Below are 54,855 nucleotides of genomic sequence, written 5' to 3' on the forward strand. Positions count from 1 at the left end.
TGCGGCTCGTCGCTCATCTCGTGCACGGACTCCTGTTTCGGCTTCTGCTTCGCTTCGTACGGTTTTCGGAACGTCTGAGTTTCTTCTGGTGAAGACTCTCGCACCGCGGGTTCCGTTCCCACTCGACGGCACACCCGTGAAATTCCGTGGCAGGGGCCCCCGGGGGCGCATTAGGCTCCTGCGCTTTGGTGCCGGTCGGAAGGGGAGGGCTGTGAGTGCGGGCTCGGGGCGGTTGTACCTGGCCGTCGCGGCGGGAGGATTCCGACGGTACGCGACGTATCGGGCGGCCACCGCCGCCGGGGTGTTCACCAACACGGTCTTCGGTTTGATCCTGGTTTACACCTATCTGGCCCTGTGGGACGAGAAACCGCAGCTCGGAGGATACGACCAGGCGCAGGCCGTGACGTTCGTGTGGCTGGGGCAGGCGCTGCTGGCGGCGCTGGCGATCGGGGGCGGCGGGTTCGAGGACGAGTTGATGGAGCGCATCCGTACGGGTGATGTCGCCGTCGATCTGTACCGTCCGGCGGATCTTCAGCTGTGGTGGCTGGCGGCGGACGTGGGGCGGGCGGTGTTCCAGTTGCTGGGCCGCGGGGTGGTGCCGTTCGTGTTCGGGTCGCTGTTCTTCCCGGTGGCGCTGCCGCGGGAGGTGTCCGTGTGGGCGGCGTTCCTGGTGACGGTGGTGCTGGCGATGGTGGTGGGTTTCGCGCTGCGCTATCTGGTGGCGCTGTCGGCGTTCTGGCTGCTCGACGGCACCGGCGTGACGCAGATGGCGTGGCTGGCGGGGCTGTTCTGCTCGGGGATGCTGCTGCCGCTGAACGTGTTCCCGGGCGCGCTCGGCGACGTGGTGCGGGCGCTGCCGTGGTCGTCGCTGCTCCAGGGCCCGGCGGACGTGCTGCTGGGGGAGGCGGATCCGCTGGGGACGTATCTGTTCCAGGCGTCCTGGGCGGTGGCGCTGCTGGCGCTGGGGCGGCTGGTGCAGTCGGCGGCGACGCGACGGGTGGTGGTCCAGGGTGGCTGAGACGGCCGAGGCGGCCGAGGCGGCCGAGGCGGCCGAGGCGACCGAGGTGGCCGAGGTGGCGGGGACGGGGGTACGGCGCGGGCGCGTCGTCGAGGGGGTGCGCGTGTACGGGCTGATCGCCGGGATGTGGATCAGGTCGACGATGGCGTACCGGACGTCCTTCGTGCTGACGGCGTTCGGGAACTTCGCGATGACCGCGCTGGACTTCGTGGCGATCCTGCTGATGTTCTCCCGGGTGGACGCGCTGGGCGGCTACTCGCTGCCCGAGGTGGCGTTCCTGTACGGGCTGTCGGGGGTGTCGTTCGGGCTGGCCGACCTGGCGATCGGCTCCATGGAGCGGCTGGGCCGCCGGGTGCGCGACGGCACGCTGGACACGCTGCTGGTGCGTCCGGCGCCGGTGCTGGCGCAGGTGGCGGCGGACCGGTTCGCGCTGCGCCGTCTGGGCCGGGTGGTGCAGGGACTGCTGGTGCTCGGGTACGCGCTGGTGGTCGTCGACATCGACTGGACGGCGGCGAAGGTGCTGCTGCTGCCGGTGGCGCTGATCAGCGGGGCGGGGATCTTCTGCGCGGTGTTCGTGGCGGCGGGGGCGTTCCAGTTCGCGGCGCAGGACGCCTCGGAGGTGGCCAACGCCTTCACCTACGGCGGTACGACGATGCTGCAGTACCCGCCGACCGTGTTCGCGCTCGACCTGGTGCGCGGGGCGACGTTCGTGCTGCCGCTGGCGTTCGTGAACTGGCTGCCGGCGAGCTATGTGCTGGGGCGGCCGTATCCGCTGGACCTGCCCGGGTGGGTGGCGTTCACGCCGCCGCTCGCGGCCGCGGCCTGCTGTGCGCTGGCGGGGCTGGCCTGGCGGGCGGGCCTGCGTTCTTACCGGAGTACGGGGAGCTGAGGGAGCTGAGGGACCCGATGGAGACGGCGGAGACGACGGAGACGGAGACGGAGACCGTGACGGAGCCGGAGGCAGGCGTCGCGGCCTTCATCGAGCTGGACGGCGTCGAGAAGGTCTTCGACGTGCGCAAGAAGACCGGTTTCATGAAGCGGGAGCGGCGGCAGGTGCGGGCGGTGGACGGGCTGTCGTTCACGGTGTCGCGCGGCGAGATGGTCGGCTACATCGGCCCGAACGGGGCGGGGAAGTCGACGACGATCAAGATGCTCACCGGCATCCTGACGCCGAGCGGCGGCCGGCTGCGGGTGGCGGGCATCGACCCGTCCCGGGAGCGGATCCGGCTGGCGCACCGCATCGGGGTGGTGTTCGGGCAGCGGACGACGCTGTGGTGGGACCTGCCGCTGATCGACTCCTACCGGCTGATGCACCGCATGTACCGCATCCCGGACGCCCGTTACCGCGAGAACCTGGACCGCTGTGTCGAACTCCTCCAGCTCCAGGAGCTGCTCGACGTGCCGGTGCGGCAACTCTCCCTGGGCCAGCGGATGCGCGGCGACATCGCGGCGGCGCTGCTGCACGACCCGGAGGTGCTGTACCTGGACGAGCCGACGATCGGCCTGGACGTGGTGTCCAAGGCCAAGGTGCGGGGTTTCCTGCGGGACTTGAACGCCGAGCGCGGCACGACGGTGCTGCTGACCACGCACGATCTCCAGGACATCGAGCAGCTCTGCTCGCGCGTGATGGTCATCGACCACGGGCGGCTGATGTACGACGGCCCGCTGGAGGGGCTGCACGAGGCGGGGGAGAGCGAACGCACCCTGGTGGTGGACCTGGAGCGGGAGTTGCCGCCGATCGAGGCGCCGGAGCCGGCCCGGGTGGTGCGGGTGGAGGGGCCGCGGCAGTGGCTGGCGTTCCCGGCGTCGGCGTCGGCGGCCGGGCTGGTGGCGGGGATCGCGGCCCGGTATCCGCTGGTGGACCTGTCGGTGCGGGAGCCGGACATCGAGTCGGTGATCGCGAAGATGTACGCGGAACGCGCGGGCGCGTAGTGTCCCGCGCGGTGACCTCGTAGGCTGCTGTACATGACCGACGACGCCCCGGAACTCCGCGCCTCCGACGCCGACCGTGAACGAGTCGCCGAGGTCCTGCGCGACGCCCTCGCCGAGGGGCGCCTGGACATGGCCGAGTTCGAGGAGCGGCTGGACGCCACCTACAGCGCGCGGACGTACGGGGACCTGGCGCCGATCACCCGGGACCTGCCGGTCGGCGAGGTGGCCGCGGCGCCGCGGGTGTCGATGACCAAGGAGCCCGAGCGGGACGGGGGCTGGGCGGGGCGGATCACCGGCGGCGAGGGCTCGTCGACCTGGGCGGTCGCCGTGATGTCCGGCTTCCAGCGCAAGGGGCGCTGGACGGTGCCGAGGCGGTTCAATTCGTTCGCGTTCTGGGGCGGCGGGGAGATCGACCTGCGCGAGGCGGACTTCGCGGCGGGCGAGATCGTGCTCAACTGCGTCGCGATCATGGGCGGGGTGAACGTGGTGGTGCCGCCGGGCGTCGAGGTGGTCGTGCGCGGCATCGGCATCATGGGCGGCTTCGACCACAGCGAGGAGGGTGTCCCCGGGGACCGGGGCGCCCCGCGCGTGATCGTGACGGGCTTCGCCTTCTGGGGCGGAGTCGGCGTCGAGCGCAAGGTGACGCGGGCCGAGCGGCAGCGGCTGAAGGAGGAGCGCCGCCAGGAGAAGCTGGAGCGCCGCCAGGAGAAGGAGCGGCAGCGGCTGGAGCGCGGCTCGGGCCGGCCGGAGCTGGACGCCTCCCGCCACGACGGCCACGACAGCCACGGCCTGGACGGTCTGCACGACCTGCACGGCGGCAGCCGCGAGCGGGAGCTGGAACGCGAGCGCGAGCGGCGCCGGGACACCTGAGCGCCGCCCCCCGCGCCCCGGCCGGTCCGCTACGCCTTGACCGGTGCCGCGCCCTTCAGCGTGGCCAGGTCGATGACCTGGCCCATGCGCGCGTACCCCTTGTCGCCGGGGTGCAGGTGGTCGCCGCTGTCGTAGTCGGAGCGCATCCGGCGCGGGTCGTAGGGGTCGCGCAGGGCCTTGTCGAAGTCGACGACGGCGTCGAAGATTCGGCCGGAGCGGATCTCCTCGTTGATCTCCTGCCGCATCGCCTCGCGGGCCTCGGTGTAGCCGCCGTAGCCGCCGAACGGCGTGATCGTGGCACCGACGACCCGCAGCCCCCGGGCGTGCGCCTGGTCGACGAGGGTGCGCAGGCCGGTGAGGACGGCGTCGCGGTCGGCGAGTTCCGGGCTGTGCAGGATGTCGTTGACGCCGAGGACGACGACGACGGCCTTGACGTTGGTGCGTTCCAGCACGTCCCGCTGGAACCGGCTCAGTCCGCTCGGGTTGTCGGCCGGCCGCCCCGGCCTGCTGGTCAGGAGCCGGTTGCCGCTGATGCCCTCGTTGACGACGCTGTAGCGGGGCGTGTTCCGGCCGTCGGCCGCCGCCTCGTGCAGGCGTGCGGCGAGGACGTCGGTCCAGCGGTGGTTGGCGTCGCTCTCGGAGCGGGCGCCGTCGGTGATGGAGTCGCCGAACGCCACGACCGTGCCGTCGGCCTCGTGGCTCAGCACGTCGAGGGCGGTCAGGTAGCGCCAGTACGGCGTGGGGGTGGTGTACGCGACGGCGGTGACGTCCGCCGTGCGGTCGCCGTCGGCCAGGTAGCTGGTCTGCTGGGCCTGCGGGTGGTAGGTCACCGGCCCGGACGGGATGGGCGAGTACGTGGTGACCAGGACGTTCGCCCCGTAGGGGATGGCGATGCGGGCGGTGTCGCTCATCACCTGGCCGCCCGCCGGGATGATCACCCGGGCGCTGCCGCCGAAGGTGAGCCGGCGCATGGTGTCGGCGATCGCGGCCGCCGTGTCGGGCCCCGCCGCCAGCGCGATCGAGGCGTGGGTGACGGTCAGCGGCGACTGCCCGTACAGGTTCGACAGGGTGATCCGCGCGCTGGTGCCGCCGACCGAGGTGTGCACGACGTTGCGCACGGAGCGGCCCGCCATGCCGGTCGTCTCGGTGCCCGGCTCGGCCGCGGCCGGTGCGGTGGCCCAGGCGCCCACCCAGGCACCCGTGGACGCGGGGGCGGCGTCACCTCGCGGGAGACGGCCTCCGGCCTGCAGCGCGTGGTCCCTGGTGCCGTCGTCCGCGGACGCTCCGGCGTATATGGCCGCGGAGATCGCCACTATCAGGGTGACGATCGCCGCGAGCAGGGCACGGTGCTTGGTGGGGGGCGCCCCCGCACCCCCGTCACGACCCCGGGTCATGCTGTGCTGTTCTCCTCGGGCGAGGGGAGCCCCGAGGCTCCGGTCCGATGAACCCATGATGCGTCATGGGCGGAGGAAAGGCCGCAGAAGCCGCGGGCGTTCCCCCTCCCGGACAGACGCCGGGAACTTGTGTTCCGTTCCGGGAGTCGGTCAGGAAGGGACAATGTGTGAGGGACGTATCAGCGAACGGTGGAGCGGATGGAACGCACGAAGGCGGAACTTCCCGAAGGCGCGGGGGCTACGGGTGGTTCCGGGGGCGGGGGCGGGGGTGCGGTGCGCGACCGCGCGATGACGTCCTTCAGCCCCGCCGACGAGGTCAAGCGCCGCGGCGTGCGGCGGATGAAGCTCACCGCCACCGGCCTGCTGCTCTTCGTCGCCCTGGTCTACGTCCTGGCCGAGTGGGCCTCGCACCGGGGCGCGGGCGCCTGGGCGGGCTATGTGTCGGCCGCCGCCGAGGCCGGCATGGTCGGCGCGCTCGCCGACTGGTTCGCGGTCACCGCCCTCTTCCGCCACCCGCTCGGCATCCCCATCCCGCACACCGCGATCATCCCGAAGAAGAAGGACCAGCTGGGCGTCTCGCTGGGCGAGTTCGTCGGGGAGAACTTCCTCTCCGAGGCCGTCGTGCGCCAGCGGCTGCGCGCCGCCGGCATCGGCAGCCGCCTCGGCGCCTGGCTCGCCGTGCCCGAACACGCCGACCGGGTGACGGCCGAGCTGTCCGCGGCCCTGCGCGGGGCCCTGACCGTGCTGCGCGACTCCGACGTCCAGGCCGTGGTCGGCGAGGCGATCACGCGCCGGGCCGACGCCCAGGAGATCGCCCCCGGCATCGGCAAGATGCTGGACCGGGTCGTCTCCGACGGCGGTCACAAGCGCGCCGTCGACCTGATCGTCTCCCGCGCCCACGACTGGCTGATCCTGCACGGCGACTCCGTGATGGACGCCGTACAGGGCGGGGCGCCCGGCTGGACCCCCCGGTTCGTCGACCGGAAGATCGGCGACCGGGTCTACAAGGAGCTGCTGCGCTTCGTCACCGAGATGCGCGACATGCCCGCCCACCCGGCGCGCGGCGCCCTCGACCGCTTCCTCACCGACTTCGCCGCCGACCTCCAGTCCGACACGGAGACCCGCGCGCGGGTGGAGCGGCTGAAGACCGAGGTGCTGGGCCGCGGCGAGGTCCAGGACCTGATCGCGTCCGCCTGGACGGCCGTCCGGTCCATGATCGTCTCGGCGGCGGAGGACGAGCGCAGCGAGCTGCGGCTCAGGGTGCGCGCCTCGCTGCTCTCCCTGGGTGCCCGGATGGCCTCCGACGCCAAGGTGCAGGCCAAGGTCGACGGCTGGGTGGAGGGCGCCGCGGTGTACGTGGTGACCACCTACCGCAAGGAGATCACCTCGCTGATCACCGACACCGTGGCGGGCTGGGACGCCGAGCACACCACGAAGAAGATCGAGGCGAACATCGGCCGCGACCTCCAGTTCATCCGCATCAACGGCACGGTGGTCGGCTCACTGGCCGGGCTGCTGATCTACACGGTCTCCCGCATTCTGGGGGCGTAGCCCCGGCCCCCGCGGGCACCCCTCACGCCATGACAGGAGACTCGCCGGACTCGCCGGACCCGCCGGACTCGCCGGACCCGCCGGACCCGCCGGACCCGCCGGAGCGGCCGGACCCGTCGGGCCCGGTGCCCGCCTCCACGGGGACCGTCACCACGGCCGTCCCGGCCCGCCTGGACCGGCTGCCCTGGTCGCGCTGGCACTGGATGATCGTGATCGGCCTGGGCACCGTCTGGATCCTCGACGGCCTGGAAGTCACGATCGTCGGCAACGTCGCCGGACGCATCGCCGAGGACGGCAGCGGCCTGGACATCGGCTCCGCCCAGATCACCGGCCTGGCCGCCGCCCTGTACGTGGCCGGGGCCTGCTCCGGCGCCCTGTTCTTCGGCTGGCTGACCGACCGGCACGGCCGCAAGAAGCTGTTCATGATCACGCTGGTGGTCTATCTGGCGGCCACCGCGCTGACCGCGGTCTCCTTCGAGTCCTGGTGGTTCTTCCTCTTCCGCTTCCTCACCGGCTTCGGCATCGGCGGCGAGTACGCGGCGATCAACTCCGCGATCGACGAGCTGATCCCCTCCCACTACCGGGGCCGGGTCGACCTCATCATCAACGGCAGCTACTGGCTCGGCGCGATCGGCGGCGCCCTGCTGTCCATCGTCATGCTGGACACCGACATCTTCGCCAAGGACGTCGGCTGGCGGCTCAGCTTCGCCCTCGGTGTGGTCCTGGGCCTGGTGGTGCTGCTGGTGCGGCGGCACGTCCCGGAGAGCCCGCGCTGGCAGTTCATCCACGGCCAGGGCGAGAAGGCGGACGCCCTCGTCTCCTCGGTCGAACGGGAGATCGAGCGGGAGAAGGGCGAGAAGCTGCCGCCGCCGGCCGGTGAGATCACCATCCACCAGCGCAAGTCCATCGGCTTCGGCCTGATCGCCAAGACCGTCTTCGGCCGCTACCCGCGCCGCGCGGTCCTCGGCCTGTCCCTCTTCATCGGCCAGGCCTTCCTGTACAACGCGATCACCTTCGGCTTCGGCACCATCCTCATCACCTTCTTCGACGTGCCGACCGGCAGCACCGGCTACTACTTCGCCGTCATCGCCGCGGGCAACTTCTGCGGCCCCCTGGTGCTCGGCCACCTCTTCGACACCGTCGGCCGCCGGATCATGATCTCCAGCACCTATCTGCTCTCCGGCGTCCTGCTCTTCGGCACCGCCTGGCTCTTCGACCGGGGCTCGCTCACGGCGACGACCATGACGGCCTGCTGGTGCGTGGTGCTGTTCTTCGCCTCGGCCGGAGCCTCCAGCGCCTACCTGACGGTCTCCGAGATCTTCCCGATGGAGACCCGCGCCATGGCCATCGCCTTCTTCTACGCCCTCGGCACCGCCGCCGGCGGCATCAGCGGCCCGCTGCTCTTCGCCGACCTGACCGAGTCCGGCGTGGTCGGCGACACGGTCCTGGCCTTCCAGATCGGCGCCGGGCTGATGTGCGCGGCCGGTCTGGTCGCGGCGTTCCTGGCGGTGAAGGCGGAGCGCCGCTCGCTGGAGGACATCGCGGAGCCGCTGTCGACGGCGGCACCGGACGCGCCGGGAACGCCGGACCCCGGCGCGAAGACCGCGTAGCGTCACGCACGCCGGCCCGATGGGGCACCGACGTCGAGGAGACCCGATGAGCATCCGCAGAATCGTCCCCAACATCCATGTCGAGGCCGAGGGCCAGTGGAACACGAGCCGCGAGTTCTACGGCCTGCTCGGATTCGAGGAGGTCATGGACATGGGCTGGGTGACGACCCTGGCCTCCCCGTCCAACCCCACCGCCCAGATCAGCCTCTTCACCGAGGAGCGCACGGCGCCCGTCGTCCCCGACCTGAGCGTGGAGGTCGAGGACGTCGACGCGGTCTACGCCCAGGTGGTCGCGTCGGGCGCGGAGATCGTCCGGGAGCCGCAGGACGAGGAGTGGGGCGTACGGCGCTTCTTCGTACGGGACCCGAACGGCCGGGTGATCAACGTACTCACCCACCACGCCTGACCGGTGCCACCGGGCTCAGGAGCGCCGGTCGGCGACCGCCCACGAGGCCAGCGCCACGGCGCCCGCGACCCCGAACACGGCGGGCCAGGCGCCCACCTTCTTGGCCAGCGGGTGCGACCCCGCGAAACCGGCGACGTAGGCCGCCGTCAGCGCACCCGCGGCCTTCCCGCCGGCCCGGGTCCGCCACTGCTGCGCGGCGGCGGCCCCGGCGACGGCGAGCACGGCCCCGCCGAGCTGCCGCTTCTTCGTCCAGCGGGCCACGCCGTACCCGCCCACCAGGCCACCCGCGGCGACCACCGCGCTGGGAACCCTCGCCATCTCTGCCTCCTGCCCCGCCGGACCCGTTCCGGCGCACCGACTTGTCGAAACCGAGGCTAATCCCCGCCCCTTTCGGCCGAACACCGAGCCCTGACCGCGACACTTTCCGGGTATCCGCTCCGTTGGGGGGACGAGCACCCGGAGGAGAACGATGACCGCGCAGCGCCCCCGCACCTACGACCCGCCCCGCCCCCGGACGGTCACCGTGGACGGCGCCCGCGTCGCCTGCTGGGAGTCGGGGCCACCCGACGCCGAACCGGTGGTCCTCCTGCACGGCTACCCCGCCGACCACCGGTGCTGGCGCCACCAGGTCCCGCCCCTGTCGGCCCGGCACCGGGTCATCACCCCGGACCTCCTCGGCTGGGGCGCCTCCGACCGCCCCCTGCACCTGTCCTTCGACTACGACACGGAGGTCGCCCGGGTCGGCCGGCTCCTCGACGCACTGGACCTGGACTCGGTGAACCTGGTCGGCCACGACTACGGCGGCTTCCTCTCGCTCGGCTTCACCCAGCACTATCCGGGCCGGGTGCGCAGGCTGGCGCTCCTCAACACGCGCGCGCACGGCACCTTCACCCGCCGCTGGTACGCCGTGTTCAGCCTGACCGGCCTCGTCGGACGCAGCCCCCTGCTCAGCCGCCCGGCACGGCACCTGCCGTACGCCGCCCTGCACCGCCGTTTCCTCGCGCCGCTCGTGCGCGCCGGCCATCTCGACGCCCACGTCCTGGACGGCTACCTCGACTGGATGGCCGCGCCCGAGGGCCGCCGCTGGCTGCTCCACTACTTCGGCCAGTACCGCACCCCGGCCCGCCCCGGGCTGCGCCGGGGGCTGTCCGGCATCACCTGCCCGACGGCCGTCGTCTGGGGCCGCGCGGACCCGTACCTGAGCCCGGCGATCGCGACCGAGCTGGCCGGGTCGGTGCCCCGCGCCGAGCTGACGATGCTGGACGACGCGGGCCACTGGGTGATGGACGAACGCCCGGCCGCCGTGACCCGGGCACTGGGCCGACTGCTGGAACGCACGACTGCGAACGGGTGAGACGCAGGTCACAAGTGGACCGTGACCCGGCCTGTCACATCGCCCCGCCGGCGTCCGTCGTAGCTGTGTACGACCGACGGAACAACGATGAGGGAGTCCACCATGGAAGCGCGTCTCAACCTGTTCACCAACCCGCTCGCCGGCAAGCTGCTGCGGCACATCAACTCCGCCGGCAAGGCCGTCACCGACTCGGCGCTGCCGGCCGCGACCCAGGAACTGGTCAAGATCCGCGCCAGCCAGATCAACGGCTGCGGCGCCTGTCTCGACATGCACACCAAGGACGCCGCGAAGGCGGGGGAGACCTCGCTGCGCCTCAACCTGATCGCCGCCTGGCGGGAAGCCAAGGTGTTCACCGACGCGGAGCGCGCCGCCCTCGAACTGACCGAGCAGGGCACCCGCCTCGCCGACGCCTCCGGCGGCGTCACCGACGAGGCCTGGGCGAACGCGGCGAAGCACTACGACGAGGAGCAGCTCACCGCCCTGGTCGGGCTGATCGCCGTCATCAACACCTACAACCGCCTGAACGTCATCATCCAGCAGCCGGCCGGCGACTACGAGCCGGGGATGTTCGGCTGAAGCCGGCACCCCTCGGCCGTCGTCCCGGCGCCTGCGCGGCCGTCGTCCCGCCTGCCCGCCCGGTCCCGTCGCCCGCCGCTCAGCCGGCGTGCAGCAGGACCGGGAGCCGCTGGTGGCCGTTGCTGATCAGGGAGGGCACGGGCGGCAGCTCCTCGGCCGGAGCGGCGAGGCGGACGTCCGGGAAGCGGCCGAAGAGACTCTCCAGCGCGAGGGTCACCTCCATGCGGGCCAGCGGTGCGCCCAGGCAGAAGTGGACGCCGTGGCCGAAGGCCAGGTGCTCCTTGACGGTGCGGGTCGCGTCGAAGGTGTCGGCGTCCTCGTGCCAGTCCGGATGGCGGTTGGCGGCGGCGTACGAGGCGAGGATCGGCTCCCCGCGGGCGATGGTCCGCCCGTCCGGCAGGGCGATGTCGGTGACCGCGTACCGCAGCGGCAGATGCTTGACCGCCGGTTCGTGGCGCAGCGTCTCCTCCACCACGTCCGCCCAGGTGACCTCGCCCTTGCGGACCAGCGCGAGCTGGTCGGGGCGGGTCAGCAGGGTGTGCACCGCCTGGTCGATGACGTTGACGGTGGTCTCGTACCCGGCACTGATCATCAGCAGCAGGGTGTCGCGCAGCTCGTCGGGGGAGAGGCGGGCGCCGTCCTCGTCGTCGCGTGCGGCGATGAGCAGGGACGTCGTGTCGTCGCCCGGGTCGGCGGACTTGGTCGCGATGAGCTGGTCCAGGACCTCGTACAGGCGCGCGGTGTTGGCGTGTGCCTCGGCCTGGTCCAGGGTGGTGTCGAAGACGCCGTCCACGACGGCCCGGAAGTCCGGCCGCTGCTCCTCGGGCACGCCCATGAGGTGCCCGATCACCGCTATGGGCAGCGGGTAGGCCAGCTCCTGCCGCAGGTCCACCGGCTCACCGGCGGGCAGTTGCGCGAGCCGGTCGACGAGACCGGTCACCATCGCCTCGACGGCCGGCCGCATCGCGTCGACGCGACGGGCGCTGAAGGCGGGCGCCACCAGCCGGCGCAGCTTGCGGTGATCGGGCCCGTACGCGGTGAACATGTTCTCCACCGCCACCCACAGGGCCAGCGGCCAGGTGCCGACGACCTCGCCGAAGGCGGGCCAGTGCGCCCGGGCGTCCTTGGAGACGTCGGGGCTGGTGAGCAGTCGCTTGAGGAGGGCGGGGTCGCTGACCGACCAGGCCTGCACCCCGAGGACGTCCACCCAGGTGGCCGGGCCGCCCTCCCGCAGGGTGCGGTGCTCGGCGTGGTGGTCGGCGCCGGTGGGGTCGAGGACGAGGGCGGGCTGCTGGGTCGCCATGGCCTGGCTCCTTACTGTGGGGCTCACTGCGCGGCGGGCTGCGCGGCGGGGAAGGTGACGGGCAGGGATTCGAGGGCGCGGTGGAACGGGCCGGGCCGCCAGGTCAGTTCGGTCGCGGGGCGGGCGAGGTCCGTCTCGGGGAGCGCGTCCAGGAGGTGGGTGACCGCGGTCTCGGCGATGAGGTAGGCGTGCGAGCGGGCGGGGCAGGTGTGCGGACCGGTGCTCCAGGCCAGGTGGGCGCGGTTGCCGCCGTGCTGTCCCGGGGGCACGCCCTCCGTGAGGGCCGGGTCGTTGTTCGCGGCCGACATCGAGATCACCACCGGCTGGTCGGCCGGCAGCAGCACGCCCTCCACGTCGACGGGATACGGGGGATAGGAGATGCAGTAGTTCGCCATCGGCGGGTCGGTGTAGAGGACGGCGTCGAGCGCGTCGCGCACCGTGGAGAGCCCGGCGTGCAGGTCCGCGGAGAACTCCTCGTCGGTGAGGATCTTCAGGATCGTGTTGCTGATCAGGTTGGTCATGGGTTCGATCCCGGCGCCGTAGAGCGTGACGAGCTGATGGCTCATCTCCTCGTCGGTCAGCCCGACCGGGTGGAGGGTCAGCCGGGAGGTGATGTCGTCACCGGGGTGGGTCCGGCGCAGGGTCACGAGGTCGGACACGGCCTGCGCGAGGATCAGGTTGCCCTGCTCGGCGTTGGTGGTGTCGAAGATCTTCGCCATGCCGTCGGCGATGCGCTGCCCGATCTCGTCCGGGCAGCCGAGCAGTGCGCTGAGCACGCGGAAGGCGATGGGGAAGGAGTACTGGGTGAGCAGGTCCGCCGAGCCGGCGGCGCGGAACCCGTCGACGGCGTCGGAGGCGACCTGCTCGACGAGGGCGCGCAGCCCGTGCTGGTCCACCTGGTCGATGGCGTGGGTGTTCGCGGACCGGTAGCGGGCGTGCTCGGCGCCGCCCGAGCGCAGCGCGTTGGGCCGCCACTCCATCATCGGCCGCACCGGGCAGGTCGCCGGGATCAGCTTCTCCCAGGCGCGGGGGTCGGCCGGGAAGTGCAGCGGGTCGTTCAGGATGCGGCGGGCCTGGTAGTAGCCGATCACCAGGGTCGCGGGGACGCCGGGCGCCAGGTCGACGGGGACGAGCGGACCGTGGGTGCGGCGCATGCTCCGGTAGGCGGCGTGCGGGTCGGCGGCGAACTCCGGTGCGTACAGGGCGATCCGGCCCGGCCCGTTCGCCGGCGCGGTCTCGGTGGAGGGCAACGTCATCGGCGGGACTCCAGGAGGGCGGCTGAACGGTGCTCGGAGAGGTACTCCGTGAGCGTGATCAGGGCGTGCAGGGAGGAGGTGCGGTCGCGGGCGTCGCAGTACGTCAGCGGCGTGGCCGGTTCCAGGGCCAGCGCCTCGCGCAGCTCCGCCTCGGGGTAACCCGGGGACCCGGGAAAGGTGTTGATGGCGACGGCGTACGGGATGCCCGCGCCGTCCAGCAGACCGAGGGCGTCGTGGGAGGCGTCGAGGTCGCGGGTGTCGGCCAGGACGAGGCAGCCCAGGGCGCCCTCGGCCAGGTCCTCCCACAGCGGCTGGAAGCGGGACTGCCCCGGCAGCCCGAACAGGTACAGCGCGAGCCGTCCGCCGGCCAGGTGGATGCGGCCGAAGTCCATCGCGACGGTGGTCGTCGTCTTGTGCGGGGTGCCGCGCAGATCGTCCACTCCGGCGCTGGCCTGCGTGATCGGCTCCTCCATGCGCAGCGGCCGTACCTCCGAGACGCTGCCGATCAGCGTCGTCTTGCCGACGCCGAAGCCGCCCGCGACCACGATCTTGGCGGACCGGGTCACCGTGGCCGGGACGTAGGTGACGGACCGGTCGGTCCCGTCGGGCCGGTCGGTCCCGTCGGTCCGGTCGGGCCGGTGGGCCCGGTCAGACGAGGGAGCGAAGTCCACGGAGTACCTCCTGCAGCAGGTCGAAGTCGGGCTGGTCGTCGATCGCGGCGACCGGGCTGGAGAGGTGGCCGGAGTCCATCAGCGAGGAGACGAGGATGCGCACCGTGGAGGGCGGCAGCTCCAGCGCGGCGGCGATGTCGGCGACGGCCAGGCCGCCGTCCGCGCCGGCGAACAGCCGCATCACCCGGCGGGCGTCCGGGCCGAGGGTGTCCGTGGGGCCGGTCGCGGCGATGACCACGCTCTCCAGGCGCACATCCTCGCGCGCGCGGATCCGGCCCTGGGTGCGGACGTAGGGCCGGACCATGTCGGGATCGCGCCGCGGCCCGCTCATACCGGTTGGCCGCCGTCCGCGACCGGCACGCGCTCCTCCGTGGCCAGCTCGTGTCCCACCCGGGTGGCGAGCCGCACCATGTGGTGCGAGATCAGCCCGACGTCGGCGTCGGGGCCGGTCGTGCACACCGACAGCATGGTGTTCTTCGCGGCGGTCGTCGTCAGACCGATGCAGCCGACCGACTCGATCAGCAGCTGCCGCATCCCCGCGCCGCCGGTGAACTCGTCCCAGGCCTTGCCCGCCGCGCGCAGCGCCGCCGTCAGCGCGGCGAACTTCTCCCCGTCGTCCTGGCCGATCGTCTGCGTGCGGGCCTTCAGCAGTCCGTCGCTGCTCATCAGCACGGCGTACCGGACGCCTTCGACGCTGCCGAGTTCCTGGTCCAGCAGCCAGCCCAGGCTGTTGGTGTGTGTGTCTTGCACGATCAGTGTCCTTCGTCGTCAGCGGCGTCGTGGGGGGTGGTGGTGCGGGCGGCGGTGTGGGTGGCGCCGGCCTCCGTCGAGGAGGGCTGCTCGCCCTCCCGTCCGCGACGGCTGCCCGCCGCCCACGCGGCGGCGACGGTGGGACGGCCGGGCTCGGTGTCCTCGGGGGCCGCCGGGCGCCGGGCGGGGGCGGGCGCGGTGGAGCGCCTGCGGACGGTCAGACCGCTGGCGGTGGTGGTCGAGGGGGTGCCCGCGGCGGCGGCCGGCTCGGGCGCGATCCCGGCGGCGGGCGCGGTCATCGGCGGAGCGACGGGCTCGCCGGGCTCGCCGGGCGCGACGGGCGCGACGGCGGCGCCGGGAGCGGCAGCCGCAACGGGAGACGCCGCGGGCACGGCCGGGGCCGCCGGGGTCACCGGGGCGGCCTGGTCCGATGAGGCCATCGGAGCCGCCGGGGCCGCCTGAGCCGCCGGGGCCGCCGGTGGCGTCTGAGCCGCCTGGGCGGCAGGCCTCGGTACCGGCTGGGCCAGCGCGGGGTCGACGATCAGGTTCTTCGGCAGGACCACCATGGCCCGGGTCCCCTGGTAGATGTTGGGCGCGGTCAGCTCGACGCGGAAGCCGTAGTTCTCCGCCAGCAGGGAGGCGACGCGCAGCCCGGTCTGGGGGTGGGCGCCCAGGCGCGTGATGTCGTCGCGCTGTTCGCCGGACATCACGTCGCTGGCCCACAGCAGCCGCTCGTCGTCCATGCGCAGTCCCGCGTCGTCCACGATCAGGAAGCACGCGTGGTGCCCCTGTTCCAGCGAGACGTGGACACTGGCGGCGGGCGGCGAGTAGCGCAGCGCGTTGTCCAGCAGTACGGCGAGCGCGTGCACGACCGCCTCCACGGCGCGGCCCTCGACCACCACCGAACCCATCTCGGGGTGCTTGATCCGCTCGTACCCCTCGATCCGGCCCATGGCCGCCCGCACGATGTCGGTCAGCGTGGTGGCGGGCCAGCGCCGGGACAGCTTGTCCCCGGCGAGCACGGAGTACCCCGACGCGGTGAGCAGCATCTGCTGCGTGAGGTGGTCGATCTCCACGAGCGTCGCGTACGCCTCGTCCGAGATGTGCCGCCGTACGCCCTGGCTGACGGCACGGCCGAGCCGCGCGGAGCGGGCCACGACGTTGTTGGCGAAGCCGCGCACGGCGGCCCGGGCCACGCCGACGGACTCGCGGCGGGCCTGGGCGATCTGCCGCTCGGTGTCCTGCCGCACCCGCTCGGCGGCGTGCACCGCGGCCCGTTCGGCGGCCGCCCGCTCCTCGGCCCGTACGTCGCCCACCGCCGAGGCCACCGCGCCGGGCACGGCACGCAGCCGCTCGGCGAGCGGGGTCCCGTCCAACTGCGCCGGCACGAGCAGACCGCCCTCGGCGCCCGCGCCGCCGGGACCGCCCTTCGCCGCCGCCGGGATCACGGTGGCCGCGAGGTGGCCCACGCACTGCTCCGCCGCGACGAGTTGCAGGGTCAGCCGGTCGGCGTGCTCGCGCAGCTGCTCGCCACGGCGCCGGGCCTGCCCGGCCTGGCGCCGGAAGTACCACGCGGCCCCGGCTCCGGCCACCGCCAGCACGGCGGTGGCGGTCACTATCAGTTCAGTCATCAGGTCCTCACGGATCGGAAGCCGTCGGTGTGGGCGAGGTGGCCGAGGCGGGCCGGCGCGCAGGGCGGGGCGCCGGCCGGCCCGATGACGACCGGGCTCTCAACAGGCCGGAGCGGACCGGTGTCTGTCACGGTCGTCCCGTGCCGCGGAGTCGGCAGCGACGCGGTCGACGGCGAAGGCGCACGACATGGATCTCCCGGGAACACGCGAGGGCCGGTACGAGGGCCGGTACGAGCAGGGGGCACCGATGACGCGGACTCGAGACGGAGCGGGACCGCGCGTCCCGAGGCGCCTCGAACTCCCGTATCCGCGACCGGCGTTCGGCATATGGAAGGGGACCATACCGCTTGTGCTCACGTTGTGCTCATGCACGGTGCCGGACTCGTGATCACGGCCTGGAAGCGTCGGGGCTTTGGCGCGAAAAATGCGTCGATGAGGGCCGAACCGCTGTGGCTGAAAAGGGAGTTGGCCCGACGGGCGAGGTCCTGGTAGTGGCTCAGTCGGTGTCGGAGAGGCGCTTCAGCCACTCGCCGAGCAGCCGCTGCTCCGCCTCGCTCAGCACCGTCTGCTCGGGGAGCGTGGCGCGCAGCGCGCGGGCGGCACCCTCCGGACCGGCCTCCCGCACGGCCGGGCGCTCGTGGGTGACGGCGGCGACCATGGACTCGCGCAGGGTGGTGAACAGGGCCGGATCGCGCCGGTCCTCGGGCAGGGACAGCCAGGTGAGCACCGCGCCGCGCGCCGTGGCGTGGATGATCTGGGCCGCCAGCTCCTGGTCCACGCGGAGCCATCCGCCGGCGGCCAGCCGCCGCATGCGGGCCATCAGGATCTCCATACCGGCCTTGAAGGCGGCCGAACCCGTCCGCGCCGGTTCGGTGTACATCAGCGTGTACAGCGCGGGATTGGCCAGACCGAACTCCACCGCCAGATCCCAGCCGTCCCGGAGGTCCTCGATGGGGTCCGGTGGATCGGGGTCGACGTGCTTGGTGGCGAGAAAGCTCGCGAAGCCGTGCTCGGCGACCGCGTCGAGCAGCCCGTCCTTGTCGCCGAACAGCCGGTAGATGGCCGGTGGCTGCAGCCCCGCCGCCTCGGCGACCGCCCGCGTGGTGACGGCGTCGCGGCCGCCGCGGGTCAGCAGGCCGATGGCGGCCTCGATGACCCGCTGCCGGGTCCGGTCGGAGCGAGAGGGCATGCGGCCAACGATACCGCTTCGGTGTTGCCATCGTGATTATCGCTGTTACTGTTGAAATGATTCCACTGGAAACAGCCACTGGACACAGTCGCTGGAGACAGTCGCTGGAAACGGCTGCTGGAAACAGCGCAACAGCCTGAACACGGGAGCGCGTCATGATCATCGTTACCGGAGCCACCGGCCAGCTGGGCCGTCGGATCGTCGAGCACCTGCTCGCCCGCGTGCCGGCGGAACAGGTCGGCGTCAGCGTCCGCGACCCCGGCCATCCGCAGGCGCGGACCTTCGCCGACCAGGGGGTGCGGGTCCGCAGGGGCGACTTCACGGACGCCGAGAGCCTCGCCCACGCCTTCGAGGGTGCCGCCCAGGTCCTCGTCGTCTCCGTGGACAAACTGGGCGAGGAGTGCGTCAAGCAGCACCGCACCGCGATCGAGGCGGCTGTCACGGCGGGCGCCCGCCGCATCCTCTACACCAGCCAGATGGGCGCCGGTGCGGCGTCCCACTTCCAGGCCTGCCGCGACCACGCCGCCACCGAGGAGATCCTGCGCGGCTGCGGAGTCCCCTTCACCTCACTGCGCAACGGCTTCTACGCGGCCAGCGCGACACGCTTCCTCGGTCACGCCCTGGAGACCGGCGAGATCCTGCTCCCCGCGGACGGCCCGGTCGCCTGGACCACGCACGCCGACCTCGCCGAGGGGACCGCCGCCGTCCTGGCCGACGAGGGCCGCATCGACGGCCCCACGCCACCCCTCACCGCCTCGCGGGCGCTGACCTTCGACGACATCGCGGCCCTCGCCACCGAGGTGACGGGGCGGGAGTTCACGCGGAGCACCGCACCCGAGGCCGCCTTCCACGACCAGCTGGTGGCCCAGGGCGTCCCCGTGCACTACGCCGACCAGCTCCTCGGCATCTTCGCCGCCGCCCGCGCCGGCGAGTTCGCCACGACCGACCCGACGCTGGCCGCGCTGCTGGGCCGGGAGCCCGTCGGGATGCGGGAGGTGCTGGAGGAGGCACTGCGGGAGGCACCGGGCGAGCAGCCGGCCGACGGCTGAGCGGGCCGCCCCGGCTGTCCGGGCCGGCCGCGCGGGGCGGGAGCGGGGGCCTGTGTCACCTGCTTCCCCCTGCTCCCGGCCCGCCGCGTCATCAACTGGAGGCGAGCTGGTCCGTGATCTCCTTGATCACGTCGGCCTTCTCGGCCGGGTTCGTGAGCCGCGCCTCCCACTCGGGCCGTTCCAGGTTGTGGTCCGTGGGACCGGCCTTGATCAGGATCAGCAACTGCAGGGCGGAGGCGCGCAGGGTGGGATCGGTGCCCTCGCGCGAGACCATGTTGTAGATCTTGTGCGCCGCCAGCTGGCGCTTGTACCGCGTGATCTTCTTCCAGAACTTCATGGCGTGCAGCAGCGAATCGCCGGTGTCCTTGGCCGCGGGTATCGGCTCGCCCTCCGGCGTGTAGAGCTCGGGGTGGTGGGCCTCCTGGAATCGTCCGTAGGCCGCACTGCCTCCCTTGTAGGTGGCGGTGGTGAGGACGAGGCCCGCCCCCACCGCGGCGGTGATCCAGCCCGCGGGGTTGGACGCCAGGCCCACGGTGGCGGCGATGGCCACGGTCGCGAAGCCGCCCGCTCCCTTGAGGCCCTCGCCCATGACGCCGCCCCCCATTTCCTTGACCGCCTTGCTGACCTGCCTGCTCTTCGCGAGATTCGTGGCGAAGGTCAGGTCCTCCAGGTCCCGCGCGTTGCTGAGGAAGTCGGCCTTGGCCCGGGCCTCGATCAGCGCCGTCGCCTCGTACGCGGCCCCGGCGGTCCTGAGGTCCGCCGCCCACTCCTCCTCCGTACGGCCTTCGCGGTCGTTCCTCGCCCGCTCTACGGCCTCGCGGGCGAAACTGGCGTTGAGCTCGGCGGTGTTGGCCTCGGCCTCCAGCCGGAGCAGCCGTTGGGACTGGGCGGCGTTGTGCTTCTGGAGCTGCCTCAGACCGTGGATCTTCCCGATCGCGCCCTTGGACTTGAAAGCGGCCCGGACGGCCTTGGCCACACCGGCGACGCCGCTGAGCACACCGCTCGCCTCGGCGGAGGCCACGGTGCTTCCCACACCCTGCAGCTTGACCCCTTCCTTGGCCATGGTGCCGGCGTTGGCGCCCGTACTGAAGACACTCATGCCCGCGTCGGTCGCCTTGGTTTTGCCCTTTTTGTGAGCGTTGTGGTACCCGGCTCCGCTCCCCTTGCTCAGGGCCGTCCTCAGGTTCCTGAACGCGTCCGCGACGCTGGCCGCGCCGGAGAAGAGCTCGGTGAGGCCGCTCAGGGATGCGCCGGAGACGCCCGCGGCGGAGGCGTCGTGGGTCTGGGCGGCAGCCTGCGCGGCGGCGGTGGTGTCGGTCTTCGGGGCGGAGGCCGCCGCTGCGGTGGCGTCCTGGCCGAGGCCCGCGGCGGTGGGGGCCTGAACACCCTTGCCCAGGGCGTCCGTGGGGTCGAGGAGCCTCTTGCCGTGGTCCGCGTTCTCGGCGACTGCCTTCAGGCGTTCGGCCCTGGCCTCCGAGCGGGCGTCGGCGGCGGCGCGTTCGTCGTCGCCGGTCGTGTCGGTGCGTTCCCGGGAACCGGTGTCGACCTCCACGTGCCGGATGCCGGGTTCGGAGCCGCGCCGGGTGAGGTCGGCGAGGCCGGGGTCGGGGCGGGTGCCGGCGTCGGAGGCGCGCCGGGTGCGGCCCGAGGGGGTGAAGCGGGCCTCGAGTTCGGCGATGCGCCTGTCTCTGGCCGCGCGTTCCTCGGGCGTGAGCGTGACCTCCTCCACGGCGACGCGTGCTTCTTCTTCCTCCTCCTCGACGGCGGTGTGTGCCGCCGCTTCTTCGACGACGTTGTGTGCTTCCACCACGACGGGCGGTCGCGCTTCTTCCGCGCGGCGTGCTTCTCCTGCGAGGAGGCGGCGTCGAAACGCTTCGGCGGCCGCTTCCGCTCCGCGGCGGCGCCGGTCTTCTTCCGCTGCCGCTGCCTTGGCTGCTGCGATGCGCTCCCGGGCCTCGGCCTCCGCCGCTTCCGCCTCCGCCTCCGTACGACGTCGCTCCTCCCTTTCCGCTTCGGCTGCGGCTGCGGCTGCCGCTGCTTCTTCGAGGAGGCGTGCTGCTCTGGCGGCTGCTTCTTCGGCCTCTCGTCTGGCGTTGGTGGCCTGTTCCCGGAGGGCGGGGTCGATGTCCATGCCCTGGGTGCCGGACTGGGAGCCGCGTCGGGTGAGGCCTGCGGGGGCGGGCCGGGTGTCGGCGTCGGAGGCGCGTCGGGTGCGGCCGGAGGGGGTGAAGCCGGCGGCGAGGGCTTCTCGTCTGGCGTTGGTGGCCTGTTCCTGGAGGGCGGGGTCGGCCTCCATGCCGTGGGTGCCGGATTCGGAGCCGCGTCGGGTGAGGCCTGCGGGGGCGGGCCGGGTGTCGGCGTCGGAGGCGCGTCGGGTGCGGCCGGAGGGGGTGAAGCCGGCGGCGAGGGCTTCTCGTCTGGCGTTGGTGGCCTGTTCCCGGAGGGCGGGGTCGGCCTCCATGCCGTGGGTGCCGGATTCGGAGCCGCGTCGGGTGAGGCCTGCGGGGGCGGGCCGGGTGTCGGCGTCGGAGGCGCGTCGGGTGCGGCCGGAGGGGGTGAAGCCGGCGGCGAGGGCTTCTCGTCTGGCGTTGGTGGCCTGTTCCCGGAGGGCGGGGTCGGCCTCCATGCCGTGGGTGCCGGATTCGGAGCCGCGTCGGGTGAGGCCTGCGGGGGCGGGCCGGGTGTCGGCGTCGGAGGCGCGTCGGGTGCGGCCCGAGGGGGTGAAGCCGGCGGCGAGGGTTTCTCGTCTGGCGTTGGTGGCCTGTTCCCGGAGGGCGGGGTCGGCCTCCATGCCCTGGGTGCCGGACTCGGACCCGCGCCGGGTGGGACCGACGGGGGCGCGCCGGGCGCCGGGCGCGGACCCGGGACGGGCGGCGCCGGTCCCCGGGGTCCGCTCCAGGGTCCTGCCCCTGGCGCGTTGCACCGTGGCGGCCGCCGCCTGGTTGCCGGCGCTGGCCTGGAGCCCGAGTAAGGCCTGCTCCGCCGAGGTCCCGGACCCGGAGGAACTCCCGGCCCGCCCTTCCTCCCGACGCTGCCGGGCCGCTGCCAGGGCGGCTGCGGAAGGCCGTTCGGAGGTGCGGTGGACAGGGGCGCTCATGGACATACCTCTCCTGCTGCCGGACCGGGCCACGCGAAGGTAGCCAGGGGCGGCGAACGGCAGGGGAGCGGCAGGCGAACACCGCAGGGACGCGTGCGGAACGTGCCAAGATCGCGCAGCGCCCCTCCGCGCACCCGCGCACTGGCGTACCCGCGCGCCCGCGCCTCGGGAGCCGGCCGATGACACGTCCCGAGGTGACCTGACCGGGCCGGCGGCCGCGCTCAGGTCCTGCTGTCGTACGCCCGCCGGCAGTCCTGGATCTCCGCGCCGTGCTCGACGGTCCAGCTGTAGAGGTGCCCGAAGGGCTCGCGCAGGGACTCACCGAGCGCCGTGAGCGAGTACTCGACGCCGACCGGCGAGGTCGGCAGTACCTTTCGCTCGATCATTCCGTTCCGCTCCAGGCGGCGCAGGGTCTGGGTGAGGACGCGCTGCGTCACGCCCTCCAGGCGGCGTTTCAGCTCGTTGAACCGCATGGGCCGCTCCAGGAGCGCCATGACCATCATCGACCACTTGTCCGCGATCTGGTCGAGGATCGGCCGGCTGGGGCAGTCCGCCCGGAAGACGACGGGTGCGCCCGCGGCAACGCCGTAGGGGTCGGTATCACTCATGATCCCTGGTTCTCCCAAAGTGCGTTCTTGACCGTCCCGAACACGTCCGCGACGGTAGGTATGCATCGCAAACCTACATGTCTCTCGGTTACCAGTGGAGATTCCCATGAACACCCATGACTATGCGACCCTGCGCGTGGACGTCGAAGGCGGCATCGCCCGGATCGTGCTCGACAACCCGCCGGTCAACGTCCTCGACGCGACGATGATGCGCGAACTGCGCACGGTGCTGGACGCCTTCAGGGACGACCCGTCGATTCGGGTCGTCGTCTTCTCCAGCGCCGACCCGGAGTTCTTCCTCGCTCACGTGGACATGCGCATCGGGGAGCGGATGGACGTACTGGAGGAACTCGCCGCGTCCAGTCCGGTGGACGACGTCAACGTCTTCCAGGCGGTGGGCGAGCTCCTGCGCCGCCAGCCCCAGGTGACCATCGTGAAGCTCGCCGGGAAGGCCCGGGGAGGCGGGGCGGAGTTCGTGGCCGCGGCGGACATGGCGTTCGCCGCCGCCGAGACCGCCGGCATCGGCCAGATCGAGGCGCTGATGGGCATCGTCCCCGGCGGCGGGGGAACGCAGTACCTGCGTGAGCGCGTGGGCCGCAACCGTGCGCTGGAGGCGGTGCTCACCGGGGACCTCTTCGACGCCGAGACCGCGGCGGCCTACGGCTGGATCAACCGGGCACTGCCGGCCGACCGGCTCGACGCGTACGTCGACCGCGTCGCCCGCGACATCGCCGCCCTGCCCGAAGGCGTCGTCGCGGCGGCCAAGCACGCGCTGCCCGCCGAAGACCTCACGGACGGACTCTCCCGCGAGAACGAGGCCTGGGCCGCGCAGATCGCCCTGCCCTCCGTCCAGCAACTGATGGGACGCGGCCTGCGCGACGGCGCGCAGACCCCCGCCGGTGAACGCGACCTCGAGGCCCTGATGCGCGGAGCACAGCGCCAGTGAGGCGCCCGCTGTCCGCTGTCCGCTGCCCGCTGCCCGCGGCCCGTCGGCGTCGCCCGTCGCCGTCGCCGTCGCCCGCAGAGCGGCCCGAGGCAGGCTCAACGCACGGCGGCGCCCGGGACGGCCGACGGCTGCCACTCCCGCCTGATCAGCCCGTACACCCAGGAGTCGGACACCTCGCCGTCGACGACGCAGTCCTCCCGCAACGTCCCCTCGCGCACGAACCCGACCTTCTCCAGCACCCGGGCGGACGCCGCGTTGCGCGTGTCGGCGTCGGCCTGGACCCGGTTCAGGTCCAGCGTGTCGAAGGCCCACCGCAGCAGGGCGTGCGCGGCCTCCGTCGCGTAGCCGTGGCCCCACATCGCCTCGTCGAGGCAGTAGCCCAGTGACGCGCTGCGGTAGACCGGGTTCCACTCGACCAGGCAGCACCAGCCGACGAAGGCCCCGTCGGAGGCGCGGTCGACGGCCACCCGCACGCCGGTGCCTTCGTCCGCCATCTTCCGGCACATCTCGACGAACCGCCCGGCGCGGGCCCGCTCGGTCCACGGCGGTGAGTCCCAGTAGCGCATCACGTGCTTGCTGCTGTGCATGGCGTAGAGGAAGCCCGCGTCGCCCTCGGTGAAGGGCCGCAGCCGCAGGCGTTCGGTGTCCAGGGTGGGGGTGGCCAGAGTCATGCCCGTCATCCTGCGCCCTCGTGGGGCGGGCGCGACAGCGAATTTCCGGCGAGGGCCCGGTCACCGGGGACACCTGGGGACACCTGGGGAAAACCCCCATGCCCCTTGGAGGTTGACCGGATGGCCGACCCTGCGGGCGGATACCTACGGTCACGGCATGAAGCGAACGAGCAGCATGCTGATGATCTCGGCGATGGCGGTCGCGCTGACGGCGAGCGGTACGACGGCCATGGCCGCGAAGTCGACGGGCACTCCCCAACCCGCCGCCGTCGCGCCGGTCGCGCCGGGCACGTCGGACTCACCGCGGGGCACGCTCGTCTCCGCCGAGCGCCTGCGCACCCTCACCGCCCGCGAGGCCGCGGCCGAACTGGCGGGAGACAAGGCCGGTGCTTGGGACACCGGCGCCGTACGCTACGGCCTGACCACCTACCGGATCGTGTACCGCACCGTCGACCCGCACGGCCGCCCCATCAGGGCCAGCGGCCTGCTGGCCCTGCCGCACAACGGTGAACGGCGCCTGCGAACCGTCTCCTTCACCCACGGCACCGAGCTGTCCAAGACCGACGTCGCCTCCGTGTCGACCAGCGTCTGGGACCAGGCCCCCGCCCTGACCCACGCCTCCGCCGGATTCGCCACGGTGCTCCCCGACTACCTCGGACTGGGCTCGGGCCCCGGCCCGCACCCCTGGATGGACGTTCTCTCGGAGACGACGGCCGCCCTCGACATGCTGCGCGCCTCCCGCGCCGTCGCGAGGGCGCAGGGCCGCGAGCTGCGGCGCGACGTCCTGGTCACCGGCTTCTCGCAGGGCGCCTCGGCGGCACTGGGCCTGGCCAGGTCGCTTCAGGAGGGCGCCGACGGATGGTTCCGGCTGCGAGCCGTGGCGCCCATCAGCGGCGCGTACGCCTTCCGCGACGCGGAACTGCCCGCCCTCCTGTCCGGCCGGACCGAGCCGAAGGCAAGCGTGATCTACGCGGCCCTGACCCTGGTCGCCTTCAACCGCCTGCACCACCTGTACGACACCCCGGCCCAGGTCTTCCGCGCGCCGTACGACCGGACGATCGAAGGCCTGCTGGACGGCACCCACACCGGCCGGGAGGTCGAGGCGGGCACCCCGGACACCGTCGACGCACTCCTCACCCCCCGGGGCCGGGCGATGCTGGCCCACCCGACCGGACGCCTGGCGGCAGCCCTGCGCACCGCGGACAGCGTGTGCACCGACTGGACACCGCGCGCCCCGATCCGGCTCTACTACGCCGACGCCGACGAACAGGCCGTCACCGCGAACACCGCCCACTGCCAGGCCGCCCTGCGCGCCCGCGGCGTCCACGTCCCGGCGGTCAACCTCGGCACCCCCGACTACGGCGGCTCCCGCCACCTGGGCTCCCAGCAGGCGGGAACGGCGGCCGTGGTGCGGTGGTTCCTGGCGCTGCGACAGGGGGCCGTGTTCCCGTCCCGGCCAGAAAGCGCCGGGAGAATTCCGTTGTCGCACCATCTCCCAGGTCGCATGCTTCGCGGCATGACCTCTGAAGACCACGCCCCCTACGCCACCGTCACCACCCGTGTCACCGTGCGCGATCTGCTGCACCAGGACTTGCCGGCGTGCACCTGGTCCGGCTCGCCCACCCATCTGCGCCACGTGGAGCGCGAGCTGACCCGCGCTGCGGCAGGCGAGGTGGACTACCTGGCCGTCTGCACTCCCGTGGACCTGCCGGTGGCGATCGGCGGCATCGACTACCAGGTCTCTGAGGAAGCCGGAACCATATGGCAGCTCGCCGTACTACCGGCGCTGCAGTCCTGCGGCCTGGGAACGCTGCTCCTCCGCACTGCCGAACAACGAATCCGGGACCGCGGCCTGCGTAGGGCCGAACTCGCCGTGGAGGAGGACAACCCCCGCGCCCGCGCCCTGTACGAGCGCCTGGGCTACGTCGCCTACGGCCGCGAACCGGACGCCTGGGACGAGGAGGGCCCCGACGGCACGGTCCGCCGCCACGAGACGATAGGCATTCTCATGCGCAAGAACCTCTGAGCGCCGTCCAGCGGCACTTGCGACGGCCCGCCGGACTCGACGCAAGCAACCTCCATGTTGCGGGCTGAACGCGACCCGCCAGGGTCACCTCACAGACCGCTTCGGCCGGGCGGTCGACCAACTCGGCAGGGAGAGGCCCCCGAGCGGTGTGATCGGGACGTCGGACATCTCGATACACGGCTCGGGGGCCTCGCTCACGTCCACGTCGCTTCGCGGACCGTCACCTGTTCGGTGACCGGCTTGAAGCAGCGGACTTCCGCGTGCTCTGTCGTACGGGAGAGCGGCGCGTGCCTACTCGCAGAACTGCTCCACGGTCGCCTGACCGAACTTGGCGAACGCCGCACGCGTTCCCGAGCCGGCGATCCCGTCGATCTTGCCGGTGTATCCCCAGCCGCCGTGCTTGAGGAAGTACTGGAGTCCCTTGATCGTCGCCGGACCGACGATGCCGTCGACCTTGAGATTCTGGTCCCAGCTCCTGTTGAGGAAGCCCTGCATGGCCTTCCAGCTTGCCGGGCCGAGGTATCCGTCCACGTCGATGTCGACGTAGACCGAGGTGTTGAGGAAGCACTGGACGCCGTAGGCCTGGATCTTGGTGAGGCCGAGGTTGTTGTACGCGGCCACCGCGGCGGACGAGGCCGCGACCGCGGACCTCGGGGCGGGTGAGGTGTCCGCCACGGCCGTGCCCGCGGAGGCGAGGCCGCCGGCGGCGATACCGACCGCCGCGGTGACACTGACAAGTGTCTTCGTGAGAGCTCGCATGCTGTGCCCCTCGATATGACGTGCGCTTGGAGAAGCCGACCACAGCGGCCGACTCCGCACCGAGACTGCGGGTTCGCCGGGACGCTCGGCCACCGGTGACGCGGAAGTGACCCCGTCCCGGGACGTCCCGCACGATGACCTGCGCGGATGCCGACCGCCGGGTCCCTGCGGCGGGACCGCGACGACAGGGGGCACGGCTGGTTTCGCCCCCGGGGCCGGGTCGGTGGCAGGACGGTGCCTCTGACGGCTGGTGCAGAATGAGGCCGGGACACAGGGGCCGGGGCCGCGGTCCGAACGCGAGTGGGGGAAGCGTGTCGCGCTGGAAGGAACTGCCCGCAGAACTGCATCCGCAGGTTCACCAGCTGATCGTGCGCCTGCGCAGGCTGAAGGACCACAGCGAACTGAGCACGCGGCGACTGGCCGTGAAGACCGGATACAGCGCGAAGTCGTGGCAGCGCTATCTGAACGGCAGGTCCCTGCCGCCCCTGGAAGCCGTCGAGGCGATGGCCCGCATCGGCGGTGACGATCCGGCCCGGCTGCTGGTGATGCACGAGATCGCCGCCCAACGCTGGGCGGAGGGACGGACGGCCGGCGCGGGCGCCCCCGAGGACTCCTCCGCGACACCCGAACACACTCCCGCCCAGCGGCAGCCGTACGGGCGCCTCCTGCGTGCCGCGGTCGCGGCGGGAGCCGTGGTCACGGTGCTGTCCGTCTCCGTGGCCCTCCTGCTGGCCGTTCGGCTCACCGAGGCCCGCGCCCAACTCGCGCACGACCGCCGTGACGCCGACGTGACGACCCCGGCCACCTGGACGGCGACCCTGGTGCCGGTCATCTACACCTGCCGGCTGGAGCAGCGTGACGCTCGCTGGTACGCGGGCCTGAGTCGCACCACGGACCTCCTCCTGTCCAACTCCCAGGTGGGGCTCGAAGTGGCCGAGGCCCAGTGCCTGCTGCGCCGGGCGGGTACCGCGCCGGGCGACATCGACGGCGTATTCGGCCCGAAGACCCGGCGAGCAGTCGAGAGGTTTCAGAAGCGGAACGGACTGATCGTGAACGGAGTCATCGATCCGCCCACCTGGCAGGCCCTGCGGGAGGCGGCGCCCAAGTGACCACGGAACACACGCGGTTGGTAGTGGCGCTGCGGGATCTGCGGACCCGCGCGGGCCTGAGCCTGGTGGCGCTGGCGGAGCGTACGCCGTACAGCAAGTCCTCCTGGGAGCGTTACCTCAACGGCAAGAGCCTGCCTCCCCGCCAGGCCGTACGGGAGCTGTGCAGGCTCGCGGACGAACCGGACGGGCGACTGCTCGTGCTGTGGGAGATCGCCGAGTCGGACTGGAGTGGGCGCGCGGCGGCCCCCGCATCCGCCCCTCCCACGAACGAGCCGCCCCGGCCGCACCCCCAGGAGCCGCCACCGCCCGACGGGACCCGGCGGCGACTCGGACGAAGCAGGCTCCTGGTGGTGCTGGCGACGGCGTACACCGTGGTCGTCGGCGGTGTCGCGGCCGTGCTGTTCCTCCTGTTGCCGGACTCGGAGGAGCGGGAGGCCGAGCCGCAGCCGGCCTCCGTGCCGTTCTCCTTCGCTCCCCTGTGCCACGGAGCCGCCTGCGAGGGCCGGGACCCGATGCGCCTCATCTGCGGCGTCGGCCCCGACACACTCGCCTCGCACCGCACGGCCACCGGCGCCCACGTCGAACTGCGCCACAGCGAGAAGTGCGGTGCGAGCTGGGCCCGGACCTGGGGGACCGAGATCGGCGACCGGGTGGACGTCACGGCGGGGGGCCCGACCCACGGCGTGCGCATCAGGAACAAGGACGACGCGGCAACCTTCGTCTACACCGAGATGACCGAGGTCCACCCCGGTAGCACCGTACGGGCCTGCTTCCGGCCCGCGTCGGCCGACGGCGAACCGGAGTGCTTCGAGGCCCGCGTGGGCGAGGCCCCCACCCCGGCCGGCTCGTCCTCGCCTCCGTAGCCGCCGGGCGGCGACCCACCAACTACTAAGGTGGTCCCTCATGGAGCGCCCCACCGATGTCCTGCCGTTGCTGGAGTTGCTGTGTGTCGCCGACGAAGTGCGGGCCCCCGGCGCACTCGACTCGTCGGACCCTCATGAGAAGGCTTCCGACGCGGTCGTGCACACATACCTGATCGACGGCGGCCGACTGCTGCTCACCCACTGGCGCGGCCGGCTGCACGAGGTGATCTACCAGACCCCGGCGGAGTCCGAAGAAGACGCGTCGCGGCGCAATGAACGGCTGTTCGCACACTACGGACAAGGCGACGGCTGGACCGAGATCGTCGACAACGGTTTCGGCAAGACCTATCGCCGTACCGACCAGCGGCGGTACGCCTTGTGGAGCTACGCGATGGACATCACGACCTTCGGCACCATGGAGTTCCACCAGGTCATGTGGTAGCCACCCCACTCCAATTCGGCAAACAGGAGGCGGCACGGGCACCCGGTCGGTCACCGAGCCCGGATTCACCGGCTGATGTTTCCGAGGTTCGGTTTCTGGCTGGGGGTGATGGTGGTGTGGGGCGCGGGTTCGAGGGCGTGCAGTGCCCGATGCGTTCGCGTCGTGGCCTGTCCGAGGGGTCTTTCGAGTCGGGGCTGGGGCGGTGGCGGTGTCACCCGTGGCCGGTGCGGCCGTCAGGGTGCGGTGTGGGTGGAGGCCGTCAGGGTGTCGAGGGTGAGTGGTGGACGGCGTTGAACAAGTCCTGGTAGGCGTCCTGCCACGGCCAGTTGGCGGGCGGGTGGGCGGTCAGTTTGATCCTCGCGGTGCGAGCGAGTCGGGCGGGACATGGAACAGGTGGCCCACAGGGTCAGCCAGGCGGCGTTCGCCTGGAAGTTTCCCGAGGGCGGATGGGCGAGCGCGGAGGGCTTCCCGCCCGCGATTTCCTGTTCTACGACGGCGTGTTGGCGGTGGTGCAGTTCGGCCTGAAGCAGGGCGAAGGGGCTGTTGGTGAAGACGGGGTGGCAGCGCGAGGTGTCGAACAGTTCGCCCTGTCCGGCGGCTGCTTGCGGGTTCAGGCGTCGCACCCGGCGCACGATCAGGCGGGCGGTGACCTGCTCGGTCTTCTTGCGTCCGGTGAACGCGGGCCTCCCGCTTCAGTCGCATCGTGAGGTCGACGCCCTCCTGGACGGAGGTCCCGAAGTCGGGGTCCTGGCACAGTCGGATCCGTCCCCGGTAGTCGACGACGACTGCGGCCACGGGCGCGAGATCGGCCCCCGATGAACCTTCCAGAGGGCGCTGCAAATCACCCTCGAAGTTCTTCTTGTCACCGGGGAACCCGAGACCTGCCGTCAGAGCCGCCCTTACGTCCCCGACGCCCCGCAAGGGCAATAGTGAGTACGCGTCGATCTCCACGGCTGCCCTTCGAGTGAGGTGAACAGGCCGTAGCCGCCTCGGTCGGTCAGGAGGACGGCTGCGAGGTGTGGCGTACTGAGTCGATGAACAGGCGCCAGCTGCTCAGCCGCACGTCCAGTGTGGGGCCATCGGCGCACTTGGAGTCGCGTATCAACGCGCCGTATGGGCCGTACGCGCACTCAACGCATTCAGTGCCGCTGCCCCCGCTGTACGAGGACTTGAACCAGCGGGGCTCAGGGCTGGCTGCTATCAAGACTCACTCCTTGCTGACCCGGTCGATGAGTTCGACCGAGGACTCGAGGTCGAGCGCCTGGGCGCTGAGGTAGTCGAAGGCCAACCTATATCGCTCCAGTTCCTCCGGCTTCTCCATGAACACTCCGCCACCGAGGAGGTCCACATAGACGACGTCAAGCTCACGGGCTTGGCCGCGAAGTGTGACGAAGCTTCCCACTGCGGCGGCATGTGCTCCCAGGGAGAACGGTAGGACTTGAATGGTGATGTGCGGTCGCTCCGCACAGGCCAACAGGTGGGTGAGTTGCTCGCGCATGACGTCAGGGCCTCCGACCCGGCGTCGGATAGCGGCTTCGTCGATCACACACCAGATACGCGGAGGCTCTTCGCGCTCCAGCAACTCCTGGCGCTTCATGCGGATGTCGACCATGTGCTGCACTTCGCGTTCGTCGCACTGCACCTCTGAAGCGCGATGGACCGCTTCCGCGTAGGTGCGCGTCTGGAGGAGTCCCGGAATGTACATGCACGCGTAGTGGTCCTCGCGTACGACCTCGTCCTCCAAGGTCAGCATCAGGTTCATGGAGTCGGGGATGGGGTCGGCGAGTGATCGCCACCATCCTTGGATCTTGGCGCCCTTCGCCAACTCGACGAGGGCGAGCCGCTCTTCGTCCGATGCAGAGTACTCACGGCACAGGGCGTCCACGGCCGGCCACTTGACCGTGCCCTCCTTCGTCTCGTAGCGGCTCAACGTCGCCTTCGAGATGCCGACGCGGGAGCCTGCCTCTTCGAGCGTCAATCCCTTGCGTTCCCGGAGCCGTCGCAGATCGGCGCCGAGTTGGCGCCTACGAGTGGTGGGTCCGACTGCCATGTCTCAGTCCTTCGCGTTGGTCCAGTAGATCGTGGTGCTCCGCTGGTGGCGGCGGCAAGACGGTGTGCGCCGGGGGCGTGTGACTACGTTGCGTGCCCCTGCCAGTGGCTAGTGAGAGTTCCATTTCGAGAGTTTCAATGCAACTCTGAGTCGCGACAGCATCACGGTGAGGCATCGACGCTGGGGAGTGGACAGGACATGGATGACGCCTTCTGGAGGCCGACGCAGCCGTGGAGGCTGTCGTTTCTGGCGGAGGCCGATCAGGTGTGGGCTCTTCGACGCGCTCTGCGGATCCACCTGGAGTATTGGGGACTGCGTGAGCTGGCGGATGCCGCCGAGCTCTGTGTAAGTGAACTCGTCGCCAACGTGATCAAGCACGTCGGGCCGGGGACGCCGACCACACTGGTCGCTTCACTCGGGGGTTCCCACCTGCGCATCGAGGTTCACGATCCCGATGCGCGCGCCCTCCCGACGCTCGCCTGCGCGACTCTCGATGCGGAGGCGGGTCGGGGGATGGCGCTGGTCGACGCCATGAGTGATCGTTGGGGCGTGGAGCTCACCGGTGATCGCAAAATCACCTGGTGCGAGTTCCGCATGGACGCGACCCGGGTCGAACGGCAGTACATGCCAATGCCGCGGCTGGCGCGAGTCGCGGACGTGCTGAGCCTTTACCGCGATTCGAGGGCGCCCCGGGATCCGATCGTCCCTGGCCGGTTGGCGACGGCTACGGCGGAAGATGCCGCGATCAACGCCATCGCCGACCTGCTGCACTGGTTCCGCACGCAAGGATGGGACGTGGACGATGCGCTCGACCGGGCCCAGTCGCACTTCGAGGCGGAGTGCGAAGCGCGACTGCCCTGAGCCGTTCTGGCCACGGTCGATGTACCTGGATCAACTCGCCTGGATTGCCGCCGAGTAGGACCACACATCGGCCGGGAGCGGGTGATCGAGGTGCCAGGTGATCGCCATTGGCTTGCTGCCGGTGTGCTCCACGTACGTTGCCGGGCCCAGAAGCATCCACGGCTGGGACTTGCCCGTGTCCGTGGTCGAGTAGCGGCGCATGAACAGTAGGACGTGGGAGCCGCGACCTGCGTGCTGCTGGTAGCGCTTGCCCGTGGCGGAATCGGGGGAAATCGCGTTCTGGGACTCCCAGTGGAAGAGATCCGGGCTGATCGCGTAGTCCTTGTACCGGACGGTGGGCGAGAAGTCCTTCTCGTCCTTCTCAAGCGTGATCAGCAGCGCGTCCGTCCGGAACTCTTCCGCCCACTGCACGCCCTGGGCGAAGGATCTCGGCATCTGCCCACCGAACCGGGCGACGCCGAGCGCGGCCAGTATCTCCGACCGGTTGTACGAGCTGTGGACCTTCAGCGGCACGGAGCCGAGGCCATCGGACAGCGGGATCGGGACATGGTCGGCTCGGTCGATGACGTACGACAGCACCTGCCGGAGTTCATCCCTCAGGGCTCGCTGCGGACGGAGCGTGGCAAGCCCCTCCGGGTAGCTGGTGAACCCGCCCGCGTTGTCCCACAGGTTGAAGAACAGCATGCGGGCGTAGGCCTGGCCGGTCTGGTCGAGTTCCTCGTATGGAGGGGCGTCGTCCCCCAGAAGGCGCAGATACGCCTGCGCCCGCTCGGGATCGTCCACGTGCAGGAACGCGTGGACTCGCTTGAGCAGGGATTCCTCACCCGGCGTAGCCGGTTCGGTGACCAGGCCGGCACGACGCAGCACGAGAGTCCAGGAGTTGCCGTTCTTGTACAGCTCCTTGATCTCTCTGCGGCTCTCCCGGAGGTAGTCGGCGAGGAGAGGAGTGCTGTACTCCTTGACCTCCTTCACCAGCGTCTTCACCGTGGCGGCCAATTGCGTCCTGATGTTGTCGAGGACCAGATTCTTGGCCTTGCCCTCCAGGATGATCTGGCAGCCCGACGGCAACTGCGGAAACCCGCGCTCGATGTGCTCGACCAGCCGATTGCGCGACAGATTGGTCATGGCCCGGAACTGCTCCTCGAAGCGGAACTCCGCTCGGTGCTGCCCGATGAAGTCCAGGACCGTGAGGACCGGCTTCGTGTCGGTACGCCGTAGCCCCCGGCCCAGCTGCTGGAGGAAGACGGTGGCGCTGTTGGTGGGCCGCAGCAAGAGGAGGGTGTCCACGTCCGGGATGTCGAGACCCTCGTTGAACAGGTCCACCGAGAAGATGACCTGGAGCTTGCCGTCCTGGAGGGCACGCAGAGCTTGAGCGCGCACCTCGGAGGACGAGTCGCTGTCGAGGGCGGCAGCCTGGAAACCGACTTTGCGGAAGTAGTCGGCCATGAAGTGGGCGTGCGCCTTGGTGACGCAGAAGCCGAGCGCACGCATGGCACCGGGGTCGGAGATCTTGTCCCGGACCTGCTTGACGATGATGCGGGCTCGCGCGTCGTTGGCCGTCAGGAGATTGCCCAGCTCCTGATCGGCGTACGAACCCTTCTGCCAGGTGAGGTTCGTGAGGTCGGTCCCGTCCGGGATGCCGAAGTAGTGGAAGGGAGACAGCAGGTCGTTCTCCAGGGCTTCCCAAAGCCTCATTTCGGCGGTGATGCGACCATCGAAGAACTCGTCCTGGACATTGAGTCCGTCCATCCGCTCCGGGGTGGCGGTGAGTCCCAGCAACTCCTTCGGTGTGAAGTGTTCGATCACCCGGCGGTACGTACCGGCCGTGGCGTGGTGGAACTCGTCGATGACGATGACGTCGAAATGGTCTGGAGCCAGCTGCTCCAGCCTCTGGACGTTGAGTGACTGGACGCTGGCGAAGACGTGGGTCCACTCCTGCGGATCGGCCCCGCCGTACAGCAACTCGCCGAACGAGGCGTCGTCCAGCACTTCGCGATACGTACGCAGGGATTGCTTGAGGATCTCCTTGCGATGCGCCACGAAGAGCAGCCTCGGCCGACCTGAGGTCGCTTGATTGCTCAGATCGCGGTAGTCGAGGGCGGCCATCACGGTCTTCCCGGTGCCGGTCGCCGCGACCAGCAGATTTCGGTGCCGTCCGCGGATCTCGCGCTCCGCGCTCAGGCGCTCCAGCATGTCCCGCTGGTGTGGGAAGGGATGTACCTGAAGGCCGGAAAGGTTGATCTTGAAGTCGGTGGTCGACGCCGTCCCACCCGCCTGCGCCAGCGCCGCGTCGAGGCGCTCGCCGTCATCATCCGGGTCGTACGTCTCGAACGCCGCGTCGTTCCAGTACGCCTCGAAGGTGGCCTCGAACTTCTCCACCACCGCCGGTGTGGCCACCGACGACAGTCGTACGTTCCACTCCAGGCCGTCGAGCAGAGCCGCACGGGAGAGATTCGAGCTGCCGACGTAGGCCGTATCGAATCCAGTCCCGCGTCGGAAGAGCCAGGCCTTGGCGTGCAGCCGTGTCGAGCGGGTCTCGTAGTTCACCTTCACGGTGGCGCCGAATTCGCGCACGAGCCGGTCGAGCGCACGCCGGTCCGTGGCACCCATGTAGGTCGTGGTGATGATCCGGATAGGGACGCCCCGCTCCTTGGCCGCCAGGAGTGAATCCTCCAGCACGCGGATGCCGTACCACTTCACGAAGGCACAGAGCAGGTCGATCCGATCCGCAGTGGCCAACTCGGCCCGCAACTCCGAGCCCAGGTTCAGGTCCTCGGGGGAGTTGGTGAGAAGCGAGGTCTCGGAAAGGGGCGTGAGCGGACGGATCGCATAGGCGCCCGGTGCCTCCTGCTCCGCCAGAGCCAGCAACTGCCTGGGGCCCTCGACGATGGCGCTGACGGGCTCGGCGCCGCCTTGCCCGCCGACCTCTGCCGCCAGCGACTCGAGGACGCGGTTGGCGAAGGGAACTCGGTGTTCGGGCCGGAGCTGGTTGAGGTGGTGAGCCACTATGTCGCCGACGTGGCGGGCCAGCACATGAGGTGACGATTCTGCGCCGACCTCGGCGTCGATGGCCTTCCAGCCCGCGGCCTCAAGACGCTCCAGTTCACCGCGCACGCGATCCGTGACCAGTTGCTCGTAGACCCCCGCGACCGGCTGCTCCACCCCGACCCCTTTCCCCACCATGTTGTTGTGGATGCAGTTCTAGCAGGAGCCACTGACACGAGGGGTGAGCCGACCGATCGGAAGGGGGATCTTTCAAAGCCCGCCCGGTGTGAATCCTGGGACGGGAACGGCGGCGTCGGTCAGGGATTTGCTGACCCGGTTCGCCACGTCCTCCGGCGCCTCGTGCTTCCAAAATCGAAGTACCGTCCACCCCTGGTCCTGCAAGTGGCGGCTCATGCGGGCGGACACGGAGACGGAGGAGGGGACCGGCTGGGGCACGCTGCCATTGTGCCGGCCATCCTTGTACGAGGAGTACATCGAGCATTGCCCGCGGTAGCCAGGAGCACCAGGAAGTCGAACGTCGACGCATGGCCTCGTTGGTGACGGCGATCAGGATGCGCGCTGCGTCCGAGTTGTCCCGGGGGCTCGGCGGTCCGGGTTGGTAATCTGCCGCAATGGACGAGGTGTTGGACGAGGGGCCGTTCTTCCACGGTACGAAGGCCGACCTGCGGGTCGGAGATCACCTCACCGCCGGTTTCCCGTCGAATTACCGGCCCGAGATCCTGATGAACCACATCTACTTCACCGCGCTGCGTGACGGTGCGGGGCTCGCCGCCGAGCTTGCCGCCGGGGACGGGGAGCCGCGGGTGTACGCCGTCGAGCCGACCGGGGAGTTCGAGAACGACCCGAACGTGACCGACAAGAAGTTCCCCGGCAATCCCACCCGCTCCTACCGGAGTACGGAGCCGCTCCGGGTCGTCGGCGAAGTCGTCGACTGGACGCGGCAGACGCCCGAAGCCCTCCGGATGTGGCGAGAGCGGCTGGATGCGATGCGTCTGGAAGGGCGCGCCGAGATCATCAACTGAGCTGGGCCCGGCGTTCCAGCGTCCCAGCGTCCCAGCGTCCCCGGGGCCCGTGGTCCACGGCTTGTTCTGCCTGGTATCTTGCTTTGCATGGAACCAGGTGATCCGGCCAAGCAGGCCCGCGCAGCCGCCCAGCTGCGCAAGGGTGTGCTGGAGTACTGCGTGCTCGCCCTGATGCGGGACCGTCCCCGGTACGGCGTGGAGCTTCTGCACGCGCTGGAGGAGTCCGGGGCGCTGGCCACCAGTCAGGGCACCGTCTACCCGCTGCTCTCCCGGCTCCGCCGCGAGGACCTGGTCACCACCACCTGGCAGGAGTCCGCCTCCGGCCCGCCCCGCCGCTACTACGCGCTCACCGCCACCGGCCGGGCCGCGCTGGACGAGTTCACCCACGTCTGGCCCGGCTTCCGCGACGCCGTCGACGGGTTCCTGACCACCCCGCACACCTCTGCCGGAGACCTCGCATGAAGACCCCCACGTCCCCCGCCGACCTCGTGCGCGACTACCTCGGTGCCGTCGAGCGCGAGGCCGCCGCGCTCCCCGCCGACCGGCGGCAGGAGCTCCTCGCCGACCTCGCCGAGCACATCGACGTGACCCGCGCCGATCGTCCCGACGCCGCGCCCGGCGAGATCCTGGCGGAGCTGGGGGACCCCCGTACGATCGCGGCGACGGCGCTGGCCGAGGCGGGGAGCGGTGGTGCCGGGGCGGCCCCGGCCCTCGGCGGTGCGGTCCCGCCCGTGCGGCGCGGCAGGGTGCACCCGCTGGTGCCGCTGCTGATGCTGACGCTGCCGTACCTCGTCACGACGCTCCTCCCCGACGTTCCCGGGCTGGCGCTGTGCAGCGGTCTGATCCGCATCGCCGGCGGGGTGCTGCTGTGCACCTCGGTGCACTGGACCCCGGTCCGGAAGGTCGTCGGCGTGGTGCTGGCCCTCGTCGCCCCGACCGTGGCCGGGATCGTCTGGCGGGAGACCACCGTCGCCCCGGCGGGCGACACCCCGGCCCTCGTGGCCAACCTGGTGGTGCTCGCCGTCGTGGCCGGTACGTCGGCCTGGCTCTGGCGGGCCCGCCGCGGCTGACCGCGGCCGGGTTGCCGGGTTGTCGCGGTCCCGGGCGGGGACGTGGTCAGTCCCGTGCCCCGGCCGCCAGGAACCCCGTCAAACCGTCCAGCAGCATCCCGCTGCCCTGCTCCGCGCCGTCCCGCTCCTCCGCCGTGTCGCAGGTCTGGCGCAGGGTGATCACGGTGTTGCGGGGGCCCTCCTCCGCGAGTTCCATGGTCATCCTCGCCGGGTCCGGGCGGCCCGGGACGTCCATGCCGATGGTCAGGGCGCGGTGCTCGGCGACCTCGATGTAGGAGCCGGTCAGGGGGAATTCCGCACCGTCCGGCGTGCGCATCGTGGCCTTCCAGGTGCCGCCGGGGCGGACGTCCATCTCCACGGAGCCGGGGACGGCGTAGGCCCACTGGGCGTACTGGTCGGGGGTGGTCCACGCCTGCCAGACCTGTGCCGCGGGGGCGTCCAGGGTGCGGGTGAGGGTGTAGGAGAAGCCGTTGCCCGCCGCGGTGGGCGTCTGGTCGGTGCTCATGTCGTCTTGTCTCCTCGGTGGCGGCGCCTCGCCCGCTGTCGGTGAGGCTCTCGCATCTGTAGACGGACGACGGCGCCGGAACTCATCGGCCCCGGCGCCGGTTTCCTACCGGCCGTGGCACTCCCCGTACGACCGCCCCGACCCGCACCAGCAATCCGCCCCGCGCTGCGGCGGCCACGCCACCGCGAGTCCCCGGGCCGCCAGCGTCGTCGCGTACTGCGGGAGCAGGACCGGGTCGGCCGGGGACGTGCCCTCCGACGCCGCGAAGGCCTCGTAGGAGGGGACCGTGCCCGGGACCACGCCCAGGTTCGGGGTGCCCGAGGAGGCCAGTTCGCGCAGGGCCGCCTCTATCGACGCCAGGTGGTCCTCGTAGGTCGGGTACTCGGAGGCGAGGGCCGGGTACGCCTCGATCAGTTCCGTCAGTTCGGCGGCCGGCCAGTGGAGCATGGCCACCGGGAAGGGGCGGGACAGCGCCTCGCGGTAGGCGCCCAGCTCGGCGCGCAGCCGGAGGAGCTCCGCCTCCAGGTCCGCCGGATTGTCCGAGCCCAGGGACCAGACGCGCTTCGGGTCGTGCAGCTCGTCCAGCGAGACCGGCATCGAGTGCAGGGTGTCGGCCAGGGTGTCCCACTCGTCGTGGGCCAGGCCCAGCATGCGGCGGACGCGGTGGCGGCCGTAGAGGAGGGGGTGTGTGGCGTACGGGGGCTCCGGTACGTCCGTCAGGAGGAGGCGGGCGCCCTCCGTGAACGTCTCGTGCGCCGCCTCCAGCTCGTCGTGGGACTCCAGGGCCTCGGCCGCGATCACCCAGGGGGCCGGGTCGCGCGGCGCCGCCGCCCGCACGCCGTCGATGATCGCCCTGGCCTCCGCCTCGTGGTCGTACTCCCAGAGGTTCGACGCCTTCAGGGCGCGGACCAGGGACGGGTTGTCCAGAGGGACGGACGTCTCGGAGGACAGCAGGTGGTCGTAGAGCTTCGTCGCGGCGGGGCGGTCGCCGGACAGTTCCAGGTGGGCGGCGGCGCGCAGGAGCAGGGCCTCGGCGTCCTCGGGATAGAGGCCGGCGGTGCGTTCCAGGCGGGCCGCCTCGGCGGCGTGGTCGACGTTTTCGGCGGGCGTGTCGGGGCGCATGGGGGACACCGTACTGCCGTGAGGTGACAAGGGTCAGCCGCGCGGGGGGCCGGAGGACGGGGGGAACGGCGCCGCCGAGGCCCGCCGGGCGCTGCCGTCCCCTGCCGCCCCCCTGCCGCCCCCTGCCGGGCGACGCCGGTGCCCGCCCGGGTTCGCGCCGTGGCCTGCTCCGCGGCCTGCACCGTGGCCTGCGCCGCAGCCCGTGTCGCCGGTCAGTGGCGTTCCCGCAGCGTCCCCACCAGCACTGCCGCCGCCACCGCCAGCCCCGCCGACACCCACAGCGCCACGTCCGTGCCCGCCCCCGGGCTGCCCGCCGATGTCGCGATCGCGATGGTCAGGGCGACCCCGGCGCACGAGCCGATGTAGCGGAACGTCTGCTGCGCGCCCGAGCCCATCGCCGCGCGGGCCGCCGGTACCGACTCCACCGCGAGCAGCGGCAGCGCGGCGTTCAGCAGGCCGCTGCCCACGCCCGCCACCACCAGGCCGGGCAGCAGCCGGGCCCAGGAGCCCGCGCCGATCGCGCCGAGCATGGTCAGGACGCCGACCGCGTGCAGGGCGAAGCCGACGACCAGTTGGTGGCGGGGCGGGACGCGGTGGGCGATGCGGCGGGCCTGGAGGGCCACCGCGAAGGCGAGACCGGCCCAGACCAGGGAGAGCAGGGCCGTGTCCATCGGGGACAGGCCGAGCGCCCGCTGGAGCACCGTCGGCAGGAAGCTGAACAGGCCGATCACCGACAGGCCCGTGAACAGTCCGCCCGCGGAGGACGCCAGGAAGAGCGGGCGGCGCAGCAGCGACAGGTCGATCATGGGGGTGGCCGCGCGGCGCTCCAGTACGACGAACAGGGCGCCGAGGAGCACGGTCGCCGCCAGCAGCAGACCCACCGGCGCCCGCAGCCACCCGTCCCGGCCCAGCGTCAGCGCGGCCACCAGCGCGACCAGCGCCGGTCCGAACGTCAGCGCCCCGGCGAAGTCCGGCCGGCCCTCGCGCGGCGATCGCGACTCCGACAGGGCCCGCGTGCCGAGCCCCGCCACCACCAGCGCGGCGGCGCCGAGGACGCCGTATGCCAGCCGCCAGTCGGGGATCGCGCCGACGAGTACGGGACCCACGGCTATCCCGCCGCTCACGAAGGCGCCCCACACTCCGGTGGCGCGCAGCCGCCCGGCCGGGGTGGGGAAGGCGTGCACGAGCAGGCCGAGGCTGCTGGCCAGGAGCGCCGCGCTCGCCGCGCCCTGTGCGATGCGGGTGAGCGTGAACAGCCAGGTCGTGGACGCGAACGCGCCCAGGACGGTGGTGATGCCGAGGGCCAGCGTGCCGGAGACGAAGAGCCGGCGGCGCCCGTAGTCGTCGGCCAGGCTGCCGGCCACCAGGAGGAGGGCGGCCAGGCCGAGCGGGGTGCCGTTGATCAGCCAGGCCTGGGCGGACAGCGGGGTGTGCAGGGCGGCGGCCGTCTCGGGGAGCGTGACGAGCGGCGCGGTGTACGTCATCAGTGCCACGGCGGTCGCGGCGCTGGTCAGCGCGAGGGTGCGGCCCGGGTGCGGGGGCGGCGAGGCCCGTTCCGGTGGGGGAGCGGCGGCGGCCGTGTTCGCCGGGGTCCCGGTGGCCGCGGTGGTCTCGGTGCTCGGGGTCGTCGGGGTCGTCGGGGAGTCCGTGCCGGTCTCGGTCATGGCTGGCCGTCCGCTCCAGGTTGGTTCGGTCAATGAACTGAGTCGGGACGGCCCAACCTAGCATCGCTGGTTCGGTGAATGAACCTAGTGGCGAAAAGTGGCTACAGTGGACGGCATGGCACTGGGCAAGGACTACGCGACGCAGGAGTGCTCGATCGCCCGCGCACTGGAGGTCGTCGGCGAGCGGTGGACGCTGCTGGTGATCCGCGACGCGCTCTACGGCGTCCGGCGCTACAACGACTTCCTCGTCCACCTCGGCATCCCGCGCGCCGTCCTGGCCAACCGCCTCCAGGCGCTCACCGCCGAGGGAATCCTGGAGAAGCGCAGGTACCAGGAGTCGCCGCCCCGGGACGAGTACGTCCTCACCGACCGCGGCATCGCGCTGTGGCCCGCCCTGCGCGCGCTCGGCATCTGGGGGCGCGAGCAGCTCGGCGGCGAGCCGATGCGCACCTTCTGGCACGCCGACTGCGGCACCGAACTCAGTCCCTACGGCGCCTGCCCCACCTGCGGGGCCCTGGTCGCCGTGCGCGACATCGACATGCGGCCGGGCCCCGGACTCGCCCCCGACCCGGCGGACCCGGTCAGCCGGGCACTGCTCGGTCCCCGGCGGCTGCTCCAGCCGATCGAGACCGAGCCGGGGCCCGCACAGCAGCGTCCTGTATAACTGGGACAAACACGCGCGCGGGAGGAGGAGTTGCCGATGCCGCCGACGAACCGGAACCGCCGGGCCGTCGCCCCGGTGCTCCGCCCGGTGCTCCGCCCCCTCTTCGTCCTGCTGCTGGTCCTCCTGCCCGTCGCGCTCGTCGACGTCGGCAGCCTCTCCGTCACCGTCGCGCTCGCCGCGACCGCCGCGGCCGGTTCCGCGCTCGCCGTGTGCGCCGTCATCGCCGCCCGCTGCGCGCCCGCCGTGCCACCCACGCGGGTGCGCACGGCCATCAGGGACCGGGACCTGCGTACGGCCTTCCTGCCCCAACGCGATCCCGACGCCCCCGGCCGCCGCCGGCCCCGAGCGCCCGGACACGCCCTCTAGGCGACCACCGCGTAGGGCAGGCTGCCCGCTTCACGCTTCACACTTCCGGCTTCACACTTCCGGCTTCACACTTCCGGCTTCACCCGAAGTCCCCGCAGTTCCCGAAGTCCCCGAAGCCTCCCGGAAGCCACCCCCGCGCGGGGCGTGTCGTCATGCCGCAATCCCCTTGCCCGGCACGACGAGACCCTCGGAGGGCTCACCCACCCATGTCCGTTTTCGCCAGCCTGGTCGAGCACCTCGCCGACCTGCTCCAGCCGCTGTTCGGCGCCTCCGCCGCGGCCGCCGCCATCGTCCTGTTCACCGCCCTCGTACGGCTCCTCGTACACCCGCTGTCCCGGGCCGCCGCCCGCGGGCAGAAGGCGCGCACCCGACTCCAGCCGCGCATCGCCGAACTGCGCCGCAAGCACGCGAAGAACCCCGAGAAGCTCCAGCGGGCCGTGCTCGAACTGCACGCCGAGGAGAAGGTGTCCCCGCTGTCGGGGTGCCTGCCCAGCCTGTGCCAGATCCCCGCCTTCTTCCTGCTCTACCACCTCTTCTCCAGCTCGACGATCGGCGGCGAGGCCAACGGACTCCTCTCCCACCGGCTGCTGGCCGCCCCGCTCGGCGGGCGGTGGGCCGACGCGTTCGGGGACGGCGGGCTCCTCGGCGGGGCCGGACTCGTGTACGTGGCGCTGTTCGCGGTCGTCGCCGGGGTCGCCACCTTCAGCTACCGGCTCACCCGGCGGACGATGGCCGACCGGCCGGTGCTGCCCGCCGGTGACGCCGAGGCCGTGCCGGGGGTCGGCGCGATCACCAGGGTCATGCCCTTCATGTCCTTCTTCACCCTGGTCACCGTGGCCGTGGTGCCGCTGGCCGCCGCGCTGTACGTCGTCACCAGCACGACGTGGAGCGCCGTCGAGCGGGCCGTGCTCTACCGCTGAACACGGGCAGGTCCGGTGCCTGCCTACGGTCCAGTACGTGAACGGGGTATTGCGGAGTGGAACCCGGCCTTGGAGGATCGACCAGTCCTCCGACGGCTGTCGCGTCGCTGCCGCACCCGGGTCGCGCGGCGTCGGGCGGGCTGCCCGCGATCGAGGAGTTGGGGATCATGAAGCTGTTGCGAGTCGGTACGGCGGGGTCGGAGCGGCCCGCGCTGCTCGACGCCGACGGGACCCTGCGAGACCTGTCGGGCGTCGTGACGGACATCGACGGCGAGCTGCTGGCCGACGAGGGCGCGCTCGGCCGGATCCGGTCCGCCGCCGAGGCCGGTGAGCTGCCCGCCCTGGACGGCACCGGGCTGCGCGTCGGGCCGCCGGTGGGACGCATCGGCAAGATCGTGTGCATCGGGCTGAACTACCACGACCACGCCCGCGAGACCGGGGCCGAGCCGCCCGCCGAGCCGGTCGTCTTCTTCAAGGCGCCGGACACGGTGGTCGGACCGCACGACACGGTGCTCGTGCCGCGCGGTTCCACCAAGACCGACTGGGAGGTCGAGCTGGCGGTCGTCATCGGACGCACCGCCCGCTACCTGGAGTCGGCGGAGGAGGGGCTCGCGTGTGTCGCGGGGTACGCGGTCGCGCACGACGTGTCGGAGCGGGAGTTCCAGATCGAGCGCGGCGGCACCTGGGACAAGGGCAAGAACTGCGAGACGTTCAACCCGCTGGGCCCGTGGCTGGTGACCGCCGACGAGGTGGCCGACCCGCAGCGGCTGTCGCTGCGGCTGTGGGTGAACGGCGAGTTGAGGCAGGACGGGACGACCGCGGAGCAGATCTTCCCCGTGGGGGAGGTCGTGCGGTACGTCAGCCGGTTCATGGTGCTGCGCCCCGGCGACGTCATCAACACCGGGACGCCGGCCGGGGTGGCGATGGGGCAGCCCGAACCGAAGCCCTACCTGCGGGCCGGGGACGTGGTCGAGCTGGAGGTCGAGGGGCTGGGGCGGCAGCGGCAGGAACTCAAGGGGGCCTGAGCGCGGGTCCGTCGGCGCGGGTGGCCCGCCCGCTCCGGCGGCGAGGGCGGGTGGCCCGCCCGCCCGTGCCGACGGCGAGCCAGGTGGGTGCCCGTGCCGGGCCCGTTCGTGTGACGGTCGTCCGGCACGCGAATGTTGTCCGGGGGACACGGGCCACCCACGTGAAGCCTGTGGGCCATGCACTCCATCAGACAACGCGTGGCCGCCCTCCGGCCCCGCCTGGGCCGGACCGGGCTGGCCTGCGCCCTCGTGGCGGGCCTCGCACCCGTCCTGGTCGTCGGGGCGGGGGCCTCGCAGGCGCAGGCCGCCCCGCTGCCCGGCGGACTCGGGCCGTGTGCCGGGCCGCTGTGCCCGGACGAGTTCCCCGAGATCAACAACGGCCCGTTCGCCGGGCGGGACAACGCCATCAACGTCTTCGCCGGTGACGACTTCCGCGTCCGCGGACGGGCCGCCGAGGCCGAGGGCCGGGTCGTCGTCCTCGACGACTTCGACATGAACAAGAGCGAGGGCGGCAGCGCCGTCTACGACATCGGCATCGCGGGCGTCGGCTCACGCGTGCCGCCGCCGGACGGCGCGGACTTCCTGACCACCGGCAACAACATCACGGTCGCCCCGGGGCAGCGGCTGCTCGCCGACGGCGGTGTCGTCCGCTACGGCGGGACGGTGACCGGGACCGTGACCGGCGACCTCGAACACGACCCGGACGCCGCCGACCCCTATCTCGCGCTGCGCGACCAGCTCACCGTGGCCAGCCAGTGCTACGCCCGGGTGGACGGCGAGCTCCGGACCGCCACCGGCACGGCCGTCAACCAGGGCTACCAGACCGTGTTCACCGGCGACGGCACGTCCGCGATCCAGGTGTTCAACGTGGACTTCGACCTCGCCAGTGCCTCCGGCGGGCAGCAGGGGATCGTCTTCGAGAACATCCCGGACGACGCGACCGTCCTGGTGAACATGCTCGGCTCCGAGCGCACCATCAACACCTACAGCGGGGGCATCGCCGACGACACCGACCCGCTCAACGCCTACCGCGAGCGTCTGTTGTGGAACTTCCCCGACGCCACCACGGCGAACTTCGTCGGCACCGGCCAGTTCCAGGGCAGCGTGCTGGTCGGACCGCAGAACTCCATGTCCACGGTGTCGCTGCCCGGCATCAACGGGCGCTTCTTCAGCAGCGGTTCCATCACCCACACCAGCGAGCAGACGGGCGTCGAGTTCCACGCCTACCCGTTCAACGGCGACCTGCCGGACTGCGGTGACGAACCTCCCGGCCCCGGCCCGGGCCCCGTGACGGGTGAGGTACGGGTCGAGAAGACCGACGCGGAGAGCGGGGACGCGCTGGCCGGGGCGGAGTTCGAGCTGTGGGAGGAGACCAACGGGGTCGACGGCCTCCAGACCGACGGCGCCAACCCCGACACGCAGGTGGGTGACGTCTGCACGACGGACACCGACGGCATCTGCGCGCAGACCGTGGCGACCGGTACGTACTACTGGCGTGAGACGGCCGTGCCCGACGGCTACGAGCTGCCCGACCCGAACGTCTTCGGCCCGCTGGAGCTGACCGAGGACAACGCCGAGGGCGGGGTGCAGGTCGAGGCGCAGAACACCCCCGAGGACGAGCCCGGTCCGGTGACGGGGCAGGTGCAGGTCGTCAAGACCGACGCGGAGAGCGGGGACGCGCTGGCCGGGGCGGAGTTCGAGCTGTGGGAGGAGACCAACGGGGTCGACGGCCTGCAGACCGACGGGGCCGACCCGGACACGCAGGTGGGTGACGTCTGCACGACGGACACCGACGGCGAGTGCACCCGGACGGTGGCGACCGGCACGTACTACTGGCGTGAGACGGCCGCACCCGACGGCTACGAACTGCCCGACCCGAACGTCTTCGGCCCGCTGGTCCTGACGGACGACAACGCCGAGGGCGGCGTGCGGGTCGAGGCCGAGAACACCGCCGGCGGCGAGACCGGCCCTGAGACCGGACAGGTGCGGATCAGGAAGATCGACGCCGAGTCGGGCGCCGTGCTGCCGGGAGCGGTCTTCGAGCTGTGGGAGGAGACCAACGGCGTCGACGGTCTCCAGACCGACGGCGCCGGCCCGGACACGCAGGTGGGCGGCGACTGCGTGACCGGCGCCCTGGGGCGGTGCGCGCGGACGGTGGAGGCCGGTACGTACTACTGGCGTGAGACGGCCGCGCCGGACGGCTACGAGCTGCCCGACCCGAACGTCTTCGGCCCGCTGGTGCTGACCGAGGGGAACCTCGACGAAGGCGTGCAGGTCGAGGCGGAGAACACCGCCGAGGACGAGCCCGGTCCGCCCGGACCCGACGACGAGGGCTCCATCGAGGTGGAGAAGACCGACGCGGGGAACGGCGAGCCGCTGGCCGGCGCGGAGTTCGAGCTGTGGGAGGAGACCAACGGGCTGGCCGGTCTCCAGACCTCCGGCGACAACGCCGACACCCTGACCGGGGACTGCACCACCGGCGCTGACGGCGGCTGTGTCTTCGAGGACCTCGAACCCGGGTCGTACTACCTGCGGGAGACCGCCGTGCCCGAGGGGTACGAGCTGCCCGCCGACCCGGTGACCGGCCCGATCAGGGTGACCGAGGCGAACGCCGAGGACGGCGTCACCGTGCGGATCGACAACGAGCGCGAGGGCGACGACGGCGGCGGCGACGGTGGCGACGACGGCCACGGCGGCTACGGCGGCTACGGCGACGGCGGCGACCACGAGGGCGACGGCGGGCACGACGGCGGGTACGGCTCGGGCTCCGGCTACGGCTCCGATTACGGAACCAAGTAGCGGCGGCGCGACCCGGACGCACACCACGCCGGTCGCGGGGATCTCACCCCGCGGCCGGCGTTCGCGCGTTCACCTCACCCGCGCCCGCCGTCACGCCAGCAGCGCGGCGAGCCGGCGCCAGCCCTCCCTCGGGAGGCGGGACATGTCGTCCTGCACCAGCTGGAGGGCCACGTGATCGGCGCCCGCGGCGTGGAAGGCGTCGATGCGGGCGCGGATCGTGGCCTCGTCGCCCCAGGCGAACACGGCGTCGACGAGGCGGTCGCTGCCGCCGCCGGTCACGTCGTCGTCCGTGAAGCCGAGGTTCAGGAAGTTCTTCGTGTAGTTCGGCAGCCTCAGGTACGCGGCGAGGTAGGCGCGGGCCGTCGCACGGGCGCGGGACGGGTCGGAGTCGAGGACGACCTTGAACTCGGGGGCCAGCAGCGGGCCCTCGCCGAGCCGCTCGCGGGCCTGCGCGGTGTGCTCCGGGGTGACCAGGTACGGGATCGCGCCCGCCGCCCGGTCCCGGGACAGGTCCAGCATCTTCGGGCCGAGCGCTGCCAGCACCCGGTGCCCGGAGCGCATCCCGGCCCGGTCCAGCTCGTCCAGGTAGCCGACCATCGTCGAGTACGGGCGGCGGTACCCCTCCACACGCGGGCCGTGGCTCACGCCGAGGCCGAGCACGAAGCGGCCCGGGTGGGACACCTCCAGCTCGGCGAAGCCCGCCGCCGCCTCGGACGCCTTGTGCTCCCAGATGCTCTGGATGCTGGTGCCGACCACGATCCGCTCGGTCGCCCCGATCAGCGGGGCGGCGTGCCGGGCGGCGCTGTTGCCGCCGAGCCACAGGGCGCCGTAGCCGAGCCGCTCCAGCTCGGCGGCGGCCTCGGCGCGTTCCGCCGCGCCCTCCGGATCCTCCGCGCGCAACGCGCCGCTCCAGACGCCGTACCGTCCGACCGATTCCTTCAGGGGAGCCGTCGCCTCGTTCATCGCTTGCGATCCCTCCGGTGGGCACCGTGATCAACCTGCGTGTCTGCCTGCCAACCACGGGTACCCACCGCTGATTCCCCGACCACGCCGCCCGGCGCGCCGCCCGGGGCCGGTCGGGCTACTCGCCCAGGAACCGCTCCAGCGCCTCGACGACCAGCCGGTGGTCCTCCACCTGCGGCAGCCCGGAGACCGTCACCGCGCCCACGACGCCGACGTCGGCGACGGTGAGGGGGAAGGAGCCGCCGTGTGCCGCGTACACGTCGGGGTCGAGCCGCGAGGACTCCTCGAAGCTCGTGCCCTTGGCCCGGAAACGCGAGCCGACCAGGTACGAGGCCGCGCCGTACCGCTCCACGACGCGGCGCTTGCGGGCGATCCAGGCGTCGTTGTCGGGGGCCGAGCCGGGCAGTGCGGCGTGGAAGAGCTGCTGTCCGGCACGGTGGATGTCGATGGCGACCGGGGCCTCGCGCTCCCGGGCCAGCTCGACGAGCAGGGAGCCCAGCGCCCACGCGTCGTCGTTCGTGAACCGGCGGAAGACCAGGCGGCGTTCCTGCTCCTCCAGCTCCGCGACGGTGGGCGGCGTCGGTGCGGTGCTCACAGGGACACCACCACTGAGTCGCGGGCGGACCGGCGGGCCGCCTCCAGCACGTCCAGGGCGGCGGCCGCCTCCAGCGCGTCCACCGGGTTCGGGCCGCCCTCACGCAGGGCCTTCGCCACCGCCGCGTAGTACGCGGGGTAGTCGCCCGCGACGGTCGCCGCCACCTGTCCGCCGCCGGTCAGCGGGGACTCCCCGGCACCGATGCGGCCCCACAGCGACTCGTCCTCCTCGCCCCAGCCGGGACCCGGCCGCTTGCCCTCGCGCAGCGCCGCCTCCTGCGGGTCGAGGCCGTGCTTGACGTAGCCCGCCTTCGAGCCGAGCACCCGGAAGCGGGGGCCGAGCTGGGCGGCGGTGGAGGAGACGTAGAGGTGGGAGCGGACGCCGTTCGCGTGCGTGAGCGCGAGGAACGTGTCGTCGTCCGCCGCCGCGCCCGCCCGCCGGACCACGGACTCGGCGTACACCTGCGTGACCGGGCCGAAGAGGACCAGGGCCTGGTCGACGACGTGGCTGCCGAGGTCGTACAGGAGACCGCCGATTTCCGACGGGTCGCCGGACTCACGCCAGCCGCCCTTCGGCTTCGGCCGCCAGCGCTCGAAGCGGGACTCGAAGCGCCACACGTCGCCCAGCGCGTCCTCGGCGAGCAGCTCGCGCAGGGTGAGGAAGTCGTTGTCCCAGCGGCGGTTCTGGAAGACGGAGAGCAGCAGGCCGCGCTCCTCGGCCAGGGCGGCCAGCGCACGTGCCTCGGCCGCCGTGCCCGCCACCGGCTTGTCCACCACGACCGGCAGACCGGCCTCCAGGGCCCGGGTCGCGAGCGGTACGTGCGTCTTGTTCGGGGACGCGACGACGACCAGGTCCAGCTCGGCGGCCCGGTCGAACAGCTCGTCCGGGCCCGCGACGGTGCGCACGTCCGGGAACTCGGCGCGGGCCTGCTGCTGCCGCTCCGGGTTCGAGGTGACGACCGTGTCCAGGGTCAGGCCCTCGGTGGCGGCGATCAGCGGGGCGTGGAAGACGGAGCCCGCGAGGCCGTAGCCGACGAGGCCGACGCGCAGCGGGGGAGTGCCGGGAGGGGTAGCAGTCATGCGTCCACTTTCGCAACGGTGTTGCCAAAGTGCAAGCGCCGGAGACAATGGGGGTGTGAACAGGACGATCGGCGGCGACACGCGGGGCTCGGCGGGCGGCGGCATGCGGGGCTCGGCGGGCGGCGCCAATCTGCTCGCCCTGCGCAGCCACAACACCGCCCTGGTGCTCGGCCTGCTGCGCGGCGCCGGTGCCGAGGGGATCAGCCGGCTGGAGCTCGCCGAGCGCACCGGGCTCACCCCGCAGGCGGTCAGCAAGATCACCGCCCGGCTCCGGGGCGAGGGCCTGGCCGCCGAGGCCGGACGCCGCGCGTCCACCGGCGGCAAGCCGCGCACGGTGCTGCGCCTGGTGCCCGGGGCGGGCCACGCCGTCGGCGTCCACCTGGACCGCGACGAGCTGCGTGCGGTGCTGGTCGACCTCGACGGCGCCGTGGTGGCGGAGCGGCGCGCCCCGCTGGACCTGGGCGCGGGCGCGGAGACCGTGCTGGCGGGGGTGGCGCGGGCGGCGGAGGAACTCGCGGCGGAGGGGCTGGCGGCGGAGGGGCCGACGCCTGCCGTCCCGCGGGGCGCGGGCGCTCGGCCGCCGGGCGGTGCTCTCGCCGCCGCTCCCACCCTCCTCGGGCTCGGGGCCGCCCTCCCGGGACCGCTCGACCATGTGCGCGGCGTGCTGCACCGGGTCACCGGCTTCCCGGAGTGGGACGGCTACCCGCTGCGGGACGCGCTGGAGCGGCGGCTGGGCGTGCCGGTCGTCGTCGACAAGGACACCAACGCGGCGGCGCTCGGCCTCGCGGTCGGCGGCGCGGGACACGAGGGGGGCGGCGGGGCCGGCGCGGGCGCCGAGGCCGGCTCCTTCGCGTATCTGCACCTCGGTACGGGACTCGGCGCCGGGCTCGTCTTCGGCGGCGGCGTGCACCGGGGCGCCCGGACCGGCGCCGGGGAGTTCGGGCACCAGGTCGTCCAGCTCGACGGGCCGCCCTGCACCTGCGGCGCCCGGGGCTGCATAGAGGCCCTGTGCCTCGCCGCCGTCGCCCGCGGGGACCTCGCGGAGGCGGCGAGGGTGCTCGGCGCGGGCGCCGCGAACCTCGCCGGGCTGCTGGACATCGACCAGGTGCTGCTGGGCGGCCGTACCGTCGCCGCCGCGCCCGAGGCCTTCGTCCACGGTGTCGGCGCGGTCCTCGACGCCCGCGCCCGGCGCGAGGGCGGTCACGACGGCGCCGTACCGGTGCGGCTCGCGCCGGGCGGGCCGCGCGGCGTCGCGGAGGGCGCGGCCCAACTGCTGCTCGCCCCCCTCTTCCACGGCAACGGCGGCTGACCGCCCCCGCCCGCACCGTCGCCGCCCGGACCGCCGGACCGCGCGTCCCCGGGGCCCGTGAACTCGCCGGGGCGGGAGGCGCGTCACCCGGGTCTGCGAACATCCCTCCGTGGACTATCCGAACGACCAGGCCCCCGGGGCCCCCGTCCGCTCCGGGATCCCCGAGCACGGGCGCGTGCCGAAGTACTACGCCGTCAAGGCGCGGATCGACCGTCTCGTCGGAGAGCTGGGGGAGGGCAGCGCCATCCCCACCGAGCGGGACCTGTCCGAGCGCTACGGGGTCGCCCGCGAGACCGTGCGGCAGGCCCTGCGGGAACTCCTCCTGGAGGGCAAGCTGCGCCGCCGGGGACGCGGCACCGTCGTGGCCGGACCCAAGCTGGCGCAGCCGTTGTCCCTGGCCAGCTACACCGAGGGCGTCCGGCGCCAGGGGCGTACCCCCGGCCGTGCGCTCGTCACCCTCGACCGCTTCCCCTGCCCGGACGCGCTCGCCGCCGAGACCGGCCTCACGCGCGGGGAGCCCGTCTGGCACCTGGAGCGCGTCCTGCTCGCGGACGACGAACGGGTCGGGCTGGAGAGCACGTACGTCGCCGTGGCCCGCGTCCCCGGCCTCGACACCGCCTTCGACCCCGACTCGTCCTTCTACGCCCACCTCGCCGCCCAGGACATCGCCTTCGGGGACGCCGACGAACGCATCGAGACCGTCCTCGCGACCCCGCGCGAGGCCCTGCTCATCGGCACCCCGCCGGCCCTCCCGATGCTGCTCATCCACCGCGTCTCCCGGGACACGGAGGGCCGCCCGCTGGAGCGGGTGCGCACGCTCTACCGCGGCGACCGCTTCTCCTTCACCACCCACCTGCGCGGCTGAAAGACACCACCTGCCGAGCACCCGTGCGCATAACGAAAAGATAACGGGTCTAGCCCAAACGTGATGACCAGTTCACGCTCTCGTCGTCGGCCGGATTCCTCCGGTTCCCCGATGCCAAGGAGCGTGGCGGTCGTGAGAGTGATAGTCGTCGGAGCCGGCGTGGTGGGAACCATGCACGCCTGGCACGCAGTGAACCGCGGCCACGAGGTCGTACAGATCGAGCGCGAGACCGAGGCCCGGGGCGCCTCGCTGCGCAACTTCGGCCAGATCTGGGTCAGTGGCCGCGCGGGCGGTGCGGAGCTGGAGACCGCGCTGCGGGCCCGGGAACTGTGGGAGGAGATCGGCGGCCGGATCCCGGCCCTCGGCTTCCGCCCGAACGGCTCCCTGACCCCGCTGCGCGGTGACCTGGAGCTGGCCGTCGCCGAGGCGGCCGTCGCCCGCCCGGACGCCGCCGCCCGCGGCCACAAGCTGCTCACCGCCGGTGAGGCCCGCACCCTGAACCCGGCCCTGCGCGGCGCGTTCGACGCCGCGCTGTACTGCGAGCGCGACGCCGCCGTGGAACCGCGCACCGCACAGCTCGCGCTGCGCGCGGAACTCCGCAGGTCCCCGCGCTACACCTTCCTGCCCGGCCGCGAGGTCCGCGACGTCGTCGGCGAACACGCCGTCCGCGACGACCACGGCGACACCCACCGCGGCGACGTCGTCGTCCTCGCCACCGGCGCCTGGCTCGGCGGCCTCGTGCGCGAACTGGCCGGGCCCGAACTGCCCGTGCGCCGGGTGCGGCTCCAGATGATGCAGACCGACCCGCTCGGCGAACCGCTCACCACCTCGGTCGCCGACGCCGACAGCTTCCGCTACTACCCCGCGTACGGCTCGCCCGCCCTGGACGAGCTGAACGCCCGGCAGCCGCAGCCCGCCACGGCCGCCGAGCACCGGATGCAGCTGCTGATGGTCCAGCGCGCCGACGGCGGCCTGACCATCGGCGACACCCACGAGTACGAGCACCCCTTCGCCTTCGACACCGTCGAGGACCCCTACGAGCACCTCACCGGCGTCGTCGAGTCCCTCCTCGGCCGCCCGCTGCCCCGGATCCGCCGCCGCTGGGCCGGGGTGTACGCGCAGTGCACCGACCCGGGCCGCGTCGTGCACCGGCAGCGGGTGCGCGAGGGCGTGTGGCTGGTCACCGGGCCCGGCGGGCGCGGCATGACCTGCTCACCCGCGATAGCCGAGACCACCGCGAACGAACTGGGCTGGTAGCACCCTGATGACCTCGACGACCTCGACGACCACGACGACCACGACCTCCCCCGACATCCGCCTCGTCGTCCTCGACATGGCCGGCACCACCGTCGCCGACGGCGGCCTGGTCGAGCGCGCCTTCGACACCGCCGCCCGCGCACTGGGCGTCGAGCCCGGCACCCCGGACCACGCCGAGAAACTCGCCTACGTCCGCGCCACCATGGGCGAGTCCAAGATCTCCGTCTTCCGGCACCTGTTCGGCGACGAGGACCGCGCCCGGCGCGCCAACACCGCCTTCGAGCAGGCGTACGGCGAACTCGTCGACGGCGGCCTCATCGCCCCGGTCCCCGGCGCCCGCGAGGCCGTCGAGGAGCTGGCCGCCGACGGCCGCACCGTCGTCCTCAGCACCGGCTTCGCCCGCGTCACCCAGGACGCCATCCTCGCTGCCCTCGGTTGGCAGGACCTGGTGCCGCTCACGCTGTGCCCCGCCGACGCCGGCGGACGCGGACGCCCGTACCCGGACATGGTGCTCACCGCCTTCCTGAGCACCGGCGCCGCCGACGACGTACGCCAGGTCGCCGTCGTCGGCGACACCTCGTACGACGTGCTCAGCGGCGTGCGCGCCGGAGCGGGACTGGTCGCCGGGGTGCGCACCGGGGCGCACGGCGACGACGCCTTCCGCGAGGCGGGCGCCAGTCACGTGCTGGACTCCGTCGCCGCTCTGCCCGCCCTCCTGCGGGGAGCAGCCGGCTGATGAGCACCACAAGCAGCGGCATCCGCTTCGACTCGGTCACCGTCGCCTACGACGGCAACGTCGTCCTCGACGCCCTCGACCTCACCGTCGAACCCGGCGAGGTCATGGCGCTGCTCGGGCCGTCCGGCTCCGGCAAGACCACCGCGCTGCGGGCGGTCGCCGGGTTCGTCCGGCCCGCCTCCGGGCGGGTGTTCCTCGGCGACCGCGACGTCACCGGCCTGCCCCCGCACCGGCGCGGCATCGGCATGGTCGTCCAGCAGTACGCCCTGTTCCCGCACATGCGGGTGGCGGACAACGTCGCCTTCGGGCTGAAGGCCCGCAAGGTCCCCAAGGCCCAGATCCGCACCCGGGTCGCCGAGGCACTGGACATGACCGGCATGGGCGCCTACGCCCGCCGCCACCCGCGCGAGCTGTCCGGCGGCCAGCAGCAGCGCGTCGCGATCGCCCGCGCGCTCGCCGTCCGGCCCGACGTACTGCTGCTCGACGAGCCGCTGTCCGCCCTCGACGCCCAGCTGCGCTCCGGCATGCTCGCCGAACTGGCCCGCCTGCACCGCGAACTGCCCGACGTGTCGATCCTGTACGTCACCCACGACCAGGTCGAGGCCCTCACCCTCGCCGACCGGATCGCCGTGATGGACCGGGCCCGCCTCCAGGCCTGCGGCACCCCGCGCGAGCTGTACCGGGCACCGGCCAACGCGTTCACGGCGTCCTTCGTCGGCAACGCGAACCTGCTGCCGGTGACGGTGGGCGCCGGCGGGGTCTCCTTCGCCGACGCCGAGATCGAGGTGGACACGGGGGGTGCCGCGCGTGGCGCGTCGGCCACCCTGTGCGTACGGCCGCATCTGGTCGGGCTCGGCGACGGGCCCAACCGGCTCACCGGCACGCTGCGGGACATCCAGTGGCGGGGCGCGACGCACCGCCTGTACGTCGAAGTGGACGGCCACCGGATCATGGCCGACCTGCGCGAGCTGAAGGCTCCGCCGGTGCACGGGGAGCCGGTGAGCCTGCACTTCGCGCCCGAGGACGCGGTGCTGCTGCCCGCGGGGGTGAGCACCGATGCGGAGTAGAACGGCGTACCTGTGGGCCCTGCCGCCCGTGGCCCTGCTCGCCCTCTTCTTCCTCTACCCCCTCGCACTCGTCGTCCAGCAGTCCTTCCAGCCGGACACCGGCGGCACCTCCCTGGAGCCGTACGCCGACGTCCTCGCCTCCACCGCCTTCCGGGACGCCCTGTGGACCACCGTGTGGCTGGCCGCCGCCGCCACCGCCGGATGCCTGGTGCTCGGGTTCGTCCTCGCGCTGGTCATCGCCTTCGTGCCGTTCCCCGGGGCGAAGGCGGTGGCCCGCTTCGTCGACGTCTTCCTGTCCTTCCCGTCCTTCCTGATCACGCTCGCCCTGCTGTTCGTCTACGGCACGGTCGGCATGGCCAACGGCGCGTGGACCGACGTCACGGGGGCGGCCCAGGGGCCGTTCCGGTTCCTCACCACGCCCTGGGGCGTGCTCCTCGCGGAGATCACGTACTTCACGCCCTTCGTGATGCGCCCGCTGCTCGCCGCCTTCTCGCAACTCGACACCGGGCAGCTGGAGGCCGCCGGTTCGCTGGGCGCCCGCGCCCCGCGCATCGTCCGGCACATCATCCTGCCCGAGGCGCTGCCCGCCCTCGCGGCCGGCGGCAGCCTGGTCCTCGTCCTGTGCCTGAACGAGTTCGGCATCGTCCTGTTCACCGGAGCCAAGGGCGTCACGACCCTGCCGACGCTCGTCTACGGCAAGGCGATCCTGGAGTCCGACTACCCGGGCGCCTGCGTGGTCGCCGTCGTCAACGTCCTGATCTCCGTGGGCCTCTACGGCCTCTACCGGGTGGTGAGCCGCCGTGCTGGTGCATAGCCGCGGAGCGAGGTG

At 72.3% G+C, this 54,855-nt stretch carries 55 protein-coding genes (2 of these 55 only partly in view); 32 read left to right on the top strand and 23 right to left on the bottom strand.

All coding sequences use genetic code 11. From position 1 onward, the window contains the following. Window positions 1-17: the 5' end (the start) of a transglycosylase domain-containing protein gene (locus ACH4D3_RS06105; protein WP_398316884.1), read on the bottom strand. It extends 2,440 nt beyond the left edge of the window; the window shows 17 of its 2,457 coding nt (coding positions 1-17); it begins with the start codon at window positions 15-17; its stop codon lies off the left edge, out of view. Window positions 18-211: 194 nt separating this feature from the next. Here ACH4D3_RS06105 and ACH4D3_RS06110 point away from each other — a divergent pair, with 194 nt between their 5' ends. The 4 genes from ACH4D3_RS06110 to ACH4D3_RS06125 are packed head-to-tail and all read left to right on the top strand — an operon-like array spanning window position 212 to window position 3,820. Then, complete coding sequence (locus ACH4D3_RS06110; protein WP_398316887.1) at window positions 212-1,018, top strand: ABC transporter permease; 807 nt, start codon at window positions 212-214, stop codon at window positions 1,016-1,018. 46 nt (window positions 1,019-1,064) lie between these two features. After that, window positions 1,065-1,907: an ABC transporter permease gene (locus ACH4D3_RS06115; RefSeq protein WP_398318878.1), complete on the top strand. Its 843-nt coding sequence runs from the start codon at window positions 1,065-1,067 to the stop codon at window positions 1,905-1,907. A gap of 17 nt (window positions 1,908-1,924) precedes the next feature. After that, entirely contained in the window at window positions 1,925-2,950 is a 1,026-nt protein-coding gene (locus tag ACH4D3_RS06120) for an ATP-binding cassette domain-containing protein (RefSeq protein ID WP_398316890.1), read from the top strand. A gap of 33 nt (window positions 2,951-2,983) precedes the next feature. Further along, window positions 2,984-3,820: a DUF1707 domain-containing protein gene (locus tag ACH4D3_RS06125; RefSeq protein ID WP_398316893.1), complete on the top strand. Its 837-nt coding sequence runs from the start codon at window positions 2,984-2,986 to the stop codon at window positions 3,818-3,820. 29 nt (window positions 3,821-3,849) lie between these two features. On the opposite strand, the gene ACH4D3_RS06130 is transcribed toward ACH4D3_RS06125, so the two are convergent. Beyond that, window positions 3,850-5,214: an SGNH/GDSL hydrolase family protein gene (locus tag ACH4D3_RS06130; protein ID WP_398316896.1), complete on the bottom strand. Its 1,365-nt coding sequence runs from the start codon at window positions 5,212-5,214 to the stop codon at window positions 3,850-3,852. 198 nt (window positions 5,215-5,412) lie between these two features. Between ACH4D3_RS06130 and ACH4D3_RS06135 the strand changes: the two genes are divergently transcribed. From ACH4D3_RS06135 to ACH4D3_RS06145, 3 genes are read left to right on the top strand one after another with little or no spacing between them, the layout of a single operon-like run. Further along, window positions 5,413-6,765 carry a DUF445 domain-containing protein gene (locus ACH4D3_RS06135; protein WP_398316899.1) on the top strand — a complete coding sequence of 451 codons (1,353 nt, stop codon included), beginning with the start codon at window positions 5,413-5,415 and terminating at the stop codon, window positions 6,763-6,765. 29 nt (window positions 6,766-6,794) lie between these two features. After that, window positions 6,795-8,375, top strand: a complete 1,581-nt coding sequence (locus ACH4D3_RS06140; RefSeq protein ID WP_398316902.1) for an MFS transporter — start codon at window positions 6,795-6,797, stop codon at window positions 8,373-8,375. 46 nt (window positions 8,376-8,421) lie between these two features. Continuing rightward, window positions 8,422-8,781 (top strand): VOC family protein, encoded by a 360-nt coding sequence (locus ACH4D3_RS06145; protein ID WP_003975921.1) that lies wholly within the window; start codon window positions 8,422-8,424, stop codon window positions 8,779-8,781. Between the two features lie 15 nt (window positions 8,782-8,796). On the opposite strand, the gene ACH4D3_RS06150 is transcribed toward ACH4D3_RS06145, so the two are convergent. Next, window positions 8,797-9,099 (bottom strand): hypothetical protein, encoded by a 303-nt coding sequence (locus ACH4D3_RS06150; protein ID WP_398316905.1) that lies wholly within the window; start codon window positions 9,097-9,099, stop codon window positions 8,797-8,799. Between the two features lie 151 nt (window positions 9,100-9,250). Between ACH4D3_RS06150 and ACH4D3_RS06155 the strand changes: the two genes are divergently transcribed. Together ACH4D3_RS06155 and ACH4D3_RS06160 are read left to right on the top strand one after the other, a co-directional pair. Further along, window positions 9,251-10,135, top strand: a complete 885-nt coding sequence (locus ACH4D3_RS06155; RefSeq protein ID WP_398316908.1) for an alpha/beta fold hydrolase — start codon at window positions 9,251-9,253, stop codon at window positions 10,133-10,135. A 102-nt stretch (window positions 10,136-10,237) separates the two neighbouring features. Next, window positions 10,238-10,711, top strand: a complete 474-nt coding sequence (locus tag ACH4D3_RS06160; RefSeq protein ID WP_398316911.1) for a carboxymuconolactone decarboxylase family protein — start codon at window positions 10,238-10,240, stop codon at window positions 10,709-10,711. A gap of 79 nt (window positions 10,712-10,790) precedes the next feature. Here ACH4D3_RS06160 and ACH4D3_RS06165 read toward each other — a convergent pair whose 3' ends face one another. The 7 genes from ACH4D3_RS06165 to ACH4D3_RS06195 all read right to left on the bottom strand — a co-directional run bounded on the left by ACH4D3_RS06165 (window position 10,791) and on the right by ACH4D3_RS06195 (window position 17,511). Continuing rightward, complete coding sequence (locus tag ACH4D3_RS06165; protein WP_398316914.1) at window positions 10,791-12,014, bottom strand: cytochrome P450; 1,224 nt, start codon at window positions 12,012-12,014, stop codon at window positions 10,791-10,793. Window positions 12,015-12,037: 23 nt separating this feature from the next. Next, window positions 12,038-13,270, bottom strand: coding sequence for a cytochrome P450 (locus tag ACH4D3_RS06170; protein ID WP_398316917.1), 1,233 nt, complete (start codon window positions 13,268-13,270; stop codon window positions 12,038-12,040). Next, complete coding sequence (locus ACH4D3_RS06175; RefSeq protein WP_109033076.1) at window positions 13,267-13,815, bottom strand: ATP/GTP-binding protein; 549 nt, start codon at window positions 13,813-13,815, stop codon at window positions 13,267-13,269. The genes ACH4D3_RS06170 and ACH4D3_RS06175 overlap by 4 nt, the downstream gene beginning before the upstream one ends. A gap of 103 nt (window positions 13,816-13,918) precedes the next feature. Continuing rightward, window positions 13,919-14,272 (bottom strand): DUF742 domain-containing protein, encoded by a 354-nt coding sequence (locus tag ACH4D3_RS06180; RefSeq protein ID WP_087809117.1) that lies wholly within the window; start codon window positions 14,270-14,272, stop codon window positions 13,919-13,921. Continuing rightward, entirely contained in the window at window positions 14,269-14,691 is a 423-nt protein-coding gene (locus tag ACH4D3_RS06185) for a roadblock/LC7 domain-containing protein (RefSeq protein ID WP_398316920.1), read from the bottom strand. Before ACH4D3_RS06185 ends, ACH4D3_RS06180 begins: the two co-directional genes overlap by 4 nt. Window positions 14,692-14,693: 2 nt before the next feature. Further along, entirely contained in the window at window positions 14,694-16,322 is a 1,629-nt protein-coding gene (locus ACH4D3_RS06190; protein ID WP_398316923.1) for an ATP-binding protein, read from the bottom strand. Window positions 16,323-16,818: 496 nt separating this feature from the next. Continuing rightward, a complete protein-coding gene (locus ACH4D3_RS06195) occupies window positions 16,819-17,511 on the bottom strand; it encodes a TetR/AcrR family transcriptional regulator (protein ID WP_398316926.1) in 693 nt (230 codons plus the stop codon). A 155-nt stretch (window positions 17,512-17,666) separates the two neighbouring features. Between ACH4D3_RS06195 and ACH4D3_RS06200 the strand changes: the two genes are divergently transcribed. Beyond that, window positions 17,667-18,560: an SDR family oxidoreductase gene (locus ACH4D3_RS06200; protein WP_398316929.1), complete on the top strand. Its 894-nt coding sequence runs from the start codon at window positions 17,667-17,669 to the stop codon at window positions 18,558-18,560. A 91-nt stretch (window positions 18,561-18,651) separates the two neighbouring features. On the opposite strand, the gene ACH4D3_RS06205 is transcribed toward ACH4D3_RS06200, so the two are convergent. Together ACH4D3_RS06205 and ACH4D3_RS06210 are read right to left on the bottom strand one after the other, a co-directional pair. After that, window positions 18,652-21,657: a hypothetical protein gene (locus ACH4D3_RS06205; protein WP_398316932.1), complete on the bottom strand. Its 3,006-nt coding sequence runs from the start codon at window positions 21,655-21,657 to the stop codon at window positions 18,652-18,654. Window positions 21,658-21,878: 221 nt separating this feature from the next. Then, window positions 21,879-22,265 (bottom strand): winged helix-turn-helix transcriptional regulator, encoded by a 387-nt coding sequence (locus ACH4D3_RS06210; protein ID WP_398316934.1) that lies wholly within the window; start codon window positions 22,263-22,265, stop codon window positions 21,879-21,881. A 106-nt stretch (window positions 22,266-22,371) separates the two neighbouring features. Between ACH4D3_RS06210 and ACH4D3_RS06215 the strand changes: the two genes are divergently transcribed. Then, window positions 22,372-23,211: an enoyl-CoA hydratase/isomerase family protein gene (locus ACH4D3_RS06215; protein WP_398316937.1), complete on the top strand. Its 840-nt coding sequence runs from the start codon at window positions 22,372-22,374 to the stop codon at window positions 23,209-23,211. 95 nt (window positions 23,212-23,306) lie between these two features. On the opposite strand, the gene ACH4D3_RS06220 is transcribed toward ACH4D3_RS06215, so the two are convergent. Further along, window positions 23,307-23,882: a GNAT family N-acetyltransferase gene (locus tag ACH4D3_RS06220; protein ID WP_398316940.1), complete on the bottom strand. Its 576-nt coding sequence runs from the start codon at window positions 23,880-23,882 to the stop codon at window positions 23,307-23,309. 1,516 nt (window positions 23,883-25,398) lie between these two features. Between ACH4D3_RS06220 and ACH4D3_RS06225 the strand changes: the two genes are divergently transcribed. Then, window positions 25,399-25,908: a GNAT family N-acetyltransferase gene (locus ACH4D3_RS06225; RefSeq protein WP_398318881.1), complete on the top strand. Its 510-nt coding sequence runs from the start codon at window positions 25,399-25,401 to the stop codon at window positions 25,906-25,908. 291 nt (window positions 25,909-26,199) lie between these two features. Here the strand turns inward: ACH4D3_RS06225 and ACH4D3_RS06230 are convergent, their stop codons facing one another. Then, entirely contained in the window at window positions 26,200-26,667 is a 468-nt protein-coding gene (locus ACH4D3_RS06230) for a peptidoglycan-binding domain-containing protein (protein ID WP_398316943.1), read from the bottom strand. A 311-nt stretch (window positions 26,668-26,978) separates the two neighbouring features. On the opposite strand from ACH4D3_RS06230, the gene ACH4D3_RS06235 reads away from it, so the two are divergent. The 4 genes from ACH4D3_RS06235 to ACH4D3_RS06250 all read left to right on the top strand — a co-directional run bounded on the left by ACH4D3_RS06235 (window position 26,979) and on the right by ACH4D3_RS06250 (window position 29,788). Continuing rightward, complete coding sequence (locus ACH4D3_RS06235) at window positions 26,979-27,776, top strand: peptidoglycan-binding protein (RefSeq protein ID WP_398316946.1); 798 nt, start codon at window positions 26,979-26,981, stop codon at window positions 27,774-27,776. Continuing rightward, window positions 27,773-28,639, top strand: coding sequence for a DUF2690 domain-containing protein (locus ACH4D3_RS06240; RefSeq protein WP_398316949.1), 867 nt, complete (start codon window positions 27,773-27,775; stop codon window positions 28,637-28,639). The genes ACH4D3_RS06235 and ACH4D3_RS06240 overlap by 4 nt, the downstream gene beginning before the upstream one ends. A 40-nt stretch (window positions 28,640-28,679) precedes the next feature. Beyond that, window positions 28,680-29,081 (top strand): hypothetical protein, encoded by a 402-nt coding sequence (locus ACH4D3_RS06245; RefSeq protein WP_398316952.1) that lies wholly within the window; start codon window positions 28,680-28,682, stop codon window positions 29,079-29,081. A gap of 446 nt (window positions 29,082-29,527) precedes the next feature. Next, a complete protein-coding gene (locus tag ACH4D3_RS06250) occupies window positions 29,528-29,788 on the top strand; it encodes a hypothetical protein (RefSeq protein WP_398316955.1) in 261 nt (86 codons plus the stop codon). Window positions 29,789-30,078: 290 nt separating this feature from the next. Here the strand turns inward: ACH4D3_RS06250 and ACH4D3_RS06255 are convergent, their stop codons facing one another. Further along, entirely contained in the window at window positions 30,079-30,285 is a 207-nt protein-coding gene (locus ACH4D3_RS06255; protein ID WP_398316958.1) for a DUF397 domain-containing protein, read from the bottom strand. Between the two features lie 3 nt (window positions 30,286-30,288). Then, entirely contained in the window at window positions 30,289-31,131 is an 843-nt protein-coding gene (locus tag ACH4D3_RS06260; protein ID WP_398316961.1) for a helix-turn-helix domain-containing protein, read from the bottom strand. Window positions 31,132-31,329: 198 nt separating this feature from the next. Here ACH4D3_RS06260 and ACH4D3_RS06265 point away from each other — a divergent pair, with 198 nt between their 5' ends. Further along, on the top strand, window positions 31,330-31,992 hold the full coding sequence (locus ACH4D3_RS06265) for an ATP-binding protein (protein ID WP_398316964.1): 663 nt from the start codon (window positions 31,330-31,332) through the stop codon (window positions 31,990-31,992). Between the two features lie 30 nt (window positions 31,993-32,022). Here the strand turns inward: ACH4D3_RS06265 and ACH4D3_RS06270 are convergent, their stop codons facing one another. Further along, window positions 32,023-35,175 (bottom strand): DUF3427 domain-containing protein, encoded by a 3,153-nt coding sequence (locus tag ACH4D3_RS06270; RefSeq protein ID WP_398316967.1) that lies wholly within the window; start codon window positions 35,173-35,175, stop codon window positions 32,023-32,025. A gap of 434 nt (window positions 35,176-35,609) precedes the next feature. Here ACH4D3_RS06270 and arr point away from each other — a divergent pair, with 434 nt between their 5' ends. The 3 genes from arr (at window position 35,610) to ACH4D3_RS06285 (ending at window position 37,090) form a co-directional block, all read left to right on the top strand. Further along, window positions 35,610-36,020, top strand: a complete 411-nt coding sequence (arr, locus tag ACH4D3_RS06275; RefSeq protein WP_398316970.1) for an NAD(+)--rifampin ADP-ribosyltransferase — start codon at window positions 35,610-35,612, stop codon at window positions 36,018-36,020. Window positions 36,021-36,107: 87 nt separating this feature from the next. Then, on the top strand, window positions 36,108-36,482 hold the full coding sequence (locus ACH4D3_RS06280; RefSeq protein WP_398316973.1) for a PadR family transcriptional regulator: 375 nt from the start codon (window positions 36,108-36,110) through the stop codon (window positions 36,480-36,482). Beyond that, complete coding sequence (locus ACH4D3_RS06285) at window positions 36,479-37,090, top strand: HAAS signaling domain-containing protein (protein WP_398316976.1); 612 nt, start codon at window positions 36,479-36,481, stop codon at window positions 37,088-37,090. The genes ACH4D3_RS06280 and ACH4D3_RS06285 overlap by 4 nt, the downstream gene beginning before the upstream one ends. A gap of 46 nt (window positions 37,091-37,136) precedes the next feature. Here ACH4D3_RS06285 and ACH4D3_RS06290 read toward each other — a convergent pair whose 3' ends face one another. The 3 genes from ACH4D3_RS06290 to ACH4D3_RS06300 form a co-directional block, all read right to left on the bottom strand. Further along, window positions 37,137-37,595: an SRPBCC domain-containing protein gene (locus ACH4D3_RS06290; protein WP_398316979.1), complete on the bottom strand. Its 459-nt coding sequence runs from the start codon at window positions 37,593-37,595 to the stop codon at window positions 37,137-37,139. Between the two features lie 105 nt (window positions 37,596-37,700). Continuing rightward, the gene (locus ACH4D3_RS06295) at window positions 37,701-38,717 is read right to left on the bottom strand and encodes an SEC-C domain-containing protein (protein WP_398316982.1); all 1,017 of its coding nucleotides are present in this window, start codon (window positions 38,715-38,717) and stop codon (window positions 37,701-37,703) included. 212 nt (window positions 38,718-38,929) lie between these two features. Continuing rightward, on the bottom strand, window positions 38,930-40,381 hold the full coding sequence (locus ACH4D3_RS06300; protein WP_398316985.1) for an MFS transporter: 1,452 nt from the start codon (window positions 40,379-40,381) through the stop codon (window positions 38,930-38,932). 115 nt (window positions 40,382-40,496) lie between these two features. Here ACH4D3_RS06300 and ACH4D3_RS06305 point away from each other — a divergent pair, with 115 nt between their 5' ends. The 5 genes from ACH4D3_RS06305 to ACH4D3_RS06325 all read left to right on the top strand — a co-directional run bounded on the left by ACH4D3_RS06305 (window position 40,497) and on the right by ACH4D3_RS06325 (window position 46,155). Then, a complete protein-coding gene (locus ACH4D3_RS06305; protein ID WP_398316988.1) occupies window positions 40,497-41,045 on the top strand; it encodes a winged helix-turn-helix transcriptional regulator in 549 nt (182 codons plus the stop codon). Window positions 41,046-41,081: 36 nt separating this feature from the next. Continuing rightward, entirely contained in the window at window positions 41,082-41,411 is a 330-nt protein-coding gene (locus ACH4D3_RS06310) for a DUF6412 domain-containing protein (protein WP_398316991.1), read from the top strand. Window positions 41,412-41,617: 206 nt separating this feature from the next. Further along, the gene (locus tag ACH4D3_RS06315) at window positions 41,618-42,331 is read left to right on the top strand and encodes a YidC/Oxa1 family membrane protein insertase (RefSeq protein ID WP_398316994.1); all 714 of its coding nucleotides are present in this window, start codon (window positions 41,618-41,620) and stop codon (window positions 42,329-42,331) included. A 167-nt stretch (window positions 42,332-42,498) separates the two neighbouring features. Next, complete coding sequence (locus ACH4D3_RS06320; RefSeq protein WP_398316997.1) at window positions 42,499-43,356, top strand: fumarylacetoacetate hydrolase family protein; 858 nt, start codon at window positions 42,499-42,501, stop codon at window positions 43,354-43,356. A 177-nt stretch (window positions 43,357-43,533) separates the two neighbouring features. Further along, window positions 43,534-46,155, top strand: coding sequence for a SpaA isopeptide-forming pilin-related protein (locus tag ACH4D3_RS06325; protein ID WP_398316999.1), 2,622 nt, complete (start codon window positions 43,534-43,536; stop codon window positions 46,153-46,155). A gap of 90 nt (window positions 46,156-46,245) precedes the next feature. Here ACH4D3_RS06325 and ACH4D3_RS06330 read toward each other — a convergent pair whose 3' ends face one another. The 3 genes from ACH4D3_RS06330 to ACH4D3_RS06340 all read right to left on the bottom strand — a co-directional run bounded on the left by ACH4D3_RS06330 (window position 46,246) and on the right by ACH4D3_RS06340 (window position 48,792). Beyond that, the gene (locus tag ACH4D3_RS06330; protein WP_398317002.1) at window positions 46,246-47,118 is read right to left on the bottom strand and encodes an LLM class F420-dependent oxidoreductase; all 873 of its coding nucleotides are present in this window, start codon (window positions 47,116-47,118) and stop codon (window positions 46,246-46,248) included. Window positions 47,119-47,236: 118 nt separating this feature from the next. After that, window positions 47,237-47,713 (bottom strand): heme-degrading domain-containing protein, encoded by a 477-nt coding sequence (locus ACH4D3_RS06335; protein ID WP_398317005.1) that lies wholly within the window; start codon window positions 47,711-47,713, stop codon window positions 47,237-47,239. Next, entirely contained in the window at window positions 47,710-48,792 is a 1,083-nt protein-coding gene (locus tag ACH4D3_RS06340) for a Gfo/Idh/MocA family oxidoreductase (RefSeq protein WP_398317008.1), read from the bottom strand. The genes ACH4D3_RS06335 and ACH4D3_RS06340 overlap by 4 nt, the downstream gene beginning before the upstream one ends. Before the next feature lie 103 nt (window positions 48,793-48,895). Here ACH4D3_RS06340 and ACH4D3_RS06345 point away from each other — a divergent pair, with 103 nt between their 5' ends. From ACH4D3_RS06345 to ACH4D3_RS06375, 7 genes are all read left to right on the top strand, one after another. Beyond that, on the top strand, window positions 48,896-50,101 hold the full coding sequence (locus ACH4D3_RS06345) for an ROK family protein (RefSeq protein WP_398318884.1): 1,206 nt from the start codon (window positions 48,896-48,898) through the stop codon (window positions 50,099-50,101). Between the two features lie 109 nt (window positions 50,102-50,210). Next, window positions 50,211-50,966, top strand: a complete 756-nt coding sequence (locus ACH4D3_RS06350) for a GntR family transcriptional regulator (RefSeq protein ID WP_398317011.1) — start codon at window positions 50,211-50,213, stop codon at window positions 50,964-50,966. A gap of 111 nt (window positions 50,967-51,077) precedes the next feature. After that, window positions 51,078-52,223, top strand: a complete 1,146-nt coding sequence (locus ACH4D3_RS06355; protein WP_398317014.1) for a TIGR03364 family FAD-dependent oxidoreductase — start codon at window positions 51,078-51,080, stop codon at window positions 52,221-52,223. Between the two features lie 7 nt (window positions 52,224-52,230). Continuing rightward, window positions 52,231-52,959, top strand: a complete 729-nt coding sequence (locus tag ACH4D3_RS06360) for an HAD family hydrolase (RefSeq protein WP_398317017.1) — start codon at window positions 52,231-52,233, stop codon at window positions 52,957-52,959. Beyond that, on the top strand, window positions 52,959-54,026 hold the full coding sequence (locus tag ACH4D3_RS06365) for an ABC transporter ATP-binding protein (protein WP_398317019.1): 1,068 nt from the start codon (window positions 52,959-52,961) through the stop codon (window positions 54,024-54,026). The genes ACH4D3_RS06360 and ACH4D3_RS06365 overlap by 1 nt, the downstream gene beginning before the upstream one ends. Then, window positions 54,016-54,840 carry a 2-aminoethylphosphonate ABC transporter permease subunit gene (locus ACH4D3_RS06370; RefSeq protein ID WP_398317022.1) on the top strand — a complete coding sequence of 275 codons (825 nt, stop codon included), beginning with the start codon at window positions 54,016-54,018 and terminating at the stop codon, window positions 54,838-54,840. Before ACH4D3_RS06365 ends, ACH4D3_RS06370 begins: the two co-directional genes overlap by 11 nt. After that, window positions 54,827-54,855: the start of an ABC transporter permease gene (locus ACH4D3_RS06375; protein ID WP_398317025.1), read on the top strand. It continues 769 nt past the right edge of the window; only the first 29 of its 798 coding nucleotides appear in the window; the start codon lies at window positions 54,827-54,829; its stop codon lies off the right edge, out of view. The genes ACH4D3_RS06370 and ACH4D3_RS06375 overlap by 14 nt, the downstream gene beginning before the upstream one ends.

Source organism: Streptomyces sp. NPDC018026 (genome assembly GCF_044327745.1).
GTDB classification, from domain to species: domain Bacteria; phylum Actinomycetota; class Actinomycetes; order Streptomycetales; family Streptomycetaceae; genus Streptomyces; species Streptomyces rubrogriseus.

Coding starts and splice junctions, on each gene's coding strand:
- ACH4D3_RS06120 (WP_398316890.1), top strand. CDS start 1,925: ATGGAGACGGCGGAGACGACGGAGACGGAGACGGAGACCGTGACGGAG.
- ACH4D3_RS06125 (WP_398316893.1), top strand. CDS start 2,984: ATGACCGACGACGCCCCGGAACTCCGCGCCTCCGACGCCGACCGTGAA.
- ACH4D3_RS06130 (WP_398316896.1), bottom strand. CDS start 5,214: ATGACCCGGGGTCGTGACGGGGGTGCGGGGGCGCCCCCCACCAAGCAC.
- ACH4D3_RS06135 (WP_398316899.1), top strand. CDS start 5,413: ATGGAACGCACGAAGGCGGAACTTCCCGAAGGCGCGGGGGCTACGGGT.
- ACH4D3_RS06140 (WP_398316902.1), top strand. CDS start 6,795: ATGACAGGAGACTCGCCGGACTCGCCGGACCCGCCGGACTCGCCGGAC.
- ACH4D3_RS06145 (WP_003975921.1), top strand. CDS start 8,422: ATGAGCATCCGCAGAATCGTCCCCAACATCCATGTCGAGGCCGAGGGC.
- ACH4D3_RS06150 (WP_398316905.1), bottom strand. CDS start 9,099: ATGGCGAGGGTTCCCAGCGCGGTGGTCGCCGCGGGTGGCCTGGTGGGC.
- ACH4D3_RS06155 (WP_398316908.1), top strand. CDS start 9,251: ATGACCGCGCAGCGCCCCCGCACCTACGACCCGCCCCGCCCCCGGACG.
- ACH4D3_RS06160 (WP_398316911.1), top strand. CDS start 10,238: ATGGAAGCGCGTCTCAACCTGTTCACCAACCCGCTCGCCGGCAAGCTG.
- ACH4D3_RS06165 (WP_398316914.1), bottom strand. CDS start 12,014: ATGGCGACCCAGCAGCCCGCCCTCGTCCTCGACCCCACCGGCGCCGAC.
- ACH4D3_RS06170 (WP_398316917.1), bottom strand. CDS start 13,270: ATGACGTTGCCCTCCACCGAGACCGCGCCGGCGAACGGGCCGGGCCGG.
- ACH4D3_RS06180 (WP_087809117.1), bottom strand. CDS start 14,272: ATGAGCGGGCCGCGGCGCGATCCCGACATGGTCCGGCCCTACGTCCGC.
- ACH4D3_RS06190 (WP_398316923.1), bottom strand. CDS start 16,322: ATGACTGAACTGATAGTGACCGCCACCGCCGTGCTGGCGGTGGCCGGA.
- ACH4D3_RS06195 (WP_398316926.1), bottom strand. CDS start 17,511: ATGCCCTCTCGCTCCGACCGGACCCGGCAGCGGGTCATCGAGGCCGCC.
- ACH4D3_RS06200 (WP_398316929.1), top strand. CDS start 17,667: ATGATCATCGTTACCGGAGCCACCGGCCAGCTGGGCCGTCGGATCGTC.
- ACH4D3_RS06205 (WP_398316932.1), bottom strand. CDS start 21,657: ATGAGCGCCCCTGTCCACCGCACCTCCGAACGGCCTTCCGCAGCCGCC.
- ACH4D3_RS06210 (WP_398316934.1), bottom strand. CDS start 22,265: ATGAGTGATACCGACCCCTACGGCGTTGCCGCGGGCGCACCCGTCGTC.
- ACH4D3_RS06215 (WP_398316937.1), top strand. CDS start 22,372: ATGAACACCCATGACTATGCGACCCTGCGCGTGGACGTCGAAGGCGGC.
- ACH4D3_RS06220 (WP_398316940.1), bottom strand. CDS start 23,882: ATGACTCTGGCCACCCCCACCCTGGACACCGAACGCCTGCGGCTGCGG.
- ACH4D3_RS06225 (WP_398318881.1), top strand. CDS start 25,399: ATGACCTCTGAAGACCACGCCCCCTACGCCACCGTCACCACCCGTGTC.
- ACH4D3_RS06230 (WP_398316943.1), bottom strand. CDS start 26,667: ATGCGAGCTCTCACGAAGACACTTGTCAGTGTCACCGCGGCGGTCGGT.
- ACH4D3_RS06245 (WP_398316952.1), top strand. CDS start 28,680: ATGGAGCGCCCCACCGATGTCCTGCCGTTGCTGGAGTTGCTGTGTGTC.
- ACH4D3_RS06250 (WP_398316955.1), top strand. CDS start 29,528: ATGGGCGAGCGCGGAGGGCTTCCCGCCCGCGATTTCCTGTTCTACGAC.
- ACH4D3_RS06260 (WP_398316961.1), bottom strand. CDS start 31,131: ATGGCAGTCGGACCCACCACTCGTAGGCGCCAACTCGGCGCCGATCTG.
- ACH4D3_RS06265 (WP_398316964.1), top strand. CDS start 31,330: ATGGATGACGCCTTCTGGAGGCCGACGCAGCCGTGGAGGCTGTCGTTT.
- ACH4D3_RS06270 (WP_398316967.1), bottom strand. CDS start 35,175: ATGGTGGGGAAAGGGGTCGGGGTGGAGCAGCCGGTCGCGGGGGTCTAC.
- arr (WP_398316970.1), top strand. CDS start 35,610: ATGGACGAGGTGTTGGACGAGGGGCCGTTCTTCCACGGTACGAAGGCC.
- ACH4D3_RS06280 (WP_398316973.1), top strand. CDS start 36,108: ATGGAACCAGGTGATCCGGCCAAGCAGGCCCGCGCAGCCGCCCAGCTG.
- ACH4D3_RS06285 (WP_398316976.1), top strand. CDS start 36,479: ATGAAGACCCCCACGTCCCCCGCCGACCTCGTGCGCGACTACCTCGGT.
- ACH4D3_RS06290 (WP_398316979.1), bottom strand. CDS start 37,595: ATGAGCACCGACCAGACGCCCACCGCGGCGGGCAACGGCTTCTCCTAC.
- ACH4D3_RS06295 (WP_398316982.1), bottom strand. CDS start 38,717: ATGCGCCCCGACACGCCCGCCGAAAACGTCGACCACGCCGCCGAGGCG.
- ACH4D3_RS06300 (WP_398316985.1), bottom strand. CDS start 40,381: ATGACCGAGACCGGCACGGACTCCCCGACGACCCCGACGACCCCGAGC.
- ACH4D3_RS06305 (WP_398316988.1), top strand. CDS start 40,497: ATGGCACTGGGCAAGGACTACGCGACGCAGGAGTGCTCGATCGCCCGC.
- ACH4D3_RS06310 (WP_398316991.1), top strand. CDS start 41,082: ATGCCGCCGACGAACCGGAACCGCCGGGCCGTCGCCCCGGTGCTCCGC.
- ACH4D3_RS06315 (WP_398316994.1), top strand. CDS start 41,618: ATGTCCGTTTTCGCCAGCCTGGTCGAGCACCTCGCCGACCTGCTCCAG.
- ACH4D3_RS06320 (WP_398316997.1), top strand. CDS start 42,499: ATGAAGCTGTTGCGAGTCGGTACGGCGGGGTCGGAGCGGCCCGCGCTG.
- ACH4D3_RS06325 (WP_398316999.1), top strand. CDS start 43,534: ATGCACTCCATCAGACAACGCGTGGCCGCCCTCCGGCCCCGCCTGGGC.
- ACH4D3_RS06330 (WP_398317002.1), bottom strand. CDS start 47,118: ATGAACGAGGCGACGGCTCCCCTGAAGGAATCGGTCGGACGGTACGGC.
- ACH4D3_RS06340 (WP_398317008.1), bottom strand. CDS start 48,792: ATGACTGCTACCCCTCCCGGCACTCCCCCGCTGCGCGTCGGCCTCGTC.
- ACH4D3_RS06345 (WP_398318884.1), top strand. CDS start 48,896: ATGCGGGGCTCGGCGGGCGGCGCCAATCTGCTCGCCCTGCGCAGCCAC.
- ACH4D3_RS06355 (WP_398317014.1), top strand. CDS start 51,078: ATGCCAAGGAGCGTGGCGGTCGTGAGAGTGATAGTCGTCGGAGCCGGC.
- ACH4D3_RS06360 (WP_398317017.1), top strand. CDS start 52,231: ATGACCTCGACGACCTCGACGACCACGACGACCACGACCTCCCCCGAC.
- ACH4D3_RS06365 (WP_398317019.1), top strand. CDS start 52,959: ATGAGCACCACAAGCAGCGGCATCCGCTTCGACTCGGTCACCGTCGCC.
- ACH4D3_RS06370 (WP_398317022.1), top strand. CDS start 54,016: ATGCGGAGTAGAACGGCGTACCTGTGGGCCCTGCCGCCCGTGGCCCTG.